This window comes from Martelella mediterranea DSM 17316 (assembly GCF_002043005.1).
Lineage (GTDB): Bacteria > Pseudomonadota > Alphaproteobacteria > Rhizobiales > Rhizobiaceae > Martelella > Martelella mediterranea.
This window is the reverse complement of record NZ_CP020332.1, coordinates 57,672-114,229: the sequence shown is the minus strand read 5'-3', so window position 1 is coordinate 114,229 and position 56,558 is coordinate 57,672. Positions and strand designations below refer to the sequence as shown.

Genomic DNA, 56,558 nt, shown 5'->3' with positions numbered 1-56,558 from the left:
CATGCAATCCTCCACGTTCTTGGCAGAGGTGGTTGAATCACATCCTTCTGATATCACTCAATAACTTTTAAATCCGGCTCTGAGTGACCGAAGTGGAGGCGCTTTTCCGCCATTCTTCTCTTAGCTTTTCAGTGTCCAGTATTCGTCGACCGATAGCATATGCAATCGGAAAGCTCAGGAATTGACGCGGCGGCGCAGCCGGGACTCCTGATATGCGCCTAGCATGATCAGACCAGTCGCTGAAAACTAGAAATGCCCGGCTGATCTTGTCGGCCGTTCTCAAAGGTCGTGTGACCACTGTCAGCTTTGATTTGGCGTTTGAGCCGGAACTGGCGTCGAGCGCCTTTCGACAAATTCTGCAACGGCTTGACGCATTAGTGCGTGTGGGGTGCTGTCCAGTCGATTGGCCAAGGCGTTCAGTCTCTCGCGCGTATCGACATCCAACCGAACTGAAACGGGCGAGTTGGTGCCAACCATTTCCTGTCCTTTCTTACTCATTTGTTTTAGGGGTCTTACTTGCAATTCTTCTATTAAAGCCGCCGCCTGCAGAACTCGTCAGGCTACCCATTGAGCCGGCGGTTCCACCGGCGGCAACATTGGTCCGCATGGCTGCATGCGTGTCGAGATCGCTGACGGCATCCGGCTCGATCAGTCGGAATACCTTGCCAGGGAATTCGGCGATCAAGGCAAAAGAGCGTTCCAGCATGACGACATATGCGAAGAGCATAAACACCATGATGGCAAAGATGCCGATGAACCAGGTGATTTGGGTGTAGCTGTCACCGGAGAGCGCCTGAGCTGCGGTGATGGCATAATAGAAGCCCCCGTTGAGAAGCGTTCCGCCAATCCGGAAGATGATCATGCCCACAAGAAGCCCGAAGAGCATGAGCACCGGAGTTGCCGTCAGCGCCAGCAACATGACGTATCCGCGTCTGGCCTGCCGACCGCCCAAACCTTCGCCTTCCATCGACAAGTGAGCGATCGCCCACAGCGGTGCGGCGAAGATCATCTCAACGACCAACAGGAAGAAGGCCGTCACGCCGATGACCCAAATCACTGTCGGGATCATTGGCAGCACAAACGCCATGAAGTAGCCGGCAACCGAGATCCCGCTCAACACCCAGCCGAGGAAGCCGGCGAACGCGATCACGGACTGTCCAAGAAAAGGAACCGCTGCCAGTACCGCGAGCGAAATCATGATGACGCCGCTATAGAACGCCAGCTGATTGCCAACCGCGATCAGGCCCACCATCGGGTCGCCGTCATTGGCAGCCGGGTTCAGAAAGTCGAAGGCTTCGTAAAGATTGCCGGCAGACACCATATAGGATGTCATGTCGGCCGTTGAATCCGCAAAGGCTGCACGCTCGTTGGTAAAGGCGCGTACATCGCTTCGGGCGACGCTCTCGTTCCACCATTCGACGACACCATTGTAGGTGCCGGCGAAACTCTCAAGGAATTTCGTGGCGTCTCCCTGGGCTGAACCGAACAGATACCAGTTGGCGTCGTCATACTGCGAGGCAATAGACTCTCCGACCCGACCTTTCGGATTGGCTGTCGCTCCGATCGCGCCGCCGGGTGTTGTCTGCGGAATTCCTCCCGCGACGGCCGAAGCGTCGGCGGTGAAGCGGCTGATCAGCTGATAGTAGTAGCCCGCTTGCAGCCATCCGCCATCCTTCAGACTGGCAGACAGGTCGATGTTCTGTTCCTTGTCGCCGATGCCGTTGATGTTGATCGTTTCTGTTTCGGACGCCGCGGATTGCACATCCTTTTGAAGTTTGTCTGTTGCGATATAGTCCTTGAGGATGTTGGCATGGAGCTCGCGCCATTCCGCCAGGTCATCTGCAAGGCCCCTATATTCGGGCAAAGGCTGCCTTTGAGAAACGGCCAATGCCACCGAATCCGCCGTCGGCGCATAGTTGTTGGTGATCTGAGTAACTGCGTCGCGCATGGCTTTTGCATAATCGGCGTATGTTTTGTCCGACGAGGCAGCGACCCTTTGAAAACCTTTGGTTTCTGAAGGAAGCGTGATCGTGCCGCACGCACCCCGATAGTTGGGCATGTCGTAGGAGAGCGCCAAACTGCCGCTGGCGGTTGTCCGCCAGTTTTTGGTAATGCCGGCAATGTCGCCCCCGCCCTTTGCAGCCTCAGCGTTGTAGACAGCCCGGCACATTTCCATGCGCCAAACAGCCTGAATGAACTGACCGTCCTTTTGGGACATGTCCGTGCCAACGATCGGCATGTGGTCGTTGAAGACGAGATCCACGCTTTTCTGCCAGAAATACGATGCCGTGCCCGTGCCAAACTGCACCAGATAGGTGGCTGCGTGCTGAACGCCATTGTAACCCGTCGCAGGGACCGGAATAAGCAGCGCTGCTGCGACCAGTGTGCGGATCGGCGCCCACAGGGATGAATGACGTCGGCCGAGGACTTCGCCGTGGTGCGCCGATTCCATCGTCCCGATAATAATGTTGTAGGCCAGCAGGATCGCGCCGAGGGCGAAGAACAGAATATTGAAGTCCGAGATCAGCACCGAGATCAGGGTTTTGTCGTTCGGGCCGGGAAAAAGCGGACCAAAAATCATGTTCAGATAGGTGTTCGTCCGTTCGTCGCCGCCGCCGGACAGAATGTCCACGACATCGATTTCCTGTGCGAACGCGCCGGAGCTGGTAAAGATGAAGGCCAGGGGCAGACCTTTGAAAAATCGCCGCAAGGTTCAATCCTTCCTGATTATCTGCATGTCGTAAGGAAGACGGTGCTGGAGGTAGTCCGCAAAGGGGCCGAAACGGCCCTGTCGGATTTGCCAGTAGGCAAAGTCAGCTTTCATGGCCTTGGCCGCTAACAAAAGTGCCAAAACGATGAGTGCTATGAGCGTGAAAATGCTGAAGATGCCGAAGGCAAACATGGCCGGGATCGCAGCGAGACAAAGAAACGCGATGATCGTGTAAACCGTTCGCTCCCGTAGCCAGGCGCGGGCATCGTCGTCGATTTCCTTTTGGCTCATTCCAGATGTCTGGGCCTTGAAGCGGGAGATGCCGCCGTCTTCGTCCGTCTTGAAGAACCTGTCACGCGAATAGCGCTTCGGTCGCATCGTGCTGGCGATAATATCCCATGCCGCCATGCCGACCGAAAACCCGGACGTGACGATGAAGGCAAGCTGGTGCATGCCGCCGCGTCGGGCAAGCCAGCCAGTCTTGTGCGGATCATCCTGTCGGTTCCGCCGTCTTTTCATCAGTCGTTCACCGGGATTACGGTTGTCCTGCTGTCGCGATCGTCAAGCTGAAGAGCGAGCAGTGCAGACAGAGCGGCCGCCTGTCGCCGTTCGAGACCGAAACGCTCCCATGAGACGTAGAGCTGCAGGGCATTGGTCAGAAGGTTTTCGCGTTCAACGGCTTCTGGTGACATCTTGGCAACGGCCTGATGCCATTCCGGATTCGGGAAGCGACTTTCAACGAAAATATCCAAAGCCTGAAGCTTCGAAACCTTGTCTCCAATCTCATAGGGATAGTTGGTCGGCGCGGCCTTTTTGGCCCATTCGGCGAGCTCGCTGCTGCCGGTCGGCGCGCTCAGATCGCCAAGGTAGGAAAGAATGGCGTGAGAGGCTGAGCGACGTGTCGCATCGACCTGACGCGCCGCCATCTGCGCCTTGCCGGCCGGCGTTTTCGCTTCGCCTTCCGTAATTGGCTTTGCCGGGATCGGGTCAACCATATTGTTGACCATGCGCGCATATGCCTGAGCGACCTTACCTTCGGACGTGTCCAACGTCTGCGCATCGGTCAAGAAACGAATGTCAGACGTCGGATCTTTGAACCCGCCAACATCTTCCAGCTCGTCCCGGTCTTTGATAATCGCATTGGCGATCGCAAGCCCGCCCTGGGAGACTGCCTGTCCCTCAGCACCGTTGCCACGCGAGCGATTGCGCGAAAGATTGGAGACGTCTGTCCCGCCGACGCCATAGGAAGCAGTTCCGCCGCCAAATTGCATCAGCCCGGAAAGGTCGAAGCAGGCCGAGGCTGCCGGATCGTAGCGACCGCTCTCAGCCTGGCCGCGGGCCTCCTGACGCGCCCGCAGCGTGTCATTCAACTGTGCTGCGTCCTCGATGCGCTTTTGCGCTTCGACGGATCGATCAGAATAGGCACTCAGCTGTGCGACCCCTTTCAGGATAGTATCCGCTATCTGCTGACCGACATCCGTCGTATGGTCGTTGACGTCCTGGATTGTCTTGTTGCTGTATTGGGCAACGATATTGCGCACGCCACCGCAGGAGCAGGCCGCTTCAGCCGTCTGAGCCAGTCCGACACTCGCAACCGAAACCAACAAGCCATAAATCAGGTGTTTCATCACTGTCCTCCGGTGCCATAGAGCTTCTGATAGGTATCGCGCAGCAACGAATTCGCGCCAGCATCTCTCACGCCCGCGTCGCCGCCATAATCGCCGCCCTGTGACAGGCCCATGTTGACGGACCCGAAATCGAGCACGTCACTGGAACCGCCGGTAAAGCTGTCTACCGAGATGCCGTCGAAGGACGGCAGCTGAAGCGCCGATGTCAGGGGCTCCGTGGCCTTGTCCCAGGCTTCTTGTGCAAAGGAGCAGATTTGTTGTTCTGCGTTGGACAATGCAGAATCGAACAGGCCCTGCACGTCAGGAACCTGAATGGCGATATCCAGGTCGAGATTCATGAGGTTGTCCAGGCAACCAAGGCCATCAACGGGCTTCGGCTGTTGAAGCGCCGCTTCCTTTCGCGCCACCTCAGTGTCGATTCCTGCGCGGATAGCGTCGGTCAAACTGATTTTAACGGTGTCAGTACATGCGCCGCTTTGGCCGCCGAGCATGGAATCGAATAGCTGTTCGATCTGGTCGGTTCCCTCTGCGGCATGGGTCAATCCCGCGTGCAGCATCAGGGCAGGTGCAAAAAACAATACAAGCTTCTTCATAGCGTTTTCTTTTCTCCCTGATATGGCGGCACTTCCTGAATGAGAACGGGCCGCTTTGATCCAAAACCGGGAAAGTCGCTGGTCGCGCCATACATTCCCCCGACGGAATAGCTGTTCGTGTATCCGAAGCCGTCGTATGAATTGCCGTTGATGGATGCCATGCGCTTCAGGATGAGATCCTGCAGCTCCGCGTAGGAGGACAGGCTGTTGGCCGCGAGATAGCTCTCGGGTAGCGCGTTGGGATCAAAACCGCTTGCGACCCAATCATTCAGGGCGCCGGAGCCAAGAAAATGCGCCGCGTCCAGAAGGCTTTCCTGTGTGATCTGCACGCCATTCACTGTCTGACCTACCAGCCCGCGTGTTTGGGAACTCATTGAATTCCAGTTGCTGATTGTCAGCTCGTTCACGGCACGCTCTTGCAGTGCCTTGCCGGCTTCGGAATACCGGAGATCGTCGAGCGACGAGACGCCGGCTGCACGGGCCTTGTCTGTGAAGGTGTAGTTAGACCAGTTGCCACCAGATCCCTGGGTATATCCGAGCGTGGCCCACGTACCGGCCGTGATCTGGTACTTGCCGAGCGCGGTGCCCTTCTTATTGATGACCGAGTAGCTGTCGCCCCCCTCATGTCCCTTGAGAGCATCCAGATATCCCGCATGTGCCGCTACCGATGCCAGTCCGAGCGAAAAAGCGGATAAGCATAAGATAACCTGTTTCATAGCGGCTTCTCCCGACCAGCCTCCAGGACAGGCATAAGACCGATTGTCTTGACCCGTTCACCACTGCCGACGCTGTAAACACCGATGCCGTCGTCGATCGACAATTCGATCAGGCGGTAACCTTCCTCGTCGCGATCTGGCTCGAGAGCGAAATCCTCGGCATAGGTCCGGAAGTTGGCGATCGCCTTGTTATCGCCGTCGAGGACAATCAGTGGGCAAGGACCGTTGCCGCAATAGTAAAGGGAACGCGCTGTAATGACGGTTTCGTCGCCGCTCTTCAGGTCCACGTCAAATGCGAGAAACTCAGGCGGCTCGACGCCCTCGGGAGGCGCCGATCGAGCATTCAGGACGCCATAGGCGGCGCGCTTCTCATCTTCCTTGGCAACGCGGGACTCGTAAACATCACCTAGTACCTGGGGCGAGTAGGACGTGCTGAACCATTTCCAAACACGACCGTCGTCGGCATGGATGGAGCGAATGCCATCCATGCCGACGTCTCCAATACCAACCGCATCGCCAAGGCCCCGCCAGACTTCAAGCCACATTGCGTCCGGCTCGATGTAATAAAGAGCAACAACGCCGCAGTTTGGATCGCATTTGCGGTTGTCGCCGAGGCGCACCACCATCTGGTCATAGCTTTCGGTCGGCTCTTCCAGCCAGACGCGCTCGGCCTCGACCATGCGATAGAAGCGCCCATACATCTTGCGAGCGACCTGTGTCGCATCCGCATCCACATCGTTGAAGGTGATGTATTTGGTCGCTACATCCGTATCTTGCGCGACAGCTGCCGATGACGACAACAGAAGCGCCAAGGCTGCGTTTCGAAAACTCATGCTACTGCCTCCTTCACAATTTGATCTGCGAGATCGCGGATGACATCGCCTCTCTTGCCCTCGTCAACGGCAACACCCCGATCTTCCAACTCACCGAGCCGGCGTTCGATCGTTGCCTTTGCGGACCCGTCGGGAAACCGGGCGGCCAGAATGGTGCGCGCGCGCTTCGAGCCGAGACGGTCATAGAGCATGGACCGCAGGGCCGTGTCCTCGGATGTCGTGGACAGCGCCCATAGCTCGATCGGGCCGAGTTCATTGATCAGATATTGGGTGTAAACACCGCTCTTAAGGGTCAGATAAGCCATGACCGGAGCGCCCTCGCCTGGGACGGGGCCATGGAGCGTTCGGAGGATCGATCGAGCAGAGGCTGAAAGATTGTAGGTTTCGGAGACCTCTGAAATCGCGTTTTCGGTCGGCACGTTGCAGAACCAAATATTGGTGACGAGCTTCTGAATGGCCTCATCGAAGTCATCCATCAGCTGCGATGCCAAGGCGATCTGAACACCAGCTTTCCGGCACACTCGAACGTCATTGATGACCTGCTGGCGAATACCGAGCCCACCAGTCATGTGGTACTCGTCAAAGCACAGTCGTTTGTGCATCTGACGGTTATTTTTCCAACGGCGCAGATGGTAGTCGATGTAGACTTGCGGTGCCTTCAGGCCCCGCAACTCGTCTTCGTCCAACCAGAAGTCAGAGGTGACGGCATGGTGGGCCAGCATATACATGATGGCGGTATGTCGTTTTGCTTGCGGTCCGACCGTCGCTGTCACGTCCGACAGATCAAAGGCTATGATGCGCGCGCCGGAGACATCGAAACGCGTCGGGCGAGCGAGGATGGGAAAGTCCTTGGTCGCGGAGCTGACCATGCGCTGAAACGCTTTAAGCACCGGCTCCTGGGTGCGCGTCACCATTTCTCGGAAGGGTTCTCGAACTGTCTCGGAGTTCGATACCAAGATGAGATCGGACAGCGTCGGAACGGCAAAGCGCTGCGCCAGTGCAGCCTCATGCCGTCGACCGTTTTCCATCAGAACGTCGGTCACCTCCCACCAGGTCGAGGACTGGTCGGCTACATAGCCGACCTCACCGAGAGCGGCGTCGACTTCATAACTTTCCGATGGCACGTATTTCTTCGGCTCCCGGTCATCCGAAAACCGCTCATAGGCTTCGTTAATGCAGCTTGCTGCCAGCGCGGAAATACCGTCATAGGCCGATTCAGCCCCGTCCGGCGTGCACAGCAAGGTCACAAGATTGACGAGGTATCCGCGCTCGTGAGCCAGAGGAAACCGCAATGCGAGCTGGGTGTCGAACGGATTGACCGAATACTGTTCTTCCATCCGGAGCCGGTGATAGACGACCTCGTGACGCCGGTTCGCCGGCAGGCTGTCACGCAGGAGCGAAATCAATCCGGCCGAGGACGGGCCGACATCGATGATCGAAATGCGTGGCAACAATCCGCTACCATCATCTGACTGGCCACTTTGCGGTGACAGCGCCACGCCAAGGTTCATCGAGTTCAGCAGGACCGACTTGCCGGAGCCCGGCGTTCCGACGATAACGTCGACCCATGAAGTTTGCTTGGATGATCCCGGCTGATAGGGCCACAGCTTTCCGTCCGAAGTTCTGAACAGCACAGCACCATGGTCCCAGCATTTCGCCGGGCGCGAAATCGGGCTCATCGCCAGCGCGTGTGACAGGCTCGCCGCCATAGGCGGCGCGGTCGACGCGCAGTTCATCGCGAGCGCCGACGACATGACGTTCTCGACGGGATCGCCAATCAGCGCATCGGTTTGCGCTGATCCCCAGCGCTCGACAGCGCGCCGTAGATTGGCAACCTGTCTCATGAGCACGTCCTTGTGCGTTTTCGGAGCCCAGGCCGCAAAGGAGACACGGAAGCGAACGGCCGTATCGTCGATGCCGTCGGCTTCGCGCAAGGCATCGAACGCCTGTACGATACGCCGGTTGCGCGACGGCGCGGTCCAGGTGAACAGCCGCGCATATTGTTCTTTGAAGATCTGCCCCTGATAGCCGCCTGCTTCGGTCAGCATCGAGGTGCGCCAGGAAATCCTGTCTTTGCTGTCGAGAACCCGCCGCACAAGATCGTTGAACGAAACAACGATTTCAGGGGGCAAGGACAAGTCAAATCCCGAGAAGACGCTGTTGCCGATTTCAACCGTCGACTGATCGACGATCGTCGCGCTTTCGGTCAGCAACTGGCGAGAAAGCGCCGGCCAGGTAAGATTGGAAATATCGCCCTTCTTCAGTTCGGCATTCGTGGACGGCATTTTCTTTCGCATCATGTCTCCTGGCAGAACAGGAGACCAACTTGGTGATGCGTGCAGAAACTCGGGATAGAGAACGCCTCTTGCGGCTGTGATGGCGGTACGCGCATCCAAGCGCTCCATTTCGATGCCGACCAGCGCAAATTCGCGCAAAAGCGCATCCGAGACCGACCTGTGACGTGTTCTGAGTGCTTCCAGAGCAGCATCGGGCCATTGCGATTGTCGCATTGAGGGCGCGCCTGAGAGGTTTTTCCTCCTCGCCGCCTGCCCCGCCTTGATCTCGTTCTTTGTCAGGTTGGAGGGGCGTGACCACACCGCCAGATAAGAACGTTCTCCGGTCAGCTTTCGCGGCAAAATCCTACGGCGCTCGTCAATCAAGTCGCCAACGTCAAGCCCGCTGTCATGGGCGACGCGCCCTATCGAGCTTAATGCCATGTCGATTTCAGATGCGCCGAGATCCGGCGAATGGCCGAACCAGAATTGCAGGGCGCATCCGGGAGAGGCAAAATAGGGTGTGATCGTGCGTCGCAGCTGTTCGACTGTCTGCGACACTTCCGTTTCACCGGCCAGCGAGCGGAACCCTTCGAGCGCAAAGACACTCACCAGCGACCCGTCGTCGGCGACAAGGGTATCGTTGTCCTCCGCGGTCACCAGACGGCAATAGCCATCCAGCGACTTGCGGAAGACCGAGCGGCTCAAGGCCGCTGCGATGTAGTCGAGGGTTTCGCCGAAACGTGCCATATCAGTTGATGCTTCTCAGCGTTCCATCGATGGTCGAGGTATCCGCACCCGAGCCGAGGAAGCTCGTGACACCAACGCCAGCCCAGGCCGGCAAGCCGATCAACAGTGCGCCGGCGAGAAACCAGATGAGCATCGACATCGGGGAATGCTGTTGATGCGGATTCCTGGAGTTCGAGACGAGTTTCACAATGCCGATGATGATGCACAAAAGGCCGCCGAAGAAGGCGATGGAGCCGAGAAGGTCGGCCCATGGGCCAAGTGTGGTCGTCGAAAAATTGCTGGCTAGATCGCCCAGCGATTGTTGCGCCATCACTGGCCCAAGCATGGCCAGATAAAAGCCGGAAAATGTCAGCAGGCCGGTGCACTTTCTCTGCATTTGGTCTCTCCTTTTTATTTGACCAGAAGTTTTTCAAGCATCTGCAGGATAACGACGATGTTGATCGCCAACGTCCCTGCGACGAGATGGACAATCCCGCGTCCCGTGTCGCCGACTTGTCCGCCGTTGCCGGCGCGGGCGAGCAGGAACAGACCCCGCACAAATCCGAGAAGGCCGATGAATTGCGCGAAGCGAACGAGAGCAATAACGGCTCTCTGGCTCATTTCAGCGGAAAGCGGCTTGGTGATTTCGGGCGCGTAGGTGAATACCTGTTCCGCAGACACGCTCTCGGATTGCAGGAAGAAGCTCATCAGGAATGCCCCGATGACCGTCGATAGCGAAATCAGAAGTGAGCCGACGAAGAACAGGACCAGCGGACCGGTGTATGAGCCAGATGCCGCGCCCCCAATACTACGGAGCTCGTGGGCTGAAGCCATGCCGACGATCGAGCGCGCGACGAAGACAAGCCCCACCAAAAAGCAGGTGCCTGCGACCAACGCCTGCAAGGGGGCAATGATCGCGACACCGCGCTCCAGAAGCTGGACAAAGCTATCCATAGCCCGCCCTATTCCGCACCATCCCCGTCCGGGGCCGGCATGGCGACGACCGGATGGGTTACAATCTTGTGCTGCACGCCAACGCCGCCATTTGCGGCCTCAAAGCCAAGAGGCCCGCCGATGCCCTGGAGCGTGACCAGTTCGTTCAGGATAAACTCGTCCTGCTTCTTCAGCTCATTCACATGACCGATAATGCGCTCAAGGACGCCGTTCCTGGCGGTCAGCGTGTTCAGTTGTTGTACCAGGTCAGCTTGCGCGGTTTTTAGCCGTTGTACCTCTGAATGTAGCTCTGAGACCTTCACCGATGTTGCATCGGAGACCCGGCCTGATTTGACCGCCTCTGGTTCACGCAAAAACAAATAGAGGTTGACCGCCGACACGGCCACAGCGACCACGATCGCCATGAAAACAGGCGATTTAGAGCTATTTTTCAGCAAATTAGGGTTGCGTCGATACGATTCGTGTTCGTATAACTCAATTTGATTTGTCACGAGAGCCCCCGATGAGGTCTGATTTTTCCCCGAAATCACCCGTCTTCCAAGGGGACTTCACAGCTCCAATGTCTTGATGTACTACAGTCTCACGTCATTCAATGCAACATTGACAGGAACAAATTAGCATCGGGGCCTCCTTAATGTTCAAACGCAAGTCGGCGGTTTCTACGTCCGTCCTTTTCCCCGCCGCCTTACTCGGCCTGTGGCCGCTCGGGGCGATCGCCGAAAACGTGACTCAGGCCGACATCGATCTGCCTTGGCAGACCACCTTTGTAGGTTGCAGCACATCAGCAGCACCTTTCATCGAGAACCAGCTCAACCTTTACGGCGCGCGCCCGTTGATGAAGGTCGGCGGTATGCAGGCATGGGCTGTGCCGCAGGGTGACGGCACAGAGAAATTTGCACTGACAACGGAGGGCGGACTGACGATCTTCGGCTCGGTCGTCGGGCCGCAAGGCGAGGACATTTCCGGCGCGTTGCTGTCGACCAGGCCGAATACCGTTTCACTGGAAACCGCCAACACTCCCTCCCCTTCACGGCCCCCTTCACCGAAGGTCGCCAACGAGGAGCCCGCTGCATCGAACCCCAGCGCTCTCAAACCCCCCGGTCGGTTGACCGAGGCAGTTCCTGCGGAAGCGGAACCTGCCAAAGCACCATCTTCGGATTTAGTTGAACCGAGCGACGATGCCGCGCGGGCCGCATCGGCCGATCAGGCGGACGCTGGCAAACCGCCCAAACTGGCGTCGGTGGGCTCTCAAAATACACCAGACATTCCGACCGCCCAGTCTTTGGATGAGCTGGTGCAGCAGGCCCATGATTTCAGCGCGTGGTTCCCGGTCGGCAATCCAAAGCCCGACGCACCGACCTTTTTCCTGCTTGCCGATCCCACGTGCCCGCATTGTGCATGGTCGATCGATTCAATGAAGCCGCTCATCCAAAACGGCGATATCGACCTGCGCATCATTCTCGCCCCGATCCTCAGCGAGGCGGCTTTCAATATCTCTGCGGCCATCCTTCAGTCGGACAATGTCGGCACGGTTTTCCTGAAAAATGAGTATGCCGCGACTTCAAGTGTTGGTGGCCAAAAGGTTGCTGCAATCGCTTCCGACAAAATCGACGATCAGACGGCTGATATTCTTCGCAGAAACGTGTTGTGGATGCGCCAGAACGGGATCAAGGGCGTTCCCTTTTTCATTTACAAGACAGCCGAGGGCGGACAGTTCGCTTTTGGCAACCTCACCCAACAAGCGCTCGATACAGCGCTCACAATGGAGTGAGGCATGAGCGAGCAATCCTACGGCGCACTCGAAACCGTCATGAAGCGCACACAGACGTATCGGACGGCTTTCCGGGTGATGTCGGTAATCAGCTGTGCGCTTCTGGTCACAACCGTCGTTTCGGTGGGCGCAGCGGCCTATCTTGCCACCCATAGGCCCGAGCCCCGCTACTTTGCGACAACAACCAACGGCCAAATCTTGCCATTGGTGGCGTTGGATAAACCGCACCTCAATGCAAACGAAGTCGCCAACTTCGCCACCCAGGCCGTTACCGCAGCGCTGACCTACTCCTTCACCAATTATCGCACCGACCTCACAGCCGTGCAGAAGTATTTCACCCAGCCCGCCGGATGGAACTCGTTCATCGACGCTCTCGACAAGAGCGGTCAGCTCGAAATGGTGAAGGAGCGCAGGCTGAATACCACGGCGGTTGCTCAAGACGCAGTGATCCTTTCACAGGGGCCAAACGCTCGTGGCGTCTATCAGTGGGTCGTGCAGATTCCGCTCCGCATCACCTATGAATCCGCAAGTGAAGTATCGGGGCAGGATCTTCTTGTGACAGTTACCATCAATCGGATGGAAACCTATCAGACCCCTGAAGCCGTCGCGATCAACCGCTTTATCGCAGCGCGTGGAGGCGCCTAATGACAATGCGTACCTCAGGCGCCGTTCTATGCGTTCTACTAATGACCACGGCACCTGCTCTCGCGCAGGACGCGCCGAGCGGACTTGCCCAGGCGGCTGCACAAGGCACGCAGCGCGCCGAACAGATTAATCAGCAGCAAGCCGACCAGCAACAATACGAGCAGCCCGACAGCGAGTTTCCTGTCATTGGGTCAGACCACCTACTCAAGTCGCTCGATGAGTTGGACCGCCCGCTTTCGCCGGAAGAAATCACGGCTTACGGCGCGGCAGTTCAATCTCAAATGCCGATGACCCCCGAGTTGATCCGCGACTACAAGCGTCGGGTGAATGAAAGCCAGAAAGCCGCAGCTCAACCCGCGACCGGCTTTCGGCCGAAGGCGATCTCTGATCAGGTTCAGGTTTCGCTCGAGGCAGCCGCCCAAACCACCGCGATCAAAACCTCACCCGGAACGATCTCCAACCTCGCCTTCTTTGACCGCACCGGAAAGGCTTGGCCCATTGCCAGCTATGGCGTCGGTCGCCCCAATGCGTTTCAGGTCTATGCGATGCAGGAGGGGAGCAATCAGCTCATGATCACGCCGCTTCTTCCGCATGCCTTTACAAACCTGACCGTTTCTCTGGTCGGTGAGGACCGGCCATTAATCATCGACGTCGAAACAAACGAAAAGGTCACCCAATATCGGCGCGACTATCAGGTCGACGGTCTTGGCCCGAACGCGCATGTTTCCACGGCCGTCAGCGCTCCGCCGAGCCGCGCCTCCAACCAGGTCATGATGGCGTTCGTCCAAGGCGCCGGCATTCCACAAAACGCCACGAGGCTTTCCACGGACGAACCGTCCGTATCGGCATGGCGATACGGAAAGGATCTCTACATCCGCACGACCAGCACGCTGCTTTCACCATCCTGGACTGAAAGCCAGACCGGTCCTGGCTCGGTGCACGCCTACAAGCTCAAACCGACGCCCGTTGCACTGATCTCGTCCGATGGCTCTGTCAAGAAAGTGAGAATTTTCCAATGACCGATGCAGAAAACCGATCTGACGAGAACCACAACAACCCCGACACCAGCGAAACGCACCAGGCCGCGCCGGAAGTCGAAACGGAATCGCCCATGAACGATGAACGGCGTTCCACGATTGATCGGAGCGCGCAGCGCAACAATCGCATTGTCTACGGCGGCATCCTGGTGATCGCGGTCGGTCTTGGTTTCGTGCTGTGGCAGAGTTATTCGTCTTCGCCCGTTCCATCGTCGAGCGTTGCACGCCCACCGAATGTCGAGAGTACGCCCGGCGGCGAACAGCAAGGACGGTCAGAGCGCTACCAGAATACGCTCGATCAGTCGAACGAGGCCGGTGCCAAGAGTGCTTTCGAAAACGACGAAAGCTTCATCGCGACACCTGACGAAGCCATGCGGTCGATCGACACGATTGGGCAGAAGAAAGATCCGCCGCCGGTCAAACGACCCGTCGCGCCCGCCAATGTCATTGAGCGTCGCGACCAGCCTGTTGAGTACCGAACCGCCGATCGGCGGCAGCCCCCCAAACCGCAGACTGACTATCGACGCATCGATCAGCTTGCGAGCGCCATGAGCGCACAACAGCAAGGATTGCTTCAGTCATGGCAGCCTGTGGCCTCACAGGCAACGGTTGTCATTGAACAGGACCTGTATACGCCGCCTGAACCGCTCACGGCCAGCAATGGACAGGGCGGTGGCAATGGTTCCGTCCAGTCGTCCGGAGCTTCGTCGGTTCAAACCTATGCGGTCGCTGGCGATACGGTCATGGCGCGCATCCAGAACGCTTCCGATTCCGATACGCCCGGACCGGTGATCGCCGAGATCATCAATGGCCCCCTTGATGGCGCCCGCGCCATTGGCGCTTTTGAGGTGAACAAGACGCAGAGCGCGCTCGTCATCCAGTTCGATCGGATCGTGATGCCCGATGGCGCAAACTACGACACCAGCGCCTACGCGATCGATGCACAGCAGTCGACCATCGCCGTGAAAACAGACATCGATCGTCGTTATTTTCAGCGCTACGGCGGTAAACTGGCGGCCGCGTTCATATCCGGTCTGAGCGGCTCTCTGTCGCAACCGCAACAGCAATATGTAGGCATTTCCGACAATATTGGCAGCATCATCACCAACAAGCCGACGGTGAACGAAAGCATCTATGCCGGCGTCGCCGCAGCTGGCGATGCAATTTCCAGCGACCTCAACAACAACGCGCCGAGCGGACCCCTGGTCAAGGTTCGAGCCGGTCAAATGATCGGCATCCTGTTCCTCGAAAATGTCGGGGTGGCGAACTGATGGCGGAAAGCAGCTTCAATATCTACGGCACGCCGGTTTACTGGCGGGAAACAGTGCGAACGCCGCGCCTGCTTATCTTCGATGCCCGCCTGATATTCTTCTTCCTGCTTTTGACATTGCACCTTCGGCTATGGACCTTCATCGCTCTGGTCCTCGCGTGTTGCGGGTTCTGGCTCATCGAGCGCTATGGATACGCTTTCCCGAATGCACTGAGGGCCATTCGCAGCCTTGTTGCTGGCCGCCAACGCCCCGCCCTGCCCGGCTACAGATACCGGTCAATGATCGACTATGGCTTTGAGACGCGTGAGGTTCCGGGATGAGCACAGCGCGAGCAAACACAGCCAAAACTCCCGTCTGCGCATGTGTGTTCTCGGAAGGCATTGCCGGCGGCAGCCCAATTTGCGCTGTGGGTGGCGACTATAGCCTGATCAACGCGAGACAGAACCAGTTGGCGGATGCCGCTGAATTTATTTTGGCTTCGGTGAAGTCAAACTCAGCGCGACAAAAAAGGAGAGACAATTTGAGGTAGCCTCAAAACGACAAAGCCCCGCGCGGCTGCAACCGGCGGGGGCTTGGTGCTAAAAATAGCCAAACGTTGATGGGCTCTTTTTAGCATTCACCCGACATCGTAGGCAAGAGGAAAAACGCAGTTTCTGCGCACGATACCCCTTTGCCTGCTTCCTGCAAGAAAGCTAGGAAAACGGAATGTTAGAATCATCGACCGGGTGGCGAAAACAGACACCCGAGCGCGCCTATTTTTCCGATCTCGCGGCCAAGGCCCCGATCGGAGACCATAGCCGTGCCGAAATCAGGCGGCTCCTGAACCGCATACGTCCCGTTCTGAAAACGAACACCACGCAGATGCTGCTCCTCAATATCCTGTTCGACGCCACCTATGCCCAGGACTGGAAGAACGGATATCAGCCGATCGTTTGGCTGTCCAACGAGGCCATGGCCCGCCAGCTCAATATCAGCGTCAACGCGACACGCGCCGCGTTACGGTCACTGACCGACATGGGCATCATCTCGTATCACGACAGCGCCAATTGCCGGCGATCCGGCCAGCGCGATCGTTCCGGCCGCATCGTTCATGCCCACGGCATCAGCCTCGCTTTACTTGAAGCCCGGTTTGATGAGTTGACAGCGAAAGCCGACAGATACGACCTGGACAATCAGCGCCGCCGTGTTCTGCGCAACGACATTACGTCACTGCGCCGCGATATCATGGCAACGCTCGAAATCGCCAAGGAGACGGTCAAGCCGACCCGTTGGCATTCGATTGCCCAGCGCTACGACCAGCTCCGGACCCTTCTTGGCAAGATCGGCCGCGCCAGCGTCGAGCATCTGGAGCGGATGCACCGCGATTTCGAACGCTTCTGGCAGGCGCTCAATGCCCTCGTCATGAGGGACTTGGACAAGAAAACTGACACCAAGGCGTCATCTGACGGACACCTATTAGAACCTACAACCCAACCTGAAAACGTATCTTGTAATGAAGAACGGAGTTGCGCTAACGCGCAACACTCTGGTTTTCAGGCTGACAGCGCCTACGGCGCTGAAAGATTGGCTCTTGAAAATGAGCTTCGGGAGTTTGAGGGGCATAAGCAACCCGAAAAATCGGTGCAATCCGGCCGACGGATAGATCTGCGAACCGTGCTGACGGCATGCCCGATCATCACAGAGCTTTCAGCCGAACCGCTGCGAAGCTGGCGCGATCTCGACGCATACGCCGCTGAGCTTCGCCCCATGCTCGGCGTGTCGGCCCAGGCGTGGGCAGAAATTCGACAGGTCGCAGGGCAAGGGCTCGCTGCGCTCGCCCTTGCCATCACCGCCCAACGGCAGGCCGACGGCGAAGTCAGTTTGCCGGGCGGATATCTGCGAGGAATGGCCCGGAAGGCCAAAACCGGCGATTTGCATCTCGAAAAATCCCTGCACGGGCTGCTCGCTCGGAAATTGGCCGCGCGGCAGACGGGCGCGGTGCCAATCCAGTAGGAACTTAGGAGGCTGAAACGCCGACATGAAGCGCATGCGATCCAAATTGTTGCTCGGTCTTGCCGGGGCCATCGCCATTATCGCCGCCCTTCCGGAGTCCGGAAGCTTCCTTCGGTCCATTGGCGTTTCCAAATCGGTCCTTCGGGAGATCGGTCGAGAGGCGGATCGATATGCCAAGCAGACGACAATGGTTACCAGCGCTGGCCAGATCTATGTTTACGACGGGGACACCATCAAAATTGATGGTCAGCGGATGCGGTTGCTTGATGTCGACACGCCCGAGATTTCCAAGCCGCGGTGCAGCTATGAGGAAAAGGTTGGTTATCAGGCGCGGGACAGGTTGCGGGATCTAATCGGTCAGGCCGGAACGGTCGAGATCATCGACAGCGGGACCACTGACAAGTACGGTCGGAATCTAATCCATGTCGAGGTGGACGGGCGAGACGCCGGGAAAATCCTTGTCAGCGAGGGGCTTGCGCTTCGATATCGGGGCGGGTCGGCGGCCTGGCGTGAACGTCAGCGGCATTGGTGCGGGTGAAGACTTACCGGCTGATCGGCCGGCGCAGCGGTAGCGACTGGTGGGTTCCATTCAGTCCCGTGTGTCGCTCTGGCCAGACTGGCCAAGAAATCATCTGCGGGCATTGTCAATTCGCATTCAAAAAGGACACGATGAAACACCGCTTCGGTGTACTGTTGAAGTTCATTCACCTCACCCCAAGTCACAAAGCGCTCGCCACGATGAATGACATTGGAGCGGGTTTTGTAAAGATCTTTTACGACTGAAAAGACTGCTTCACGCTGTGTGATGTCCTTCGCAATGATCACAGACACAGAACGGGCAATTGTTTCTGTCACTGGCGCACCCGGAGACTTGGCCGAAAGCAATGCCTCAAGCGCGGTGAAAAACGCCACGAACCGCTCTGTTCTATCTGACGATTGACGAGCTCGGCTTAGCCAGCCGAGACCGTTCGCAAGACGAACAGCGAGACTTTCCTTTGGCGGGTCAAAAAGAGTGGCTGCCTGCTCCTGTGCTTTCGGAGCATTTAAGGCTTCAAGCACGTCGTCGTTGATTTCATAGAACCCGGACAAGGACCAGCTGACGCCGTAGGGCTGATCTTCCTCATAGGTAAAGTGCTCAAAAGAACGGTTCTGACCCTCAATCGGATCTGCTTCCGTTTGGCCAAGCCTAAACGCTGGGGACGACCAGTGCGGGGTTGCCCTGAGACGCATGAAGCTGACGGCGACGTCAATCAGCCAACGAGCTTCTTCCGGGACGTTTTCGAGAGTGGCGGGAGTTTCAACGCGCCATACAGCCTTCGGCATTGAAATAATTTTCGAACTGGCGGGCCGGTTGCTGCTGGGGTCAGCTGAAACCTCAAATGAAATGCCAAATTTTTTCTTCAGCTCTTGATCTGCGTCTACAATCTGAGTGTCGATAGCCTCGACACGGCCTAGCCGGAGACGCTGCGGCGTTGAGAACACTATAAAACGGTTTGGCATATACCGAACATACTCGTGCCCCGCCTCTGCCAATACGTCTTCAACGAGTTTAGTTGCAGCGTCGGCGATAAGTTTGGGATCATCTCGACGTTCATCTTCCGTTTTTTGAACGTACATTCGGCAGGCCTCGGCAACTATGCTTCTGATTGAAGGTTCATGAGCATATTTTGCTTTCAGCGTGCTGGTCGCATTGCGCGTGAATTCATCGGCAGCTAACAAATATTCCTTAGAATGACGGACGACATATTTTCCAAATGATGACCCCCCGTATCCACCAAGCAATGAAAATGGATCTGTAGGCTCGGTTGTTATCCCATCAACAAACGCTAGGATCACCTTTTTTGCCAACAGCTGAAGTTGGGTTGTGTTGACTTTGTTTGCCTTCTTCTTTGCCATGCTCACACCCCTCCTGCATAATCATCGGGGAGTATGTTAAGGCCAACCTCCTGTCTCTGCTAGCTCGTTTGAGGGCCTTCCACCCTATCTGGCGACCGCGCTCTATGCCTTCGGCACGAAGCCAGCCTTTGGCCGTCTTCGCCCATGCGGGTGACGATCGCTAAGGCGAGCCGTCGCCGTTGGCGCCGGGCAATGAAGGTCCGGCCAGCGATGCAGTCGGTCCCGCCTTCCGGCCTTCGGCCGTCGCTTTGCTAAGGCTCCTGCGGCTGCATTCGACCGCCGTCCGGACCTGTCGAAAATTCCCACGCTCCCGGCCTGTCGGCCGTCACGATGTTGAGCGCTCCGATGTTCTCCATTCTCTTTTCTTTCAGGCACGCTTGCGCGTGGCAAGCTGATCGCGGCGCTGCGCATGTTGCTCAGACCGGCAGCAAGATCAGGCCATCATCCGGCAAGGGACGCTGAAGTAATTGCGCCTCGTCCCAAGGCGCCCTCATCCAGATATCCAGTTCCTCTTCCGTTGTGAGGATCACGGGCATGGCCTTCGGGTGTATCGGCCGGACAATCGCGTTGGCGTCGCAGGTCAGAAATCCGTACAGCTCGTGTGTGCCCGGCCGCGGATTTTTTGAGGTCCACGCTCGCCTTCCCACGTCGTCCAGATCCCGGCAAACGCTGCTAACGGCTTGTCCGCATCGACCGCAAACCACCGCTTTGTCTTTTTCGGCTTGGTGTTTTCCCACTCGCAAAATTCCGTCCATGGTACGAGACAGCGGTTTTCCGGCTTCAACCATCGGCGCCAGTGCGGAGAGCTGGTGTTGCGAATGTTGGTGACGCCTGTGTCCGGTTTCCCTTTGGTCGCAAACACCGGCGATGGCATGCCCCAGGTCGCAAACGCCAGCTCGCGTTCCCCGTTGTTGTTGCGAACAACGGGCGCTGGTCGATCCGGGTAAAATTCACCCGTTGGATCTGCCCGGTTCGTCAGATCGGCGGTCGGCTTGAACAGCCGCCGGATATTCTCGTGCGTCGAGCCATTGCGGTACAGATTGCACATCGGTCAACTCCGAATGAACGGCATCCAAGGTTGGTAAGATAGGGCGATTGTCGGCGAACAGGAACCTTTGTCTGAGGCCGACAGAGATAGAGGACGGCGGGAGCCCGGCGAGCGGGCTCAAAAGGGAGAGAAAGCTGTTCCGGCCTGCTTGAGCGAAGGAGCAAGACCGTGACCAGACAGAAAACCGGAGCCGACGTCTATCAACTCGTCACCGACAAGATCATCCAGGCGATCGAGGCAGGCACCCCACCCTGGCAGAAGCCGTGGACGGGTGGTGCCGGCTCAGCCGGCTTCCCCCGCCGTTCAAACGGCGAGTTCTATAAGGGCATCAATGTTATCATCCTGTGGTGCATCGCGGCCGAAAACGGATTCCGATCAAGCTATTGGCTGACCTACAAACAGGCAAAGGCCATGGATGCTCAGGTTCGCCGAGGGGAGAAGTCCGCTCCCGTGGTCAAATACGGCACGTTCGAGGTCGACGATCCCGATAGCGGCGAAGCTGTCGTCCGCCCATATGCACGTGGCTATCGCGTGTTCAATGCCGATCAGATCGACGGCCTGCCTGATTACTTTTACGGCGCTGACCCGGACGAACCGCGCGATCTCGGCACGGAACCCAATGGCGATCTGGATCAGTTCTTCGCTGCGACCGGTATCGAGATACGAACAACTGATGAACCTCAGGCGTTCTATCATCTTCTCGATGACTATGTGCACATGCCACCAATCGCGACGTTTCACTCCGCAAACGGATACTATGCCAGCCTCGCCCATGAAATGGTACACGCTACCAGCCATGCAGGCCGGCTTGATCGGAATCAGAGGTTTTGCCGCAAAGCCGACCTCGCCTTCGAGGAGCTTTGTGCCGAAATCGGTTCCGCCATGCTTTGCGTTTCACTGGATCTGGTCCCCGACTTTGCACAATCGGCGGCCTATGTGGAGGGTTGGCTTCGATCACTGAGGAACGACAAGAAGTACATCTTCCGCGCCGCGAGCGAGGCCCAGAAAGCAGCGGACTATCTTCTGCAGGCGTCTTCCGAACAAACCATCCAACATGCGGCATGAGGTGCCCGAAAATCTTAGTAAATCAAACGGGCTTCGCCGCGGCGCGAAGCCCGTTTTTTTGTTACGGCACCTGCCTCGAACAGGGGTTTCGCCAAAGTGGGGGCCTTGGCTGCGAAATGTCCGCAACAAGACCTATGCAACATATGAAAGAACAAAAAACAACCGAAACGTTGATTTTGCCAGCTGTGTCAGTTTCACTGATCGATAGAGCAAGAGTTCAGCGAAGCCCGGTTGCCGGGCTTCCAAAAGGAGAGAAAGTCTTTCCTCCCGGCCGATACCGGAGAACAGCAATGACCTCGAACGCCATCAAGATCATCCCCGTCAGGCAGCTGGCGCTCAGCCCGCTCAACGTTCGCAAGACCGAGGCTGGCCCGGCCGCCGATGCGGAGCTGAAAGCCTCGATTAAGGCCGAGGGTGGTATCAAGCAAAACCTGCTCGTCTATCCCGCAGGCAAGAGCAAGTTCCTGGTCCATGGCGGTGGTCGCCGACTGAAGCAGCTGCAGGCGCTGATCGAAGAAGGCGCGCTGCCGGCCGATACGACCGTACCCTGCAAGGTCGAAACCGAAGAGCAGGCTATCATCAGCTCGACCACGGAAAACGTCGTGCGTGCCAATATGCACCCCGCCGACCAGTATGAAGCCTTCGCGGCGATGATCGAAAAAGGCTTCAAGACCACCGAAATCGCCAATCAGTTCGGCGTGACCGAAAACCTCGTGCAGCGCCGCCTCAAACTGGCCGAGGTCGATCCGGTTCTTCTCACGGCTTTCCGCAACGACGAGCTCTCCCTGGATGCGCTGACGGCGTTCACGATCTGCAAGGACCGGAGCCGTCAGGTCGAGATCTACGAGCAGCTCAAGTCTACTTATCACGGCATCAACGCCTATCAGGTTCGCCACCTGGCTACTGAGGACGAAGTGTCGGCGAGCGATACTGTCGCCCAATTTGTCGGCGTCGATGCCTATACGGCCGCCGGTGGAACGGTGCGCAGGGATCTGTTTTCCGAAGCCGACAATATTGTTCTGGAAGATGTTGCTTTGTTGCATCGTCTGGCGACGGAGGTATTGAACGCGGAGGCCGAGAAGCTGACGGGAAAGTGGAAGTGGGTCGATGTGCATCTCTCGGTCACCTATGACCAGTATATGCGCTATGGTCGCGAATACCCCCTCCCCGTCGAGCCGGCGCCCGATGATCAGGCCAAGCTTGATGCCTTGAACGGCGCGATCGAACAGATGGAGGAGATCGGCGAGGAGGCCTGGACCGACGAGGTGCAGGCGCGCTGGGATCAGATCCACAACGATCTGGAGACGCTATCCGCAGAGGTGAACCGGTCGGAATACACCGATGAACAGCGCGCCCGGGCGGGTTGCGTTGTCTCGATCGATCACCGCGGAGCGCTGAGGGTTGAGACCGGGCTGGTGCATCCGAACGACAAGCCACAGCAGGTTCGCTCTGAAGATTCTGAAGAGAAGTCTGCCGAGGAAAGACGTAAGGAGGCCGGCATGTCGAATTCGCTTTCGGCGGATCTGCGTGCGATCCGGCATCAGAACCTGCAGGCCCACCTTGCCAGCGACTATCAAACTGCCTTCGACGCGATGCTCTATTCGATGATCGTCCGCCTGCCCATCGCCTATGCCGCCGCGCCGATCGATATCTCGATGCGTCAGGCGGAGGTCTTCAAGAGCCGTGAATATCTGGAGGATACGGTCGCGGCTGCCATGCTTGAGGAAATCAAGAACACGCTCGACCTGTCGTGGATCTCGCTCGAAAGTCCGCAGGATTTCATCACGATGTCGGCGCTGTCGATGGAAAAGAAGCAGGCGCTGTTCGCCTGGGCGACGGCGCAGGCTGTTCAGCAGCAATTGGCCAACGACGACCATAGCTCGCCGGTTCTTGAGGAGATCGGCCGCCGTTGCAGCACTGATGTCGCATATTGCTGGCGTCCGGACGCGAAAAACTACTGGTCGCGCGTCCCGAAAAAGCATGCCCTCTCCGTCGCCGCGGAGGTTATCGGTCAGAAATGGGCCGATGAGCGCCGCGACTTCAAGAAGGATGCGCTGGCCGCCTCGATGGAGACAGCTTTCCGGGAGGGGGCTGACGAACGGGTCGGCATGGATCCGGAATCGGCCAAGCGCACCGCGCGCTGGCTGCCCGAGGGCATGGCCTTCGAAAGTTCCGATGAGCAGCCGCAGGGCGTGGTCGAAAACCCGGAACCCGATGTGCTGCCGGCGTTCCTGAAAGCCGCCGCTGAATAGATCCCATCACCACCAGGTCTCCGGGGGACGGTCGCTCTCAAGTTAGAGGGCGGCCGTCTTTTCCGTGAACGGAAAACAAGAGCGAGAAAGTTGTTTTCTCCGCCGTTCGATACGGAGACAAAACCCATGCGAGCTTACAGACCGAAACGTGAAGACTTCATTCCCGAAGGTGCTGACGTGCGTTCCGATCCGGAATCCGATGCCGTCGCCTATCTGTTCGAAAACTGCGGCAGGCCCTGCGCCAAGTTGTTCGTCGGCAAGCGTGCCCGCCCCGACTGGCATTACTGGTTCAAAAGTCCGGAAGCGCGCGAGAAGCGGATCGACGAGGGCTTCCAGGACCGCCGCAGGATGCTTGCCAGCAGGACGCGCTATCGGCCGTCCAATGCCGGCATCGAGATCGGCCATATCTTCGTTGCATCCTGGGGCTATGATCAGACGAACGTCGATTTCTGGCAGGTCACAAAGGTCATCGGCAAATCCATGGCCGAGGTCCGGCCGATCGGATCGCTCGACGCGTCGAGTGAAAACGAGGCGCCGTTGACCGAGCATGTCGTTCCACATGCAGATCACTTCATCGGTCCTGCCCGGCGCGTCAGAATCTCCAATAATGGCTTCAGCCCGGAATCCTTCATTCATGCCCGTCTGTGGGATGGAAAGCCGTGCTACGCTTCAAACTATGCTTGAAATCGCGCATCCGATCTAGTATATGCATCTGTATATACAAAGTTTTGATAGGAGGTTTCTATGCCCCAACCCCAAGTATTTGAAGCACGCGAAGCCAAGCTGTTTCGCAACAATAAAAGTCAGGCGGTTCGTATCCCGGCCGATTTCGAGTTGCCTGGCGACCGTGTGCTGATACACCGGGAGGGAAACCGGCTTGTGATCGAACCTGCCCCCAACAAAAATCTTCTGGACATTCTGGCGCGACTGAAACCGCTCGGCCCTGATGACCAGTTTCCCGATGTCGATGAGACCCTGCTGCCAGCAAGGGAAATCGACCTTTGAGCCGCCTTTACATGCTCGACACGAATATCGTGTCGAATCTCGCGCGTAATCCGGCCGGCGCCGTCGTCGGCCATATCGCTGATGTCGGGCAGGATACGATCTGTGTCAGCATCATCACCGCGGCTGAGCTATGCTATGGCTGCGAACGCAAGGGATCTGCCAAGCTGACGGCCCAGGTCGAGGCCATTCTTGGCGGCATGCAAATACTCGCATTGGATGCGCCAGCACATGCCCGGTACGGCCGCATCAGAGCAGGTCTCGAAGCAGCCGGTACGCCGATCGGTCCAAATGATCTGTTGATTGCAGCCCATGCCTTGGCTGTCGATGCTGTTCTGGTGACAGCCAATATGCGCGAATTTCTGCGCGTGCCCGGTCTCCAGGTTGAAAACTGGCTGGACTGACAGCCCGTTCTTTGGCGCCGCCTCGATGTTCGAGGGCGGCGCTTTCGTCGTGCATCTACACAAGGGGCACGGCATGTTTGAGCTGCGCCACGAAACCCTCAATGACAAGACAATCCAGATCATCCCCATCCCGATGAACCCGCGCGTCGAGTGCGACACGCTTGAAGATGCAGATGCGCGCCCAGAAAAGATATTGAAATCTGATTCTTGAGACCCCATCTCCTAAGTAATTCGAAATAGTCGGAGCGTGTTTGAGGATCACCATGACCGGACAGGAGACAGGCTAACAAACCTCAACAGCTGGCCTAGCGTGCGAAACCGACTACAAAAAGGGACCTTCGCACGAGATAGAGGGATAATGCCAGATGATGGTATTGATCGCTATCGAAGCCAGACAACCAACAGGCGAAGAACGCCGCTTGGTGATAGGGTGCAAATTTTACCTTACTTGGCTCGCGGTGTTGTTTACTTGGATGCGTTAAATAAGAGGCACTCCCAAAAAGTGGGGTGCCTTTTTTGTAGCTCTATCTCCAATGGTGTTTCCATTCTGCTCTGCCGGAGCTTTTCCAGAATAGCTGACTGCCTGACGGAAGCGCGTAGCGTTCTCGCCGCATAGGCATCTATCAATCGAAAATCAAAAGCCGTCCGAACAACCGGGCGGCTTTTTCTATGTTGCGGTTCGCCTTCGAAGCCAAAAGCAAGAGGGGGACCGGGAAGGTTTGAACCTTCCCAGGACAGAGAAAGGGGAGGTTTCAACCGTCAACCAAGCCGGAGATCCCCATGACCATCGTCGAAGCCGTTACGACCGGAACCCCCGTTACCGATGATCCCGCCGCCATTTTGAACGCAGCCAGGATATTGTTGCCGATCCTCGAAAGCGGGACCAGCATCTCGTCATCTGCGTTGCGAGACGCCATGGAGCGAGCTTCAGGCGGTTCCGATACAGACGGAACCTGGCTGTGGAAGCATGCCTACGAGGCTGCCGAATGCGCCCAGGTTCTGTTCCTGCAAAAATACGGCGCCACCATGCGCAAACAGACGAAGACGCCGCAGCAATTGGTGACGATGATCGAGACCATCGCCAGCCTGTCGCCGAGCCAGACGAAGCGCTCCGATGAATCTCAGGCCCTTCAGCAATTTTCCACTCCCCTGCCCCTGGCATTCGCCGCCGCGCACGCGGCGGCGATCACCGCCGACGACCATGTTCTCGAACCATCGGCCGGTACGGGACTTTTGGCTACCTTCGCCGCCATGACCGGCGCAGACCTGCATCTCAACGAGATTTCGCAAACGCGCGCAGCCTTGCTGACTGAGCTGTTCGCCGGATCAGACGTTACCCGCCATGATGCCGGCACAATCCATGACCGGCTCAACCCGTCGGTCGATCCGTCGGTCATTCTCATGAACCCGCCATTTTCGGCCGCCCCGGGCGTCACTCGCCGTTACAGGGCCGCGACCGCGCATCATTTGCGCTCTGCCCTCGCCCGACTTCGCCCTGGCGGCCGCCTTGTGTTGATTTCCGGCGCTTCCTTTACGGCGCAGTCGCATTCGTGGCGCTCGTTCTTCAACGACCTGCAGCAAACGGCTTCAGTTGTCTTCACCGCTTCGATTTCGGGCAAAGCCTATGCGCGACATGGCACGACCGTCGAAACGCGCCTGACCGTGTTCGACAAAGTGCCACAGTCGGTCGAACCGCGGGCGTTTGCGCGCTGCGAAACCGCGGGTGAGCTGCTCGACCTTGTGGTCGAGCACTGCCCTGCCCGGCTGGCGAAGACAACTCCGTCGACAGCGCCGCACCCGGCTCCGGCCGCCCCGGCCTTGGCTCAGATCCGCGCCAAGGCACGCGCAACCGTTAAAACATCCGCGGCGCATCCCCTGGATAACGCCGAGATCTGCGACGTCGCCTATCAGGCCCGCGACGACATCAGCGCCGTCGGTCAGGGCTCGGATGAAATCTATGAGCCCTACGAGGTTCAGACGATCGCGATCGATCACGCCAAGTCGCATCCCGGCGAACTGGTTCAGTCGGCCGCCATGGCATCCGTACAGGCCCCCTTTCCTTCTTATCGGCCCCGCCTTCCAGCGCAGCTGATAGCCGATGGCGTCTTGTCAGCCCCTCAGCTCGAAACAGTGATCTATGCCGGCGAGGCGCACGAGACGTTTCTGAAAGGCACTTACGATGTGGTCGACGACTTTGCGTCGATCCAGCCGGCAAAGGCTGAAGTCAGCGCGTTTTCGGTCGAAGCGCTGCCGGAGAACGCCGCGAAGACCGTCCTGAAAAACGCACGGTTCCGGTGTGGTTTCTTTCTCGGTGATGGGACCGGTTGCGGCAAGGGCCGACAGGTTGCGGCCGTCATTCTCGACAACTGGTTGAAGGGACGCCGGAAGGCGCTGTGGATCTCGCGTAGCGACAAGCTCATCGAGGATGCCCGGCGTGACTGGCAGGCGCTCGGTGGCGTGGCCTCCGATATCATTCCGATTTCAAGTTTTCCGCAAGGACGGTCGATCCCTGATCAGCCGGGCATTCTGTTCGTGACCTATGCCACGCTTCGCAGCCAGGCCAGGCAGGATAAGAAAAGCCGCCTTGCGCAGATCCTCGATTGGATCGGTCATGACTTCGACGGCGTGATCGCGTTCGACGAGGCCCATGCAATGGCCAACGCCGTCAGCGCCAAGGGCGAGCGTGGCGAGCGCAAGCCATCGGAGCAGGGGCGCGTGGGACTTCTGTTGCAAAATGCCGTCCCCGGCGCTCGGGTTCTGTACGTTTCGGCAACCGGGGCCACAACGGTCAGCAATCTGGCCTATGCCTCGCGGCTCGGCCTCTGGCAGACCGGCGACTTTCCGTTCAGCACGCGGGCCGATTTCATCGCCTCCATGGAAGACGGCGGGATCGCTGCCATGGAGGTGATTTCACGCGACCTGAAGGCGCTTGGCCTCTATACGGCTCGCCTGCTTTCGTTCAAGGATGTCGAGTATGAGATGCTCGTACATGAGCTGACCGAGGCACAGACCGAGATCTATGACGCCTATGCCAACGCGTATCAGATCATTCACCAGAACCTTGAGAAGGCGCTGGAAGCCGTCGGTATCACGGCGGATGGAGCAACGCTTAATCCGCGCGCCAAAAGCGCCGCGCGATCGGCGTTCGAGGGCAACAAACAGCGGTTCTTCAACCATCTGATCACCGCGATGAAATGCCCTTCGGTGTTGCGGGCGATCCAGGCGGACATCGATGATGGTCATGCGCCCGTCGTCCAGATCGTTTCGACCGGCGAGGCGCTGATGGAGCGCCGTATCGCGGAAATCCCGCCATCGGAGTGGAACGACCTCAATGTAGACGTGACGCCCCGCGAATATGTGCTGGACTATCTCAACAGCTCCTTTCCGACCCAGCTATTCGAAGCCTTCGAGGACGAGAACGGGGAACTGCGCTCCCGCCCGGTTCACGATGCAAACGGCAATCCGGTTGTCAGCCGGGAAGCGCTCGAAGCGCGTAATGAGCTGATCGAGCATCTTGGCGCCTTGCCTCCCGTTCAGTCGGCGCTTGACCAGATCATTTGCCATTTCGGGACCGAACAGGTGGCCGAAATCACCGGACGCTCGCGCCGGATCGTCAAGACGCGCGACGGGCGCATGACACTGGAGCGCCGTCCGGCATCGTCGAACTACTCCGAAACCGATGCGTTCATGGGCGACAGCAAGAAGATTCTTGCATTCTCGGACGCCGGCGGGACCGGTCGTTCGTATCATGCTGACCTGTCCGCGGCCAACACACGCAAACGGGTTCACTATCTACTGGAAGCCGGATGGCGCGCGGACGCAGCCATCCAGGGGCTCGGGCGGACACACCGCACAAATCAGGCGCAGCCGCCGTTGTTCCGCCCCTGTGCGACCAATGTGAAAGGCGAGAAGCGGTTCCTGTCCACGATCGCACGTCGCCTCGACAGTCTTGGCGCCATCACCAAAGGTCAGCGCCAGACTGGCGGTCAAAATATGTTCCGACCGGAAGACAATCTAGAGAGCGACTACGCCCGCGCTGCATTGCGCCGGTTCTTCAGCCAGCTCTATGCCGGCAAGATTCCGTCGTGCTCGCTGACGAAGTTCGAGGAGGTGACCGGTCTGGCGCTGACCGATCAGGACGGGTCGCTACGCGAAGCCCTGCCTCCGATCAGCCAGTTTCTCAATCGCTGCCTGGCGCTCACGATTGCTATGCAGAACACGGTGTTTGAAGCATTCACCCAAATCCTCGACGGGATCGTCGAAGAGGCGATTGAGGCTGGCACCTATGAGGTCGGCCTGGAGACGCTCACGGGTGAACGCTTCACCGTCAAAAAGCGCGCGCCGATCTACGAACACGGTCACAGCAAGACCGAGATCCTGACGATCGAGAGGCTCACCCGAAACAAACCGATGTCGCTCGACGATGCGCGCCGGTTTCTGGAGCGTCAGCCTGACGCCCAAACCTATCTCGACAAGAAGACCGGCGACGCTGCCATTGTTATCCCATCGGCGACCTGGTTCACCGAAGCGGGCGATCCGATCCGGCGCGTGCAGTTGATCCAGCCGATGTTTAACAAGGCGATGCACCGATCGACTCTGGCGGATTCCAGCTGGAAGCCCGTCGAGCGTGCTGCGTTCGAAAGGGCATGGGCGACCAAGGTCGAGACCATCCCCCAATTCGACACATCGACGATCACGATTGTGGCCGGCCTTCTGCTGCCGATCTGGCAGCACCTTCCACAGTCCAACACGCAGGTCTACCGCCTCACTGCCGAGGACGGAGAGCGTGTCCTCGGCCGCATGTTGACCCATATCGATGCGGTCAATCTCGCAGCTCAACTCGGCGTTTCGGATGCCATCAAGCTTGATCCGGAGGAGGTGCTACACGCCCTCCTGATTGGCAATGCCCAATTCACATTGTCCAATAAAATCAAGCTTCGGAGGTCGAAAGTGATGGATCGTCACCGCATCGAGATGCTAGACTTCAAACCGGGGGATTTGAAAGCTTTCAAGGCGCTTGGCTGCTATACGGAGACCATCGCATGGAAGACACGCCTTTTCGTTCCGGACGACGAAAGCGTTCTCGCAAAAGTGCTGGAAGGCACGAAGATCGTCGCAGTCAGGGAGAGGTGGACATGATTTCTGCCTCCCAACTTTCCGATCAGCTCGCTGCGCGAACCGAACAGTTCTGCCGTACCTATCTGCCCGCCGGTCGGCGGGCGGGCAACTATTGGCAGGTGGGCAACAAATACGGTGACCCCGGTAGATCCATGGCCGTGCGTCTTAGAGACGCCGGCACGCGCAGGGCTGGCAAGTGGGCCGATCGTGCGACCCATGAATATGGTGATCTTCTCGATCTGCTGGAGAGTATCGTCGGGGCAGGCAGTTTTTCCGAAACCTGCAAGGAAGCCCGTCGTTTCCTGAATCTGCCGGAGGTGTCGGCTGATCCTGGCCGAGCCGGGAATGATCACGAGAAGCCACCCTCCAATGTCGATCAGGTCGAATCCGGCCGCAAGCTCTTCTCCTACGGCAAACCGTTCAAGGATACGCCCGTAGAGCGCTATCTGCGCGGGCGGGATATCAGCCGCTTCGGGCCAGCCCTCAAGTATCATCCCCGCGTTTTCTTTCGCGATGAGGACGGTCAGTCCCGGCAGTTGCCTGCCATGCTGGCGGCCGTGACGGATAATGACGGCGCGGTCATGGCATGTGCGCGAACCTGGCTCGATCTGAAAAACAACTCTGTCGCGCGCATCATCGAACCCAAGCGGGTTTCGGGCCAGCTCTACGGCAACGCCGTGCGGTTTCACTCAAGCAGTGCGGGAGGTGACATCATTGCCGGAGAAGGCATTGAAACAGTGCTGTCCATCGGCTCGGTGTATCCAGTCGCGGAGCTGGCCGCTTGCCTGACGGCAACGCATCTGTCTCTGTTCGATCCGCCATTGAGCTGCACGCGGCTGTTCATCGGCCGCGACAGAGACGATGCCGGCGAACTGGCAAGCCGCCAGTTGCGCAGCCGGGCCGAAGAGCGAGGCATCGAGGTGGTCGATCTTGTGCCGACGCTCGACGACTTCAACGACGATCTGCGCAAGTTGGGCAGGCAGGTCCTGCGGGAAAACCTCGACCGGCAGATCATGGCGGCGATCACCAGGCCGGTACCATGGGCTGGTCTGCGCATGCCATAACGTTTGGCCGACGCACAGTTTCGCCTGACAAGTCGTTTTCCGTAGCGGGTTGTATGGCTTTGGCGATGAACCGAAAGCCGACCGCAAAGGCGGTCTGACAGGACAAAGGACAACCCCGCCCTCTCAACAAAAGCGGTTTCCACCCTCAGTGGACCCTCCCCTTTTCTTTTCGGTTGGGGTCCAGCGCTTGCGCTCGGCCCTACGGGTGTCTGCCCTGCCCTTTCGGTTCTTTTATCGCCCCATACAAACCGCAAGAAAAACGAGAGGACGAACCGATGAACGCCTACACAACCGAAGTTCAGCAGCCGCAGAGCCCGACCGCGCACCTCCTCCAAGAAATCGCCCTCTTTGGCTACCGCCCGAACGGCGATGAGCACGACTACCGCCCTCTTCCCACCGCAGAGACTGTTGAGATCGGTGTCGCCGGCATATTCGAAAGCCTTGAAACCATGTTCACCAACACCCGGCTGGAAGACGAACTGTCCGAGGTGCTGTGGGCCGTCGCCAATGTGTTTCACCGCCGTCTGACCCGAGCGCAGAAGAAGCTCGATGACAATGAAGCCGAACAGCGAAGCTTGATCGCCGTGCAGGATGGCAGTGAGATCAGCAGCGTCGAACTGGAAAGGAAAGCTGCCGAAGGGGATACGCTGACTGAAATGCGCAATGCCTTCGAGGCGATGCGAGATCTTGCTGCGGACCACTATAGGGTAAGCGTCGGCTATGAATGGCTACCGCGCACTGGTTCAAAGACCTCGTTCAATGGGCTTACCGCAGCGGTTATCGACAGTCGCGACTATCTCGCCAGGAAGCGCCACGAAGAGAAGGAAATCTATTGCCCGACCGGCACCAAGATCGCGTTCACGGGCGGCGCCGATTATCAGGACCACGAGGCCATCTTCCATGCTCTCGACCAGACACACAAGAAGTACCCGGATATGGTTCTGATCCACGGCGGTTCGCCCAAGGGGGCCGAGCTCATCGCCGCCAAATGGGCAGAACTTCGCAAGGTGGCGCAGGTGGTTTGCAAGCCCGACTGGACCGCGCACCGCAACAAGTCCGCGCCCTTCAAGCGCAACGACAAGATTGTCGAAATGATGCCCAAGGGGATGATCGTCACGCCTGGTAATGGCATCAACCAGAACCTGGCCGACAAGGCACGCAAGGCAGGTATTCCGCTCATGAAGGTCGGCTTCTAGGCCGATCTTCATCCCCTGAAGCAAAGGGCCAACGCCGAAGCGCCGGCCCTGGATTTGGCTGTCTAATCGCGCCAGAAGATCACTGACATGAGCTTGTCGTCGATCTCGCCCGGATACTTGCCAAGATTTGCCCGCACAGTGCGTCCTGGCATATGCACCGACATCTGAAAGTACTCCTGACCATGTTCGTTCTTACGCCGCCAAACTGCCCCGATCTCCACCTCCCGGTCTTTCGGGGTTTTGCCGTAAACGCGATATGCAGGTGAGCCTTCATTGTTGTTGTCAAGTTTGACGCCGCGAATGTCTTCGTCAAACTCAAGCGATGCGATATTGCCTTCGAATGTTTCCCGCGTTGCGTCAAACTGCACGTAGTTCAAGCGCTCCATATTCTTCATTTCTTGCTCCGTCGATTGCGTTGTTTTCAACGGTCCGCCATGGGCAAGGCATCCATTCCTTTTCCCTGGAAAACCAAGTTTTCCGGGGGCAAAGGAGGGAGGGTGCTGCCCGCCCGACGGCTTTTTCATTCGCGGTCATGACACATCTGTTGAGGTGGTGCGGCCGCAGGCGAAGCCGAGGCACGGTTCAACAGATGTCATCTGCCTTGCAGATGCTTGGTCATTGACAGCGAAGGGAAAAGATGGCGGCGGACTTCGAGACAAAGCCGCGGCCAATTGGTCGCGACCCTATTGCTGGAAGCACTTTGCGCGCGATTGTTTAAACCGCGGTCGCCGTATCAGACGAAGTTACGATGTTTTGTGAAGAAAGAGGCAGGAATGCGACTGCTCGTGGATCTTCGGTGAAGTTTGCTTCGAACGGGCCATCTGGGAGTGACACGCGTAGGTGCAGATATTCATCGCCATTCGCGTCGAAGCGCTTTCCAATTCCGCCAATCGCGACCTTTCGGCCGCGCGGTGAGTATCCGAACATATAGAAGCTATACGGTCCTGAAGGTTCGCCAGTAATATGATACAGCGTACCGTTTTGATGAATTTCACCCTCAAGGCCTGCTTCATTCGTAAAGCGAAGAAAATTGCGTACTTGAGGCATGATGTCTTCCCGTATTCGATGCATTTCAGGGGGTGATTTACACCCTTTAGTCAAGCGACTAAGATGCGGGGTGTCAACAAAACCTGACATTTCGATGACAGTTTTCACTAAGACTTTCGTATAAGTCCTAGCGGACGATGACATGCGTGCCCTGACCTACACGATCATATAAATCAATGACATCGCTGTTGAGCAGCCGGATGCAACCGCTGGATACGGATTTGCCTATGGATGCTGGGTCATTGGTCCCATGAATGCGATAGAGGGTGTCGGCGCCGCCCTGGTAGAGGTATAGGGCACGAGCGCCGAGCGGATTCGTCTCGCTGCCGGGGAGTCCCGCAGCTAGAGGTGCGTTGACCTTTGGACGGTCGCGTATCATTGAGCTTGTTGGCGTCCAGGTCGGCCATTCGGCTTTCCTCCCGATGACAGCCTTTCCCGAAAAGTCATGGCCTTCTCGACCGACCGCGACGTTGTAGGCCAGTGCCGTGTTGTCATCCTGGACGAGATAGAGCTTGTGGACATCCGGCTCTACGATGATTGTTCCGGGCGGTTCTGTTGTCTTGAAGCTAGTCAGCGATGGCCCGCCGCCCCTTTTCTGCAGGCCGGCATATTTAGTCACCTCATTCGGAGGATCAGCGACACAGCTGACCAGCGTGAAGACGATGAATAGGGACGCCAGTGCTCTCGTAATCTGAATTGGTTTCGGCATTTCCAGCTATATCGACTTAATTGAGCAAAACGGGCGGCCATGGTCTTTTCCTGCATGATCCTAATGAGGGTATCATCGGCGACGGGAAGTATGAAAGCTGTGCCTTCGATGGCCCAGGCCATGAGGTGGCGAAATCCACGGTAATGCTTGGCCATTGCGGCCGGCCAGACGATATTAGGAAAACCCCTTGAGCTCCCACCCTCAAACTCCTTTCCACGCAGCGCGAGGGTCTTCTGGGTGGAGCTTTTTCGAATAGCGATTCGGTAGAAGAGGGCCGATTTCGCGCAGACCTGTCTGAAAAAGCATTGAGTTAAGGGGCTTTGCCCTGATGTCAGCGCACACCAAATCGAAAATTTAAAATGAGCGCTTTCGTTCTGAAACTATCGATGCCAAGAAGATAAAGCACTGAAAAATATGCACTTAAAAGGCATTCCGGAGATTTCCGCTGACGAAGGATGGCGACGCGTTAAGGTTTTGTTAACTAAAATCGCCTTGCTCGCAAACGCTTCGCAGGTATCATCACGGATATTCGGCATTTCTGCGGAAAAAACGTGATTGGAGAGATTAACGTGAACGCTTCGGCGCAGATTGACAGAGCGCGACTACCAAACGTTGATGATGTCATTGGCGCGCATGCTGAGCTTTTGGGGTCGCAGCTTCAGAGTATCAGCGAAACTCTGTTTCCGCCAACCGCCAGTAAGGCTTTGCGCCGTTTCACGTCTGGAGAAGCTGCCAAGCTCATCGGCGTGTCTGACTCTACGCTTCGGAAGATGACTCTCGCGGGTGACGGTCCGTTACCTGAAACTGCGAGCAACGGCCGGCGCTTCTACTCCCTCTCCGACATCAACGAAATTCGAGCAATCTTTGCAGCTAACGCCCGCGGCCGCGAAGCAATCGACTTTGTTCCGCACCGCCGAGAGGGTGAGCACTTGCAGGTGCTTGCCGTGACGAATTTTAAGGGCGGCAGCGGAAAGACCACGACATCGGCACATCTCGCCCAATATCTAGCATTGGCGGGTTATCGAGTATTGGCAATCGATCTCGATCCGCAAGCAAGTCTTTCCGCCCTGCTCGGCGTGCTGCCCGAGCTGCATGTGGGGCACAACGAGACGCTCTACGCAGCAATCCGGTATGATGAGGGTCGTCGTCCCCTGCGCGATGTGATCCGTCATACATATTTTGATGGCCTCGATCTTGTCCCCGGTAATTTGGAACTAATGGAGTTCGAGCATACCACGCCGAAGGTCTTGGCAGACGGCAGTGCGTCGGATGCGGGCGCGATTTTTTTCGCGCGTGTGGCAAGTGCAATTGACGAAGTGGCGGACGATTACGATGTCGTGGTGATTGACTGCCCTCCCCAGCTTGGTTTCTTGACACTTGCCGGCCTGTGCGCGGCTACCTCCATGATTGTGACGGTGCATCCGCAAATGCTGGATGTATCGTCGATGAGTCAGTTCTTACTGATGACGCGCGATCTCTTAGGCGTTGTGCGTGATGCGGGGGGAACGCTGAAGTTTGATTTCGTGCGCTATCTGCTCACCCGTTATGAACCTCAGGACGCGCCCCAAACAAAAGTGGTCGCGCTGCTCCGCAATCTATTCGACGATCATGTCCTGACCAGTCCGATGGTGAAATCGGCGGCGATCTCGGACGCAGGCCTGACGAAGCAAACCCTTTATGAAATCGGTCCGGGCAACCTTACGAGATCGACCTACGATCGCGCAATGGAGTCATTGACAATGGTGAACGGCGAGATCGAGGACCTGATGAAGTTGGCTTGGGGGCGCACATGACTACCCCCCTCGCCTCCTCCGCTGGCGACTTGTTGGGAGCTCCCAACAGTATGGCTACCGCGTATGATCCACTTGTTGGGAGCTCCCAACATGGACACCGCCGACGCTCCAACGATCCTCTCCAGGAGCTTTTCTCATGAGCCGCAAGGACGCGATCAACTCGCTCTATCTGCAGAAGCCGACTTCGACCGCCGGAGAAAGCGATAAGGCTGGTGAACGGGTAAGAACGGGTGCCATTTCCGCCATGGGCACATCGCTCAAACAAATGACCGATGGCGCAAAGCTGGCAACTCGTCTTCAGGAACAGCTGGAAAAGGGTGATGTCGTCGTTGAGCTCGAGCCAGAGGCAATTGAGCGCTCGCCAATCGCAGATCGTATTCCGATTGATGTTGACCCCGCATTCGATGAGCTTGTGAAGTCGATATCCGATAACGGGCAGCAAGTTCCAATTCTCGTCCGTCCCAGCCCGGCCGGTCGCGGGCGCTTTCAGATCGCCTATGGTCGTCGTCGATTGCGTGCGGCGCAGGCGTTGGGCAGACCGGTTCGTGCTATCGTTCGCAGCCTCAGTGACCAAGAGCTTTTCGTGGCTCAGGGACGGGAGAACCTGGATCGCGAGGACCTGTCCTTTATCGAAAAGGCTTTCTTTGCGAAGAATCTCGAAGATTCTGGATGTGACCGCGCGACCATCATAGCTGCCCTTTGCTCGGACAAATCGGATGTCAGCAGATATATAGCGATCGCACGGCGAGTGCCAGAGAGGCTCGTCGGGCGGATTGGGCCGGCGCCCAAAGCTGGACGGGCACGCTGGATGAAGCTCGTTGAAGCTCTAGAAAAGGAAGAGGACGGCGATCGGCTTGAGCGTATTCTTGAGGAAGAGGGCTTTGCTTCAGCCGGTAGCGACGGACGGTTCCAGCTTATACTAAAGGCCTTGGACGTGAAAAACGCGCGGCCGAAGGGTAGCCGTGTCGAGCAATGGAAAACGCCATCTGGTAAGCGTGCCGCGCGCATCCAGACGGACAAGGCTAAAACGACGCTGATCTTCGAAGATAAGGTCGTTCCCGCGTTTGCGCAGTTCGTTTCGGGTAAACTGGATGAACTGTATCGAGAATTTGAAGCTAGGCAAAAGGAGGAAAAGGACCGAACAACGGGCCGCTAGCCGCGGTCAAAGAGAGAACGGCAAAGAAAAAGGCCCCGAAATCGCTTCCGGAAGCCTTCTCTACGTGTGGTAGCTAGAGAATCGCACTTCCTGGAATCTCAGTCAAGCTCTTTTGGGCGACGAGCGTCGATTCGGCGATCCGATTTCTATTGCCTGGCAACAGGTGAACAAAGATGCAAACACATACTGCAACAACGACGCCCTTTGGGCGGCGGCCGATGTCGCTCGCGATGCTTTCAAGCCAGAAAGCGGCGCGGGAATCCCCGAAGGGGGCGCGGCTCAACAAGTGGAAACTGTTTCATACAGTGCGGGAAGCGCGGGAAGCGTTGGGGGCGAGCGATCGCGGCCTTGCGATCCTGAACGCGCTTTTGACCTTCTATCCCGAAAACGAGCTTTCGGAGGAAACCGGCTTCGTGGTCTGGCCCTCCAATGAGCAGTTGATCGCCCGCGCCAACGGCATTTCGCCGGCGACGCTGCGCCGTCATCTGGCGGTCCTGGTCGAGTGCGGCTTGATCATCCGCCGCGATAGTCCGAACGGCAAGCGCTTCGCCCGCAAGGGCAGGGGAGGGCAGGTGGAGCAGGCCTATGGCTTCGACCTGTCGCCGCTCGTTGCCCGGGCCGAGGAGTTTGCCGCGATGGCCGAGACGATCGCCGAGGAGCGTCGGGCCCTGAAATGCGCGAGGGAACGGCTGACGCTTCTGCGTCGCGATATCGTCAAGATGATCGAGGCCGGGCTCGATGAGGGCGTTCCGGGCGACTGGGCGAAGATGGGCCGTGTTTACCGCGACATCATCGACCGGCTTCCACGCGTCCCTGACCTGGCGATCGCGGAGGATATTTGCGATGCCCTGGCCCTTCTGCATGAGGAAGTGCGTGAGACATTGGAAAATCACGTGAATTTGCAAAATAAGAGCGCCAATGAGTCTCATTCTGAGCGCCACAAACAGAATTCAAACCCAGACTCACAATCTGAATCTGAATACGGCTTTAGAAATAAATCAGACGTGAGCGGCAACGCCGGCGAAACTGACAACCTGCACAGCCTGCCGAAGCGGGAAATGCCATTGGCACTGGTGCTGGACGCTTGCGAAGGCTGGCGGGATTTGGCGAAGGGCGGCTCCATCCGCAACTGGCGGGAGTTTCTGGGCATCGTCGAGATCGCCCGGCCGATGCTGGGCGTCAGTCCCAGCGCCTGGCGCGAGGCGGCGGAGGTGATGGGCGACAAACAGGCCGCGATCACCCTTGCCGCGATCTATCAGCGCGGCAACGAGATCATCAGCGCCGGCGGGTATCTGCGCAACCTGACGGAACGGGCGAGAGACGGCCAATTCTCCGTCTGGCCGATGGTGATGGCCCTGTTGAGGGCTCGGATCGAGGCCGGAAACAGCCCGCCGCCGCCAAAACCCGATGACGATAGCACAGGGGAGGGCGGTCTTTCGGTTTCGCCCGCTTTGGCACGCTCGCTAAAGAAGCCTCGGAGATGATTTGCAATGCAAGCCTATGTTCAGTCACGTAAAGGTGGGAACCATTGATATCGAACGTTCGGCCCCGTTCTATGATGCCGAGTCGACCAGACCGCCGAATATGTCGAGCGGCGCATTGGTGATTGCTTGGCCATAGCCGGTAAGGGGGCTGTGCGAACCGGGAGGGCCGGTTGTGCGTGTCAGTTGCCATGTGCCAGCGCCTGTGAGTTCGTTGAAGGCCAATTTTCAAACATAGAAGCTACGGATAATTTATCATCTGCTGGCCTCTCCAGAGGAAGAGTTACTGTTGTCTCCGGGAGAAAGATGAGCTATATATCCCAAAGTATCTATATCGTTTAGGATATTAAATGACGAAATGGAAGGTCGCGTTTCATGACCGCTTCAAAGGCGAGATCACAGATCTTCCAGAAGATGTTCGGGTCGAATTGCTCGCGCATCTGGTGCTGCTTCGCGAAAAGGGATTTCGACTGGGGCGGCCTGAGGTCGACACACTCGAAGGCTCCAAACACGCGAACATGAAGGAACTGCGCGTCAAGGTGTTGAAGGTGCAATGGCGGTTCGCCTTTGCCTTCGATCCGGAGCGAAAGGCTGTAGTCCTCTGCGGCGGTGCAAAGAGCGGCGTGAGCCAGAAACTCTTTTACAAGCGCCTGATCGATCTGGCGGACAAACGGTACGATGAGCATTTGAGCGAGTTGGAGAAGAAACATGGATGATCTCGATAAGATAATGCAGACGCTTCCTGAAGAAGAACGAGGCGCTATTCAAAAGCGTGCCGGCGAGCTTGTTACGGCCTACAATCTGCGGGAACTGCGCGTACTTGCCGGACGGACGCAGGAGGATGTGTCCGTCGGAACAGGTATCAAGCAGAACAATGTTTCGAGACTGGAGAAGCGGGCCGACATGAAGCTGTCGACGCTTCGCGATTATGTTGAATCCCTTGGCGGCACATTGAAGATCGTCGCGGATGTCGCGGGCAAGAAAGTTGATCTGTCGCGTATTGCGGAGCGCTCCCGACACGGCCCAAAGCTCTGAGAGAGCCACGGCAGGGGAGGGGCTGCTACAACCCCGCAGCCTTTGTGAGATTGACGCGGAACCGGTCGCGTCTGCGCTGATACTTGCGCGTCATCTCGGCGGAGGCATGGCCGAGCTGTTTCTGGACATAGCGCTCGTCGACTTCGGCGGAGGAGGCGAGGCCGGCGCGCAGCGAATGGCCGGAGAACAGTTTTATCCGTTCGGCCTCCGGGAGTTCACCGCGAATGCCGGCGGCGATCACGGTCTTCTTGATGAGGCGGGCAATTTCCTGATCCTTCAGACGCGCGGGGCCGACGGTCTTGCCCTTGCCGGTGACGCGGCGGAACAGGGGACCATGACCAATCCGACCGAGTTTCAGCCAGGTTTCGACGGCTGCGACCGGGCAGGTGAGATCGGAGGAGCCGCGGCCGATCTCGACTTCGCGCCAGCCGGTTTTTCCGCGCAGGGTCACCAGCATCCCCTTGTCGAAAAGGTCGATCCAGCCGTTTCCGTCCTCGCTCTGGTCGCGGCCGCAATCGAGCGCGACGATTTCCGAGCGGCGCAACCCGCCGGCAAATCCCATCAGCAGCATGGCCCGGTCGCGCAGGCCCCGGAGCGTGCCCCGGTCGAGCGTTTCGACCATGGCGATCAGCTCTTCGGGCAGGATCGCCTCCTTCTGGCGCGGCGGTGCTGCATGGCGATTGCGGATGCCGGCAAGCACGGTGGCGATGTGCCTGTCGCGGCGATCGAGAACGAGGCCGCGCTGGGCATAATTCCATGAGAGCGCCGACAGCCGCCGCTCGATGGTGGAGACCGTGCTGGGCTTGGCTCCGGGAGTGGCCGCGCCCGAGGCGAGCGCCGTGATGTAGAGCCCGACGGTCGCCGGATCCGGGGGCAGGGGGACAAGTCCCTTGCGCCGGCACCAGCCGGTAAAATGGGCCCAGTCGGCGGCGTAGGTGCGAATTCCGATGAAGCCGGCCATGTTTTCCGAAACGAAGGCGGCCACCCATTCCAATTTCATTCCGGCCGGGATTCCGATTTGAAGCCGGCCACCGTTGGGGCTGAACCTGGGTCAGTGTGGATGTTTGGTTCGGGTTTTCCTTCCGGTCAAGTCCGCGTTGTATCAGCGGGCGGGATAGTACGATTTTTTCGCATGCTTTCGCCCGTCAATTCGATGCGATAGGCATTGTGAACGAGGCGATCGAGGATGGCATCGGCTATGGTGGGATTGCCGATGATTTCATACCATTGGTCGACGGGGACCTGGCTGGTGACGATGGTCGAGCGGCGCTCATAGCGGTCCTCGATGATCTCGAGGAGGTCGCGTCGCTGATCGTCATTGAGCTTTTCGGGGCCCCAGTCATCAAGGATGAGCAAATCGGTTCTCGCCAGCGCCTTCAGCATCCTGGCGTACCGGCCATCGCCGCGCGCCAGGGCAAGTGCGGCGAAGAGCCTTGGCGCACGGTGGTAGACGACGGAGAAGTCCTCCCGGCAGGCCTTTTGGCCCAGGGCGCAGGCGAGCCAGCTCTTGCCGACGCCGGCTGGACCGGTGATGAGGAGCCCGTGCCGCTTTCGTATCCAGTCGCAGGTGGCGAGATTGAGGAACAGCGTGCGGTCGAGACCGCGTTCGGCACGGAAATCGGTATCCTCGACCTGCGCGGCATGGCGCAGCCGGGCTGCCCGGGCGCGGGCCTCGAAGCGCTTCTGCCGCCGCAGCGTCGCTTCATGCTCAAGAAGGATGGCGAGCCATTCGCCATGTTCGAGGGCGCGGGCTTCCGGCTGTGCATCGAGGTCCCGGAAGGCCTTGGCCATGCCGTGAAGGCCAAGCTCGCTCAGCCGGTCCAGTGTGGGGTGGGTCAACATGATCTCTTGTCTCCTTAATGGAAGTAACCGGGGCCACGCAGATTGGCGTGATCCATGATGGCGCCGGGACCTGCGGTTGGCCGGGCTGCTTTATGGTTGGCAATGAGCGCGGAAATGCTCTTGCAGGTGAACCCGCCGATCTCGACCGCACGGGCCGATACCGCTTCGGCATGGTCTCGGCGGAGCTCTCGGTAAAGCCGGAGCACCCCCAGACATGTTCTGAAGCCCTGCTCGGGATGCGGCCGGCTTGCCAGGATGGCGACGATCAGCCCTTCAGTCTGTGGTCCTATGGAAGCTGCCCACCGCCGGAAGCGGTCCGGCGTCCATTCGGCATAACGCCGGTGGGAACTGGGCATATGGTCGGGGATCGTGCCGTAGCGGCGCCCGCCATAGCGGCGCTGATGGATTGCTATGCGCTTGCCGCGGAGGAATATCTCGATCGTTCTCTGCGTCGCGCGGATGTCGACCTGCTGACGGATGAGGCTGTGCGGCACGGAATAGAAGAAGCGGTCGAACTCGACGTGATAGTCCGTCGACACACGGGCAAGCCGCCATTCGGCGAATTCGTAGTCCTCGCCGGGCAGGCCCGAGAGCGCGGGCTTCTCGACAGTTTCGAAAAGATGGCGGCGGCTGACGCCAAGGCGGCGCATGACATGATCGTTGATGCGATCGAGCGCCCCGGCGATTGCGGCGTTCGCCTCGGCAAGCGAGAAAAAGGTCTGCCGCCGCAGCCGGCCGAGGATACAGGTCTGGGCGAAACGGACCCCGTTCTCGACCTTTGCCTTGTCCTTCGGACGTCTCGGCCGGGCCGGCAGCACGCCGATGCCATAATGGGACGCCATCATGGCGTAGCTGCGGTTGACCTCCGGATCGTAGAAGGAAGCGCGGTTGACGCCGGACTTCAGATTGTCGGGCACGATCAGGCGCGGGACGCCGCCGAAGAAGCGGAACATGCGCACATGCGCGCCGATCCAGTCCGGCAACGTCTGCGTCCAGGTCGCTTGCGCATAGGTGAAACCGGAGGCGCCCAGAACGGCGACGAAGATCTCCGCCTCGCGGATCTCGCCGGTCAGCGGGTCGGCGATGGCGATCTTCTTGCCCGAATAGTCCACGAAGACCTTGTCGCCGGCAACATGGTCCTGGCGCATTGTCGGTGACAACCGCTTCTCGAAACTTCGGAAAAGATCACAGAAACGGCTGTAGCCGTAACCACCGGGGTGAACGGCGCGGTACTCCTCCCACAGGATGAGCAGCGTCACGCCAGGCTTGCGCAGTTCCACCGCCAGTTCCGCCCAGCCGGGTTCCGGTCGCCGCCGCAAACCCGGCTTGACGCCGGCGCGCGCGAACAGCCTGTCCTCGATCGCATCGTCGGTAAGGTCACCGCAAAGCGGCCAGCGCAGTCCCGCCGCGGCCGCTCGCTTCAGATTATCCTGAACGGTGCTGCGCGCCACGCCGAGCGTCAGTGCAATCTCACGGGTGCTGGTCCCGTCTCCGGCAAGCCGGAGCATTTGTCGTAATTGTCTCATGGTCAGCCTTCTCTTTGCCGGCATCACGCTTCCTTTGTTCAAAAGGACAGTCATGCCAAAGTTGCTGACCCAGGGGGTGTCTCATGCCTTCAAGGTGGCCGGTTATTAATCGGAATCGTGGCCGGCTTCATTCCGGAATGGCGGCCGGCTTCAAATCGGAATACCCGGCCGGTTAACTTCGGAATCCGCAGCGTAGGCGCGTCGGGTATTGGCCGCGCTTGCGGCCTCGACATAACCGCGGGCGCGTTCGACCAGCGGCGCGAGGTGGCTGGCCACTGCGCCCGACGCCCCGGAAACGTGCAAGGCATCCTCCGCTCCCGTGCCGGGAGACGGACTGGCGTGCGGATCGGCGTCGTTTTCGGGCATTTCGGGCCTCAAAATGGGGTTTTTCCTTATAATGTATATAATGAATGATAATGCAACATTATCAATCATTATAGAGAAAAGACAGGCTGTGCGGTTTTCGTCGATTTCACTGGCATTAACCGCTCGTTTCGATTAGCCTCCACGCCATGGATTCGTACGCCGCATCACATGCCAGAACCGCCGCGACCACCGCGCCCCTGCCTGCCTTGGCCCGCCCGCGCGGGCCAGATATTGCGGAATCCGATGCTGCCTTCTCGGCCGGTATCACCTTGAAATCGCTGGATGATTTCGTCCGGCATTGCCAAGTTGTTTGTCTTTGGTCGCGGGTTGGCGAGGCGTTCGTTTTTCAAGCTGCCATTTCTGCCGTGTAATCGGCCCACAGGCAGAAGGCATCTGCTCTTGCGTGTCGATATGAGAGAGCTGAGAGGTTGTATCGGCGGGGACGAAAGAGGGTGTTTATCTGATCGTGGGCTGACAGAAAACGTTGAGCTTGACGAGGTGATTTGAATCGCCCCATGATCTTCTCTCGCTTCCTCGTCTGACGGTGTGAGTTTTCAATTCTGTTGTTCAGGCCCTTGTGGGCCCGATGATCAGCATCTGGCGTCAGGTCTTGTATCGGCTTGATATAGCTGCGCAGCTTGTCCGTCACGACGACACGTGGTTCACCGAATTGCTTGACCAACCTTGAGAAAAAACGCTTGGCAGCTTTGGTATTGCGGCGAGCTTGAACCAAAATGTCGAGCACGTCACCAGCGGCGTCAATTGCCCGCCAAAGCCAGAATTTTTTTCCGCTGATCGTGATGACAGCCTCATCCATATGCCACTTATCGTTCGGCTTGGGCCGGTCTGTGCGAATACAGTCGGCAAAATGTCGGCCAAAGCGGTTGATCCAGAGACGAACCGTTTCCCTGCTCACGATCACACCGCGTTCAGCAAGAAGATCTTCCACATCGGCCGTGCTCAACGCAAATCGATGATAGGCCCAGACCGCGAAGGCGACAACTTCACGCGGAAAACGAAACCCCTTCAGACGGGGAAATGAGCTCGGCAACTTCATCTCGTCTCGATACCCGAAACGCGGAGGTCAAACAACTTGGCAATGCCCCTCACGTGCCTCGACAAAGGCGCGCGCGCGTTCCTCGTCAAGGCAGCGGAAATAGGTCTGGACCTCAGCGATGTAGGTCTCGAAGTCCGCGCGGAGCAGATCGGCGTAGCGGCGCATGTCTTCGCGTGACTGCGGCAGGAAGGGGCGTTCGGGGGCGAGACAGGGTGCAGCCACAGCGGCTTGCGCTGGTGTCGCCACGATCATCAGCGCAAGAATAGCGTTGCGTGCACATGACATGTGCAGGGCAAAACTCCTTTTGCGCCTTTAATGTTGCAATCTCGTCCTGTAGCACCGTTATCAGAGCAAGGCGATTTTCGTCAAGTCGTTATTATTGTCTTGCTATCGTTCATGTTGTCTCGTATCGACCGCGGTGTTGCGACCCCGCGGAACCGATGCTGCACCCCAGGCAGGAAAGGACCCAAGGGAAGGCCATGATAGAAGAAGCCCCGAATGTGGTTACAGAAGACGGACTGCGAAGCCTGCTTGCAGATGGCTACCTCCTCGAGGTGGTCTGCAAGGAAGCTGGCGAGAAACGACACAACAGCTGGTACGGCACCTGGGTTGCGCGCGCCGTCGCGGAAGACGGTCGGGCCGACAAGATGCTTGTCACCAGCCGCAGCTACCTCAAGGTGCGCGAGTTCAAGACCATCGTCGGTCTTGTCAGCTTCCTTGCCGAAATGGGCTGCACAACCGCCAGCATTCCCCTTGAAGAAGGCGGACGCGAGCGTCACACCGCCCCCGGCCGCGTGGCACAGCCGCGGACTGGCCCGGTTCTGGTCAAGGACGACTGACCGCGCGTTCGCGCTCGTCGTTGCATTGGGTACAGGTGTTTGTTCCGCACCCTTGGCCCTGGCCGACGGTTTCATCTTCCAGGTCAGCCCCGACGGGCAGCTGATCGATATCGCGAACGGCACGCAGTCGCTGCGGGCGTTCGACACCTCCGACGCCGCCCCGGATGGGACGCAGACGGACCGCCTCTTTCTTTTCGCAAGACCGCAACGATCGGACGCAGATCAGCCGCTGGCACAGGTTGCGGCCGTGGCCGTGACACCGCGTGCTGTCCCCGCCTCCCCCGAAATCCTCCACGCCATCGAGACCACCGCGCTGCGCTACGGCAGCCATGACGCCCTGCGTCAGGCGGGTCTCTCAGTCACCGATTGGGCGCTGTTCTACCGCGCCAACATCGAAGTCGAGAGCGCGTACAATCCCGGCGCCTTGAGCCCGGTCGGGGCCATCGGGCTTGGTCAGTTGATGCCCGGCACGGCGCGTGATCTTGGCGTCGATCCTCATGACATCGCGCAGAACCTCGACGGCTCAGCCCGGTACCTTCTGATGATGCTGGAGCGCTTCGGCGATCCTGTGCTGGCGCTGGCCGCCTACAATGCCGGGCCTGAGGCGGTCACCCGCCACGGTGGCATTCCCCCTTTCCGCGAAACCCAGGGCCATGTGGCCCGTGTGACTGCCGTGTTCCAACGGCTCAGAGGAGATCTCTCGTGACATCCAGACTTTCCCCCGTTGCCGCCCGCGCGGTGACTTGCGCGCTCATGGGCGCAATGGCGCTCATCATGCTCGCAGATCCCGCACTGGCGCAGAGCATCGATCTCTCGCCGGTCCAGACCTTGCTGCAGGGCATCGTGAACGCCATCACCGGCCCCTTGGGCATCGTGATCGGCACGCTGGCGCTGATCGGCGTGTTCCTCTCCTGGCTCTTCGGCATCCTCGATTTCCGCCAAGCGCTCTGGGTCGTGGTTGCAATCGCGGGCATCGCCGCAGCGCCCACCATTGTTGCCGCCATCTGGACGACCTGAGCCAGAACTTCCGGAGGTCTCGGCCATGTCCGACCAGTCCCGCGTGTTCATAGGCCTTCTCAGGCCACCCAAGCTGATGGGCTTGCCGATCATGTACGCCATGGTCTGGCTCTTCGGCTCGACGCTCCTGTTCCTCTGGGTGCAGAGCTGGGTGGTGGCCGTCTTCGCGGGGCTGGCCTGGCCGGCGCTCTGGAAGGCCGCAGACTGGGATCCGAACTTCCTCGATGTCCTGGTGATCACCTTGCAGGAAACCCCACCCACAACGAACCGCAAGCTCCACGGGGGCGACAGCTATGCCCCGTGATGGACTGGCCGATGACGTGGCGGACGCGCTCGATCCGCTGACCGCGCTGCCCGCATGGGTCAAGGGCGAGAAGCGGCTGTCGTCGATGCTGCCCTATGTCAGCCTCGTGACCGACCGGACGATCCGGACACGCGGCAACGAGCTGATGCAATGCATCCGGCTGGAAGGGGTGAACAGCACCACGAGCGAAGACGCCCATCTCGACCGGATCGGCGGGCTCCTGGCGGGCATCGTTGCGCAAGTGGGGACCGAGTTTTCCTTCTACCTGCACAAGGTCTCAAAAGCGGTCGACGTTACTCTGCCGCCCATCCCGGGCGAGGGATTTGCGGCTGCCGTCGATCAACGCTGGCGCGCGCATCTGGCTCAAGCTGGCCTGCGCGACAAGACGCTGACGCTGACTGTGCTGAAGCGCCCGGAGGCGGGCAGCCGTCTGCCCTTCGGTCTGGGCGCGTCGCGTGCGCGTCATGCAGCGGACACAACACGCCGCTTGCGCAAGCTCGACGAGGTCGTGGGGTTTTTGCTGTCGTCCTTTGATGAGCTGAAACCCCGGCTGCTTGCCGCCAGCACCGGCGAGCTTCTCGGCTTTCTTGGTTCGCTCAACACTGGCGAAGAGCACCCGCTCTTCCCGCGGTCGCGCCTTGGCGTGATCGCCGAGGACGTTGCCAATACCCGCGTCACCTTCCGCGGATCGACCATCGCGCTCTCCGACGGTGCCGTCGGCGACAAGCTCGGCGCGATCTTTGCGGTGAAAAACTACCCCGCCAAGACCGACAGCCTGATGCTCGACGAGCTGAACCTGCCCGTCGACATGGTGGTCACCCACTCCTTCGTGCCGATCAACGCGAACATCATGGCAGGTCGGATCAAACGGCAGCTGCGCCTCATGCAGGCGGCCAATGACGGGGCCGTCAGCCTCGCGCAGGAACTGGAACTCGCCCAGGACGATCTGGAATCAAAACGCCTGATTTTCGGCGAGCACCACATGACGGTAGCTGTCTATGCGCGCAGCCAAGCGGCCCTCGACGACATCGCGGCCGAGATCCGCAACATCTCTACCACCTCCGGCATCAACCTGATTTCGGAGGCTTTTGGCGCGCGGGCGCATTTCATGGCGCAGCATCCCGGCAATACAGGTGCGCGCAGCCGCAAGGCTGCGATCACGAACCACAACTTCGCCGATCTCGCCACTTTCCACCGCACCCCGCTCGGCAAGAATGGCCGGGAAGTCCCCTGGGGCGTGCCGATCACGCTCTTCCCGACGCCCGAGCGCAGCGGGTTTCGCTTCAACTTCCACGAACAGGGCGCACCGGATCGCGAGCCCACAGGCGGCCACACGCTGATCCTTGGCCGCCCCGGCTCGGGCAAATCCGTGCTGGCGGCGTTCCTGATGACGATGGCCCGTCGCGCTGGCGCGCGGCTCTTCGTCTTCGACTACCGCGCGGGCATGGAGATGGCCGTCCGCGCGCTCGGCGGCAGCTATTCGACCGTGCGGGCCGGACGGCCCACGGGCCTGAACCCGCTTCAGACCGAGATTGATGCCCGCGGTCAGGCGTGGCTGGCCGACTGGCTCGCAAGCCTTCTCGAGCGCCGCGACCGACCCTTGACCCCGGTGCAGACCAATCGCCTGCAGGAGGTCGTGCGCCAGAACGCCAGCGCCGGAAACGCGGGGCTGCGCAATTGGTCGGACTTCGCCTCGCTTCTGGTTTCAACCGATGACGAGGGCGATCTCTTCGAGCGGATGCAGGAATGGACCGCCGAAGGCCGCTACGGCTGGATCTTCGGGGCCAATGCCAAGGACAGCTTCAGCATCGGCGGGGACGTCGCAGGCTTCGATCTGACCGGTATCCTCGACTCCGAGAGCGAGCGGGAGCGCATGGCGGTCCTGTCCTACCTCTTCCGCCGGGTCGAGCGGGTGATCGAGGACCGCAAGCCCACGATCATCGTCATCGACGAGGCCTGGAAGGCGCTAGACAACGCGTATTTCGCGGAGCGGCTTTCGAACTGGCTGGTGACCGCCCGCAAGCAGAACGCTGTCGTCGTGATGATGACCCAATATGCCAGTCAGCTCGAGCGCACCCGCACCGGCAAGACCATCGTCGAAGCCGTGCCGACGCAGGTGCTCCTGCCCAACATCCGCGCCTCGGCCGCTGATTACGCGATGCTCGGTCTCAGCGAGAAAGAGCTCGACGTGCTTCTGGGCGTCGGGTCGGCCTCGCGGCTCGCGCTCGTGCGCGATGACCGGGGTGCGGTGGTGATCGACGCCGATCTCAGTGCCCTCGGCTCCCTCGTGACCATCCTCGGCGGCATGGAGAAGGGCGAGGCCCTTGTCGGCCCCGACTACCGCGACCGCCCCGATTTCTGGAGAGTGACATGACCCGTATCCTCAGCCGCAGCGCCGTGCTGCTCGGCCTCGGCCTGACCCTGACAGCCTGCGCGCAGCATAACCCTGCGCAGGCTAACTGCTTCAATTTCCGCGATGCACCCGCGCGCACTGCCTCCGCGGTGACGGTCTCGACCAGCGGCGAAATCGTGACCCGTCGCGATACATCCTGCGATTTCGTGCTGCTGGGGTCGGGCGGCTGATCCGATGACCACCGCCCGCATCCGAAACCTGGCCAGCGCCGCACTCCTGACAGGGGCGACCGCCGGCGCCTGCAGTGTCTGGCTCGGGGCCCCGGCCAACGCACAGGGCGTGCCGACCTTCGATCTGCGCCTCTTCGCCGAACGACAGGCGATCCTCGATCAGACCGATCAGGATCTCGCACTGCAGCAAGACCGGCTGACCCGCGAAGAGGAACTGGCCGAGATCGAGCGCCAGCAACTCGCCTCGCTCGAAGGGCTGATGGATGCGATGTCGCTCGGCTCGGGCGATGTGGCTGGCACCGTGGCCGGGCTCGAAGCGGGGCAGGGGGCGGTTGAGGACGTCGAGAGTGCTGCGGCCAGCCTCTATGCGCCCGAGGACAACAACCCGGCCGCAGCCCGGATGTTCGGCGATGCGCGGGAAGGAATCGAGGAGCTGATTATCCGCGCCGCGCGCGACACCCACAGTCTGCCGGGCGTAAGCCGTGCGGGGCTGTCCCTTGTGCAGTGGCGCTGCCTGCTGCAGGCGCTGATCTGGCAGGAGAGCCGGTTCCAGATTGGAGCGCGCTCGCCCGTCGGGGCCTTTGGCCTGACGCAGATCATGCCCGCCACGGCAAGCGATCTTGGCATCAACCCCGCCTATTACGACGACCCGTACCTGCAGGTCACAGGCGGTGCGCGTTACCTCGCGATGATGCTGAACATGTTCGATGGCAACATCATCCATGCGCTTGCCGCTTACAACGCAGGCCCGGGCAACGTGCAAGACTACGGCGGCGTCCCGCCCTTCGCGGAGACCCAGCACTACGTGGTGGTGATCCCGCAGCAATACAACAGCTACCTCGCCGCGGTGGGCGGCATCGATGCGCTCGGCACGATCGATCCTGTGCTTCTCGCCAACGCAAGTTTCAGCCTCTCGGCCCATGGCGCAGGCGTCTATGGGGATTATTCGCTGGTCTCGGTCCGTGCCGCCGCCCTGCGGGTGCAGGACATCATCACCCGCATCGGTGAGACCGAAGACCTGCATGAGGCCATCGCGCTCAACACCTATGCGCGCGCCGAACTGGCCCGGCTGGTCGCGATCCGCACCCGGATCAAGGCCGCCCACACCCAGCCGCTGAGCGAGGAACAACTCGCCATGGCCGCCGCCCAAGCCGCTGAGCGGCAGTTCATGGATTTCACCCAGGAGACATTGCGATGATCCGGCGCTTGTACCGTTCCCTTGCCACCGGTGCCGCGACACTTGCGCTTGGCCTCGCTTTTGCAGGTCCCGTCGCGTCACAGGGCGTGCCCACGGTCGATACCCAGAACATCGCCCAGGAAATCCGCCAGCTTCAGCAGATGCTGCAAGATTTCGGGATCCAGACCGATCTTCTGGACAATGCGCTGGCACAGCTCGACCTCCTGCAGCAGCAGTTCGATCAGCTCGAGGAGATGTATGCCTCACTGACCGGGCCACGCAGCATTCTCGGTCTCGCCATGGGCGGCGATCTCGACGGCCTCCTGCAGGCCAATTTCGACGACATCCCCGGTCTGATCCGGGGCATCCAGGCGGGCGACTGGTCGAGCCTCATCGGTCCCAACGCAGGTCCCCTACGCACGCAGATGGAACAGGCTCTGGCGAGTGCGGGCTTCGATGAGGACTCGCTGCGCGAGATCGCCACCAGCGGCAATCCGGGGGCAGAGGGCGTCGCCACCCGCGCCACGACCGGTGCCGTGATGTCGGCGGCGGCCCAGAACAGTCATGCAGAGGCAGCGCAATCCCTCGAACGGGTCGAACAGCTCGTCGCGATGATCCCCGACATGGAGGATCTGAAGGCGTCGATGGACCACAACACCCGTGTTACGGCGGAACTGGCCATCGCGATGACGCGGATGTGGGAGCTTGAAGCCATCCAGACCCTCGGCGCGGGCAATGCTGGCGTGGTGGATGCCGCCACCGTCGCGGAAGAGCGACGCTACATGGACTTCACCCTGCCGAGCCTGCGACCATGACCAAGGCACCGGACATGACCGCAGGCATGAGTGCGCGGGAACTCGTTGAGGAGGAACTGATCCACGGCGCGCTGCGCCGGGAGCAGCTCTGGCGGATGATCGGACTTGGCGGGGCGGGCTTCGGTGTCTTCGGCTGTCTTGCCGCCGCCGCCGTCGCCCTGATGGTCGAGACACCGCCGCCGGTCGTCGTGCCCTATGATCCTGCAACGGGTCTCGCTCTGCCGAACGCCACGGTCGAAACGGTCTCGCTTGCCGAGCGGCCCGCCGTCATCGAGGCGCAGATCTACCGCTACATCCTTGACCGTGAGGCCTACAACCATCTCGACAACGATCTGCGGGTGCGTCGCGTGCTGGCGCAATCCACCGGGGCGGCCGAGGCCAGCATGCGCGCCATGTGGACCTCGGGGCAGGAGAGCTATCCGCCGACGCGATATGGCCCCGCGGCAGAGATGGCTGTCGAGATCGCGTCGATCACGCTCATCGGTGACAACCGCGCGCAGGTGCGGCTTAGAAAGCGCCTGACCAGCCCGCAAGGCGCGCAGGACGGATCCTTCACCGCCACGCTGATGTTTGCCTTCCAGCCCGAACGGACCCGCACGATCGACGACGTTTGGCAAAACCCCTTCGGCTTCACCGTCACCCAATATGCCATCCGATCGGACCGTTCCGAATGACTTCTGTTCCCGTTCTTGCCCCTGTTCACGCCCTGCTGGTCGCTGGTGCCCTCGTGCTAACCGCACCCGTAGCCTTTGCGGAGACCGCGCCACGCCCCGGCCCTCATGACAACCGCGTCCGGATCGCGACCTGGACCGAGGGGCAGGTCTACCGGATCGTCACCACGCTGACCCGGGTCACCACCGTCGAATTCGGCGAGGGCGAGACCATCCGCTCGATCATCGCGGGCGACACCGTGGGCTTCCAGTTCGACGGTGTGCCGGGCGGACGCGCCTTCGCGATCAAGCCGGCAGCCTCGGGTGTGGCCACCAACATCACCGTCTACACGAACCGCCGTTCCTACTATTTCCACGTCGTCGAGGCGCGGGAGACCCCGCATTACGTCGTACAGTTCCGCTACCCCGAGGCCCGGGTCCAGCCCGCCCGCGCCGTGGCGGCCGATGCCCCGAACGCAAACTATGCCGTCAGCAGCAGCCGCGAGTTCACGCCCACGGCCATCTGGGATGATGGCACCTTCACCTATTTCCGCTTTGCGCGGAACGCGCCCGTCCCTGCGATCTTCCGCTACACCAATGGCGGCGAGCGCGCGGTCAACAGCACCGTCCTCAGCGACGGTGTAATCCGGGTCTCCGGCGTCAATCGCCAATGGGTTTTGCGCTTGGGCGATGAAGAGGTCTGCGTGCAGGACATGGGGGCGCCCACGTCATGAGCCAGGACACCGAAGACCTCGCTACGCGTCTCGCGGCGCTTGAAGCGACGGGCGACAAGAAGCGCGGCGCACCGCGGCCCTCTCCGCTGGCGGCCATCCTTGGCGTGGCCGGGATCTTGGCCGTGGGCGGCCTGGCCTGGGCCGCCCTGCAGCCATCGCCGGAAGCCCCACTGCCGACCGCAGCTCCGGAAGAGTTCCAGACCACAGGATCAGGCTTCGGCGATCTCGCACCCATGCCCGTGGTAGAGTCTGCACCGCCGCCGGCCGAGACCGGCCCCTCCGCGTCAGAACTGGCGCTGATGGAAAGCCTCGCCACGCTTCGGGCGGAACTCGAAGACCTGCGCGCGCGGCCCGTCGAGGCATCGGGTAGCGGCGCAGAGCAGGCCATCGCCGATCTCACGGCGCAGATCGCGGCGCTGCAAGAGGCCTCGTCTGAGGCGCAGCGCGCGCTCGAACGCCAGTTGACCGAACGCGACCGCGAGCTCGACCAGCTGCGCATGGACCTCGAGGTCGCGCAGCTGGCCCCGCCTGCGCCAACGGACCTCGGACCGAACGAGGAGGAGCTGCGGCTTGCCGAACTCGAGCGCCGCCGCATCGCCGAAGCGGAGGCCCGGGCCGAACGCATCGCCTCGCCCATGATCGCGTTTTCCGGGATGGGGGCCGGGACCGACCGGGAGAACAGCCTCGAGGCCGCGCGCCTGAATGAAGACGAAGCCTTCGTGCGGGCAGGCGCAAGGCCCGCCCCAGTGACGCGGGCCGAATTGATCGTGAACCCCGGCAACACCGTCGTGCAAGGCACGATGATCCAGGCCGTGACCGAGACAGCGCTAGACAGCACGCTGCCTGGTGCCATCCGCGCCATTGTCTCCGAAGACGTACATTCCTTCGACGGCACGCGCGTCCTGATCCCTCGCGGCGCGCGCCTTGTCGGGCGCTATCGCTCCGATGTGGCGCTCGCGCAGTCGCGAGTCATGGTGGCATGGGACCGCATCATCCTGCCCGACAACCAGACCGTGGAAATCAGCGCCTTCGGTGGGGATGAGCTCGGTCGCACCGGCACCACCGGCTTTGTCGACACCCGCTTCGCGCAGCGCTTCGGCTCGGCCGCGCTGATCTCGCTGATCGGGGCCTTGCCTGCGGCGGCCGCCGGACAGATCGAGGATGAGGCTGCCGCCGACATCGCGAGCGACGTCGGCACGGACCTGCGCGACAGTACCCAAAGCGTCATGCAGGACTATCTGGCGATCCGGCCCGTGATCCATGTCGACCAGGGCACCCGGATCACAGTCATGGTCGACCGCGATCTGGAGATTTTCTGAGATGGCAGCGAGCTATCTCGAAGCCTCGCTCGACCGTCTGGGCGCGCCCGTGCGACGAGACGACACGATCGAGATCTGCATCAACCCCAATGGTCAGGTCTGGGGCGAGTTCCAGGGCGATCATTTCATGCGCGGTCTCGGCACGCCGCTGACCCAGACCGAGATCAAGGACCTCGGCAACCAGATCGCCTCGGCCGCCTCGACCACGCTCAGCACCAAGAAACCCATCGTCTCGGTCTCGATCCTCTACCGGGATCGTCCGATCCGGGCGCAGGTGATCCAGCCGCCTGCGGTGGAAGGGGGGTTCTCCATATCGCTGCGGTTCTTCTCCTCCCTGCCGCTGGAGGCCATCAAGCTTGGCTTCCTCTATGGCAAGGAGCGCAGCCTCGAAGGCCTGCGTCGCGAACGGAACGCCGCGCTGCGCGATGTGGTGGCCTCCGGCGACATCGATGCCGCCCTGCGCTTCTGCGTCGAGAACAAGCTCAACATGATCGTCTCGGGCGGCACATCGACCGGCAAGACCGTCGCGGCGCGCAAGATCCTCTCGCTGATCCCGCCCGAGGAACGGATCATCACCATCGAGGAGGCGGCGGAACTGCGCCCTGAACAGCCGAATGCCGTAACGCTGATCGCCGACCGTGATACCGACGCCCGCAGCGCCGATGTGCTTCTGGCCTCGACCCTGCGCATGCGGCCCGACCGGATCGTGCTGGGCGAGGTCCGGGGACGCGAGGCCATGACCTTCCTCGAGGCGATCAACACCGGGCATGGCGGCTCGCTCACCACACTGCATGCCGAGACCCCGCAGCTTGCCGTCCGCCGCCTCGCCATCGCAGCCCTCAAGACCGATGTGCCCATGACCTATGCCGACATGGTCAACTACATCGAGGGCTCCATCGACGTGATCATCCAGGCAGGTCGCCACGATGGCGCGCGCGGCATCACCGAATTCTTCCTGCCGGGGCAGGCAAGCCATCCAGACCAGAACATTGCCGGAACCGAGGGCACCAAGCGCCCCCCGGTCGTGGCCGAATGAAGACCCGAAAGGAAACCCCATGCACAAGATCACCCTCGCCGCAGCTGTCACCCTGCTGGCCGCGCCGCTCGCGGCCCAGACCTCGCCTCAGGTCACGAATGATCTCACCGTAACCATGTCGTCCCAGCAATACCGGATCTGCAACGACCGGCCCGCACGGCCGACCTGGATGGATGAGGTCCACCCGCGTGAGGCCTACAAGGCGCTGACGTTGATGGATCTGTATGAACTGCGAGCATGGGAACAGATCGTCGAGACAGGCAACTGCGGCTGCGAAATCCGCTTCCCGGAATGGGAAGATGCCTCTGAAGAGTTCAACGAACGGTATCTCCTGGCGTCCCCCGCGGAACATACGGCAGCGCAGCGGGACATCCGGCAGAAGCGCAACGATCTGCGCCATGCGGTTCAGGATATCTGCGAAGCTCAGGGCAACTGGTAATGAGCGTCGTCAGTTGGATGGTCGAAACCGCCGACGGTTTCCTTGTCGATGCTGCCGAGTCCCAGTTCGGGGCTGTGGCCAGCAATACCGGCACGATCGTCCTTCTGATGGTCACGCTTTCCCTGATCGGCGTCTGTATCAACATGGCCTTCCAATTCCGCAGCATGGATGGGGCCAGCTTCTTCTGGTACCTGATCAAGCTGACGCTGATAGGTCTCTTCGCGTTTAACTGGGCCAATTTCAACGCGGTGTCCAACGCCGTGATCGGAGGCCTCGACTATGTCGCCGGCGCGCTGGTTTCGTCGGTCGGCGGAGGTGGCGCAGGCGCAACCCATTTCGCGGGAGAATTCGACAACCTGATCGAGCGCTTCGCGACATATTTGAACGCGATCGGCAGCAATATGAACTGGATGACGGGCGCGATCCTCGGCGGCATCGGCCTGGTGCTCTTGAGTCTGCTCGGCTTCATGACCGGCATCGTCCTCATCTTCGCCAAGATGATGCTGACCCTGATGCTTGGCCTTGCGCCGATCATGATCGCGCTGTCGCTCTTCGATGCGACCAAGGATTTTTTCCACAGATGGGTCTCGACCACGATCAGCTACGCCTTCTACCCCATCGTCATCGCCGCCATGTTCTCGACCATGGTCGGCATGGCGAATTCGCTGCTGGCCCAGCTCGGTGACCCAAACTCCGCGACCAATATCGGCTCGCTGGTGCCGTTCTTCGTGATGGTGTTCCTGGCGAAGGGGTTCGTCGCAGCAACACCCCTCATCGTTCGGGGGATCTCTGGAAACCTGATGGTGGCTGCGGCACCTGCTGTGGTCTCTGGCTCGGCCGGGATCATGCGGGGGATCCTCAATACCGACGGCGTGAAGGGCAGGGCGCGGATTGGCGCGCTCACGACAGGTGAAGTGATTGGGCGGGGGACAATGCAGGCACCCGCCGCTGTGCGGAGTGCTGCAGCTACGGCAAGCGCGCAGGTGGTCAGGATGGCTGAGAGAGCGAAGCGGTTGGGTCGGTGAAGCCTAATGCGCCGCCGCCATGATGCCTTCTCGTTGATGCGAAGGGCGGAGAGCCGCCTGACTGCAGCGCGGCGTGGCAACTGCAGCAAGCCCGGGACAGCGGCCATCCATACGCGGCGCAGCGATCCCTTTGCCCGAGCCCGGTGTCGGGCGGTGGGGCGACCTTGGCTGCGCCCCGGACGAACGGTCGCGATGCGCAGGCTATGTCAAAATTCGGCCGATTGCCGGTGGCAGCGTTGTTCCGGGGCCGGAGCGACTATGACGTGACCTTGGTCAGCCTAACCCGCTTCCCACACCGGTCACGGCGCAATGAGCTTGAGCCGCTTAAGAAGCTCGGCCAGATCCGGCTCAACCCCGGCTGCCCGCTGCACGTGACCGAGCCCGATCCTTTTCTGAAGCTCCGACGCCGAC

Annotated in this window: 60 protein-coding genes (2 of these 60 cut by a window edge); 36 read left to right on the top strand and 24 right to left on the bottom strand. The window is 59.6% G+C overall.

Annotated features, from left to right (window positions below; all coding sequences use genetic code 11):
- The 12 genes from Mame_RS24945 to Mame_RS24890 all read right to left on the bottom strand — a co-directional run.
- On the bottom strand, positions 1-3 hold the 5' end (the start) of the coding sequence (locus Mame_RS24945) for an IS5 family transposase (protein ID WP_026173651.1). Its footprint begins 834 nt before the window's first position; the window shows 3 of its 837 coding nt (coding positions 1-3); it begins with the start codon at positions 1-3; its stop codon lies beyond the left edge, outside the window.
- Between the two features lie 297 nt (positions 4-300).
- On the bottom strand, positions 301-477 hold the full coding sequence (locus Mame_RS27745) for a CopG family ribbon-helix-helix protein (RefSeq protein WP_157624608.1): 177 nt from the start codon (positions 475-477) through the stop codon (positions 301-303).
- A gap of 13 nt (positions 478-490) precedes the next feature.
- Positions 491-2,710: a DotA/TraY family protein gene (locus tag Mame_RS24935; RefSeq protein WP_018067335.1), complete on the bottom strand. Its 2,220-nt coding sequence runs from the start codon at positions 2,708-2,710 to the stop codon at positions 491-493.
- 3 nt (positions 2,711-2,713) lie between these two features.
- Positions 2,714-3,163 (bottom strand): hypothetical protein, encoded by a 450-nt coding sequence (locus Mame_RS24930; RefSeq protein ID WP_155122300.1) that lies wholly within the window; start codon positions 3,161-3,163, stop codon positions 2,714-2,716.
- Between the two features lie 65 nt (positions 3,164-3,228).
- Positions 3,229-4,338: a hypothetical protein gene (locus Mame_RS24925; RefSeq protein ID WP_018067333.1), complete on the bottom strand. Its 1,110-nt coding sequence runs from the start codon at positions 4,336-4,338 to the stop codon at positions 3,229-3,231.
- Positions 4,338-4,931, bottom strand: coding sequence for a hypothetical protein (locus Mame_RS24920; protein WP_018067332.1), 594 nt, complete (start codon positions 4,929-4,931; stop codon positions 4,338-4,340). Before Mame_RS24920 ends, Mame_RS24925 begins: the two co-directional genes overlap by 1 nt.
- Positions 4,928-5,647, bottom strand: coding sequence for a hypothetical protein (locus Mame_RS24915; protein WP_018067331.1), 720 nt, complete (start codon positions 5,645-5,647; stop codon positions 4,928-4,930). The genes Mame_RS24920 and Mame_RS24915 overlap by 4 nt, the downstream gene beginning before the upstream one ends.
- Complete coding sequence (locus Mame_RS24910) at positions 5,644-6,480, bottom strand: hypothetical protein (protein ID WP_155122299.1); 837 nt, start codon at positions 6,478-6,480, stop codon at positions 5,644-5,646. The genes Mame_RS24915 and Mame_RS24910 overlap by 4 nt, the downstream gene beginning before the upstream one ends.
- Positions 6,477-9,503 (bottom strand): hypothetical protein, encoded by a 3,027-nt coding sequence (locus Mame_RS27090; RefSeq protein ID WP_018067329.1) that lies wholly within the window; start codon positions 9,501-9,503, stop codon positions 6,477-6,479. Before Mame_RS27090 ends, Mame_RS24910 begins: the two co-directional genes overlap by 4 nt.
- Position 9,504: 1 nt before the next feature.
- Positions 9,505-9,879: a hypothetical protein gene (locus tag Mame_RS24900; RefSeq protein WP_018067328.1), complete on the bottom strand. Its 375-nt coding sequence runs from the start codon at positions 9,877-9,879 to the stop codon at positions 9,505-9,507.
- Between the two features lie 14 nt (positions 9,880-9,893).
- On the bottom strand, positions 9,894-10,436 hold the full coding sequence (locus tag Mame_RS24895; RefSeq protein WP_018067327.1) for a hypothetical protein: 543 nt from the start codon (positions 10,434-10,436) through the stop codon (positions 9,894-9,896).
- Positions 10,437-10,444: 8 nt separating this feature from the next.
- Positions 10,445-10,927, bottom strand: coding sequence for a hypothetical protein (locus tag Mame_RS24890; RefSeq protein WP_155122298.1), 483 nt, complete (start codon positions 10,925-10,927; stop codon positions 10,445-10,447).
- A 143-nt stretch (positions 10,928-11,070) separates the two neighbouring features.
- Between Mame_RS24890 and Mame_RS24885 the strand changes: the two genes are divergently transcribed.
- The 7 genes from Mame_RS24885 (at position 11,071) to Mame_RS27445 (ending at position 17,690) form a co-directional block, all read left to right on the top strand.
- On the top strand, positions 11,071-12,207 hold the full coding sequence (locus Mame_RS24885; RefSeq protein WP_018067325.1) for a DsbA family protein: 1,137 nt from the start codon (positions 11,071-11,073) through the stop codon (positions 12,205-12,207).
- A gap of 3 nt (positions 12,208-12,210) precedes the next feature.
- A complete protein-coding gene (locus Mame_RS24880) occupies positions 12,211-12,852 on the top strand; it encodes a type IVB secretion system apparatus protein IcmL/DotI (protein WP_018067324.1) in 642 nt (213 codons plus the stop codon).
- A 41-nt stretch (positions 12,853-12,893) separates the two neighbouring features.
- Positions 12,894-13,871 carry a DotH/IcmK family type IV secretion protein gene (locus Mame_RS24875; RefSeq protein ID WP_207903919.1) on the top strand — a complete coding sequence of 326 codons (978 nt, stop codon included), beginning with the start codon at positions 12,894-12,896 and terminating at the stop codon, positions 13,869-13,871.
- Positions 13,868-15,160, top strand: coding sequence for a DotG/IcmE/VirB10 family type IV secretion system protein (locus Mame_RS24870; protein ID WP_018067322.1), 1,293 nt, complete (start codon positions 13,868-13,870; stop codon positions 15,158-15,160). Before Mame_RS24875 ends, Mame_RS24870 begins: the two co-directional genes overlap by 4 nt.
- Positions 15,160-15,480: an IcmT/TraK family protein gene (gene icmT, locus Mame_RS24865; protein WP_018067321.1), complete on the top strand. Its 321-nt coding sequence runs from the start codon at positions 15,160-15,162 to the stop codon at positions 15,478-15,480. Before Mame_RS24870 ends, icmT begins: the two co-directional genes overlap by 1 nt.
- A gap of 385 nt (positions 15,481-15,865) precedes the next feature.
- Entirely contained in the window at positions 15,866-17,152 is a 1,287-nt protein-coding gene (gene repC, locus Mame_RS24860) for a plasmid replication protein RepC (protein WP_018067320.1), read from the top strand.
- Positions 17,153-17,177: 25 nt separating this feature from the next.
- Positions 17,178-17,690: a thermonuclease family protein gene (locus tag Mame_RS27445; RefSeq protein ID WP_018067319.1), complete on the top strand. Its 513-nt coding sequence runs from the start codon at positions 17,178-17,180 to the stop codon at positions 17,688-17,690.
- Here the strand turns inward: Mame_RS27445 and Mame_RS24850 are convergent.
- Entirely contained in the window at positions 17,669-19,048 is a 1,380-nt protein-coding gene (locus Mame_RS24850; RefSeq protein ID WP_155122297.1) for a HEPN domain-containing protein, read from the bottom strand. The two genes, Mame_RS27445 and Mame_RS24850, sit on opposite strands and share 22 nt — an antisense overlap.
- A gap of 580 nt (positions 19,049-19,628) precedes the next feature.
- The gene (locus Mame_RS24845) at positions 19,629-20,096 is read right to left on the bottom strand and encodes an SOS response-associated peptidase family protein (protein ID WP_412768656.1); all 468 of its coding nucleotides are present in this window, start codon (positions 20,094-20,096) and stop codon (positions 19,629-19,631) included.
- A gap of 168 nt (positions 20,097-20,264) precedes the next feature.
- Between Mame_RS24845 and Mame_RS24840 the strand changes: the two genes are divergently transcribed.
- From Mame_RS24840 to Mame_RS24800, 9 genes are all read left to right on the top strand, one after another.
- The gene (locus Mame_RS24840; protein ID WP_018067316.1) at positions 20,265-21,161 is read left to right on the top strand and encodes an ArdC family protein; all 897 of its coding nucleotides are present in this window, start codon (positions 20,265-20,267) and stop codon (positions 21,159-21,161) included.
- A 143-nt stretch (positions 21,162-21,304) separates the two neighbouring features.
- Positions 21,305-23,413 (top strand): ParB/RepB/Spo0J family partition protein, encoded by a 2,109-nt coding sequence (locus Mame_RS24835; protein ID WP_157624605.1) that lies wholly within the window; start codon positions 21,305-21,307, stop codon positions 23,411-23,413.
- A 126-nt stretch (positions 23,414-23,539) separates the two neighbouring features.
- Complete coding sequence (locus tag Mame_RS24830) at positions 23,540-24,097, top strand: hypothetical protein (protein ID WP_026173914.1); 558 nt, start codon at positions 23,540-23,542, stop codon at positions 24,095-24,097.
- Between the two features lie 60 nt (positions 24,098-24,157).
- Positions 24,158-24,418 carry an antitoxin gene (locus tag Mame_RS24825; RefSeq protein WP_018067313.1) on the top strand — a complete coding sequence of 87 codons (261 nt, stop codon included), beginning with the start codon at positions 24,158-24,160 and terminating at the stop codon, positions 24,416-24,418.
- Complete coding sequence (locus tag Mame_RS24820) at positions 24,415-24,819, top strand: type II toxin-antitoxin system VapC family toxin (RefSeq protein ID WP_018067312.1); 405 nt, start codon at positions 24,415-24,417, stop codon at positions 24,817-24,819. Before Mame_RS24825 ends, Mame_RS24820 begins: the two co-directional genes overlap by 4 nt.
- The gene (locus Mame_RS24815) at positions 24,800-25,030 is read left to right on the top strand and encodes a hypothetical protein (RefSeq protein ID WP_155122296.1); all 231 of its coding nucleotides are present in this window, start codon (positions 24,800-24,802) and stop codon (positions 25,028-25,030) included. The genes Mame_RS24820 and Mame_RS24815 overlap by 20 nt, the downstream gene beginning before the upstream one ends.
- A gap of 569 nt (positions 25,031-25,599) precedes the next feature.
- Positions 25,600-29,958: a bifunctional class I SAM-dependent methyltransferase/DEAD/DEAH box helicase gene (locus tag Mame_RS24810; RefSeq protein WP_051085178.1), complete on the top strand. Its 4,359-nt coding sequence runs from the start codon at positions 25,600-25,602 to the stop codon at positions 29,956-29,958.
- On the top strand, positions 29,955-31,001 hold the full coding sequence (locus Mame_RS24805) for a DUF7146 domain-containing protein (protein WP_018067308.1): 1,047 nt from the start codon (positions 29,955-29,957) through the stop codon (positions 30,999-31,001). The genes Mame_RS24810 and Mame_RS24805 overlap by 4 nt, the downstream gene beginning before the upstream one ends.
- Positions 31,002-31,276: 275 nt before the next feature.
- Positions 31,277-32,197: a DUF2493 domain-containing protein gene (locus tag Mame_RS24800; RefSeq protein ID WP_018067307.1), complete on the top strand. Its 921-nt coding sequence runs from the start codon at positions 31,277-31,279 to the stop codon at positions 32,195-32,197.
- 62 nt (positions 32,198-32,259) lie between these two features.
- Here the strand turns inward: Mame_RS24800 and Mame_RS24795 are convergent, their stop codons facing one another.
- The 3 genes from Mame_RS24795 to Mame_RS24790 form a co-directional block, all read right to left on the bottom strand.
- Positions 32,260-32,721: a DUF736 domain-containing protein gene (locus tag Mame_RS24795; protein ID WP_155122295.1), complete on the bottom strand. Its 462-nt coding sequence runs from the start codon at positions 32,719-32,721 to the stop codon at positions 32,260-32,262.
- Between the two features lie 190 nt (positions 32,722-32,911).
- Positions 32,912-33,352, bottom strand: coding sequence for a hypothetical protein (locus tag Mame_RS26930; protein WP_155122294.1), 441 nt, complete (start codon positions 33,350-33,352; stop codon positions 32,912-32,914).
- Positions 33,353-33,371: 19 nt separating this feature from the next.
- Positions 33,372-33,953: a L,D-transpeptidase gene (locus Mame_RS24790; protein WP_018067304.1), complete on the bottom strand. Its 582-nt coding sequence runs from the start codon at positions 33,951-33,953 to the stop codon at positions 33,372-33,374.
- 569 nt (positions 33,954-34,522) lie between these two features.
- Here Mame_RS24790 and repA point away from each other — a divergent pair.
- The 5 genes from repA to Mame_RS24765 all read left to right on the top strand — a co-directional run bounded on the left by repA (position 34,523) and on the right by Mame_RS24765 (position 39,418).
- On the top strand, positions 34,523-35,746 hold the full coding sequence (gene repA / locus Mame_RS24785) for a plasmid partitioning protein RepA (protein ID WP_026173912.1): 1,224 nt from the start codon (positions 34,523-34,525) through the stop codon (positions 35,744-35,746).
- Between the two features lie 136 nt (positions 35,747-35,882).
- Positions 35,883-36,902 (top strand): plasmid partitioning protein RepB, encoded by a 1,020-nt coding sequence (gene repB / locus Mame_RS24780; RefSeq protein WP_018067302.1) that lies wholly within the window; start codon positions 35,883-35,885, stop codon positions 36,900-36,902.
- Positions 36,903-37,075: 173 nt separating this feature from the next.
- Entirely contained in the window at positions 37,076-38,386 is a 1,311-nt protein-coding gene (repC, locus tag Mame_RS24775) for a plasmid replication protein RepC (protein WP_026173911.1), read from the top strand.
- A 347-nt stretch (positions 38,387-38,733) separates the two neighbouring features.
- On the top strand, positions 38,734-39,099 hold the full coding sequence (locus tag Mame_RS24770; protein WP_018067300.1) for a type II toxin-antitoxin system RelE/ParE family toxin: 366 nt from the start codon (positions 38,734-38,736) through the stop codon (positions 39,097-39,099).
- The gene (locus Mame_RS24765; protein ID WP_018067299.1) at positions 39,092-39,418 is read left to right on the top strand and encodes a helix-turn-helix domain-containing protein; all 327 of its coding nucleotides are present in this window, start codon (positions 39,092-39,094) and stop codon (positions 39,416-39,418) included. The genes Mame_RS24770 and Mame_RS24765 overlap by 8 nt, the downstream gene beginning before the upstream one ends.
- 25 nt (positions 39,419-39,443) lie before the next feature.
- On the opposite strand, the gene Mame_RS24760 is transcribed toward Mame_RS24765, so the two are convergent.
- From Mame_RS24760 to Mame_RS24745, 4 genes are all read right to left on the bottom strand, one after another.
- Positions 39,444-40,418, bottom strand: a complete 975-nt coding sequence (locus tag Mame_RS24760; protein ID WP_018067298.1) for a site-specific integrase — start codon at positions 40,416-40,418, stop codon at positions 39,444-39,446.
- A gap of 86 nt (positions 40,419-40,504) precedes the next feature.
- Complete coding sequence (istB, locus tag Mame_RS24755) at positions 40,505-41,260, bottom strand: IS21-like element helper ATPase IstB (protein ID WP_018067884.1); 756 nt, start codon at positions 41,258-41,260, stop codon at positions 40,505-40,507.
- A gap of 14 nt (positions 41,261-41,274) precedes the next feature.
- Positions 41,275-42,810 (bottom strand): IS21 family transposase, encoded by a 1,536-nt coding sequence (gene istA, locus Mame_RS24750; protein ID WP_079920851.1) that lies wholly within the window; start codon positions 42,808-42,810, stop codon positions 41,275-41,277.
- Between the two features lie 126 nt (positions 42,811-42,936).
- Positions 42,937-43,164, bottom strand: a complete 228-nt coding sequence (locus Mame_RS24745; RefSeq protein WP_328286113.1) for a hypothetical protein — start codon at positions 43,162-43,164, stop codon at positions 42,937-42,939.
- 134 nt (positions 43,165-43,298) lie between these two features.
- Here Mame_RS24745 and Mame_RS27740 point away from each other — a divergent pair, with 134 nt between their 5' ends.
- Positions 43,299-43,523 (top strand): DUF1403 family protein, encoded by a 225-nt coding sequence (locus Mame_RS27740; protein WP_085986567.1) that lies wholly within the window; start codon positions 43,299-43,301, stop codon positions 43,521-43,523.
- Here the strand turns inward: Mame_RS27740 and Mame_RS24740 are convergent.
- On the bottom strand, positions 43,499-44,209 hold the full coding sequence (locus Mame_RS24740) for an IS6 family transposase (RefSeq protein ID WP_018065752.1): 711 nt from the start codon (positions 44,207-44,209) through the stop codon (positions 43,499-43,501). The genes Mame_RS27740 and Mame_RS24740 overlap by 25 nt on opposite strands.
- A 27-nt stretch (positions 44,210-44,236) precedes the next feature.
- Positions 44,237-44,494, bottom strand: coding sequence for a hypothetical protein (locus Mame_RS24735; RefSeq protein WP_210162263.1), 258 nt, complete (start codon positions 44,492-44,494; stop codon positions 44,237-44,239).
- A gap of 194 nt (positions 44,495-44,688) precedes the next feature.
- Here Mame_RS24735 and Mame_RS24730 point away from each other — a divergent pair, with 194 nt between their 5' ends.
- Genes Mame_RS24730 through Mame_RS24665 form a run of 14 tightly spaced genes read left to right on the top strand, consistent with a single transcriptional unit; the run spans position 44,689 to position 56,147 of the window.
- Positions 44,689-45,048, top strand: coding sequence for a hypothetical protein (locus Mame_RS24730; protein WP_018065950.1), 360 nt, complete (start codon positions 44,689-44,691; stop codon positions 45,046-45,048).
- A 52-nt stretch (positions 45,049-45,100) separates the two neighbouring features.
- Positions 45,101-45,754 carry a lytic transglycosylase domain-containing protein gene (locus Mame_RS24725; RefSeq protein ID WP_018065949.1) on the top strand — a complete coding sequence of 218 codons (654 nt, stop codon included), beginning with the start codon at positions 45,101-45,103 and terminating at the stop codon, positions 45,752-45,754.
- Complete coding sequence (locus tag Mame_RS24720) at positions 45,751-46,065, top strand: TrbC/VirB2 family protein (RefSeq protein WP_018065948.1); 315 nt, start codon at positions 45,751-45,753, stop codon at positions 46,063-46,065. Before Mame_RS24725 ends, Mame_RS24720 begins: the two co-directional genes overlap by 4 nt.
- A 25-nt stretch (positions 46,066-46,090) precedes the next feature.
- Entirely contained in the window at positions 46,091-46,369 is a 279-nt protein-coding gene (locus Mame_RS24715; RefSeq protein WP_018065947.1) for a VirB3 family type IV secretion system protein, read from the top strand.
- Positions 46,359-48,743, top strand: a complete 2,385-nt coding sequence (locus Mame_RS24710) for a VirB4 family type IV secretion/conjugal transfer ATPase (protein ID WP_018065946.1) — start codon at positions 46,359-46,361, stop codon at positions 48,741-48,743. The genes Mame_RS24715 and Mame_RS24710 overlap by 11 nt, the downstream gene beginning before the upstream one ends.
- On the top strand, positions 48,740-48,952 hold the full coding sequence (locus Mame_RS24705; protein ID WP_018065945.1) for a hypothetical protein: 213 nt from the start codon (positions 48,740-48,742) through the stop codon (positions 48,950-48,952). Before Mame_RS24710 ends, Mame_RS24705 begins: the two co-directional genes overlap by 4 nt.
- A gap of 4 nt (positions 48,953-48,956) precedes the next feature.
- Positions 48,957-50,150, top strand: coding sequence for a lytic transglycosylase domain-containing protein (locus Mame_RS24700; protein WP_018065944.1), 1,194 nt, complete (start codon positions 48,957-48,959; stop codon positions 50,148-50,150).
- Entirely contained in the window at positions 50,147-50,944 is a 798-nt protein-coding gene (locus tag Mame_RS24695; RefSeq protein WP_018065943.1) for a type IV secretion system protein, read from the top strand. Before Mame_RS24700 ends, Mame_RS24695 begins: the two co-directional genes overlap by 4 nt.
- 26 nt (positions 50,945-50,970) lie before the next feature.
- Positions 50,971-51,618: a VirB8 family type IV secretion system protein gene (locus Mame_RS24690; RefSeq protein ID WP_026173664.1), complete on the top strand. Its 648-nt coding sequence runs from the start codon at positions 50,971-50,973 to the stop codon at positions 51,616-51,618.
- Positions 51,615-52,328 carry a TrbG/VirB9 family P-type conjugative transfer protein gene (locus tag Mame_RS24685; protein ID WP_018065941.1) on the top strand — a complete coding sequence of 238 codons (714 nt, stop codon included), beginning with the start codon at positions 51,615-51,617 and terminating at the stop codon, positions 52,326-52,328. Before Mame_RS24690 ends, Mame_RS24685 begins: the two co-directional genes overlap by 4 nt.
- Positions 52,325-53,647 (top strand): TraB/TrbI/VirB10 family type IV secretion system protein, encoded by a 1,323-nt coding sequence (locus Mame_RS24680; RefSeq protein ID WP_018065940.1) that lies wholly within the window; start codon positions 52,325-52,327, stop codon positions 53,645-53,647. The genes Mame_RS24685 and Mame_RS24680 overlap by 4 nt, the downstream gene beginning before the upstream one ends.
- A gap of 1 nt (position 53,648) precedes the next feature.
- Positions 53,649-54,683, top strand: a complete 1,035-nt coding sequence (locus tag Mame_RS24675) for an ATPase, T2SS/T4P/T4SS family (protein ID WP_018065939.1) — start codon at positions 53,649-53,651, stop codon at positions 54,681-54,683.
- Positions 54,684-54,702: 19 nt separating this feature from the next.
- Complete coding sequence (locus tag Mame_RS24670) at positions 54,703-55,122, top strand: hypothetical protein (protein WP_018065938.1); 420 nt, start codon at positions 54,703-54,705, stop codon at positions 55,120-55,122.
- Positions 55,122-56,147, top strand: coding sequence for a TrbL/VirB6 family protein (locus tag Mame_RS24665; RefSeq protein WP_018065937.1), 1,026 nt, complete (start codon positions 55,122-55,124; stop codon positions 56,145-56,147). The genes Mame_RS24670 and Mame_RS24665 overlap by 1 nt, the downstream gene beginning before the upstream one ends.
- 299 nt (positions 56,148-56,446) lie before the next feature.
- Here the strand turns inward: Mame_RS24665 and Mame_RS24660 are convergent, their stop codons facing one another.
- On the bottom strand, positions 56,447-56,558 hold the end of the coding sequence (locus Mame_RS24660; RefSeq protein WP_018065936.1) for a hypothetical protein. The gene runs 449 nt beyond the window's last position; 112 of the gene's 561 nt are visible here — the last part of the coding sequence; its start codon lies beyond the right edge, outside the window; its stop codon occupies positions 56,447-56,449.

Coding starts and splice junctions, on each gene's coding strand:
- Mame_RS27745 (WP_157624608.1), bottom strand. CDS start 477: ATGGTTGGCACCAACTCGCCCGTTTCAGTTCGGTTGGATGTCGATACG.
- Mame_RS24930 (WP_155122300.1), bottom strand. CDS start 3,163: ATGCACCAGCTTGCCTTCATCGTCACGTCCGGGTTTTCGGTCGGCATG.
- Mame_RS24925 (WP_018067333.1), bottom strand. CDS start 4,338: ATGAAACACCTGATTTATGGCTTGTTGGTTTCGGTTGCGAGTGTCGGA.
- Mame_RS24920 (WP_018067332.1), bottom strand. CDS start 4,931: ATGAAGAAGCTTGTATTGTTTTTTGCACCTGCCCTGATGCTGCACGCG.
- Mame_RS24915 (WP_018067331.1), bottom strand. CDS start 5,647: ATGAAACAGGTTATCTTATGCTTATCCGCTTTTTCGCTCGGACTGGCA.
- Mame_RS24910 (WP_155122299.1), bottom strand. CDS start 6,480: ATGAGTTTTCGAAACGCAGCCTTGGCGCTTCTGTTGTCGTCATCGGCA.
- Mame_RS27090 (WP_018067329.1), bottom strand. CDS start 9,503: ATGGCACGTTTCGGCGAAACCCTCGACTACATCGCAGCGGCCTTGAGC.
- Mame_RS24900 (WP_018067328.1), bottom strand. CDS start 9,879: ATGCAGAGAAAGTGCACCGGCCTGCTGACATTTTCCGGCTTTTATCTG.
- Mame_RS24895 (WP_018067327.1), bottom strand. CDS start 10,436: ATGGATAGCTTTGTCCAGCTTCTGGAGCGCGGTGTCGCGATCATTGCC.
- Mame_RS24885 (WP_018067325.1), top strand. CDS start 11,071: ATGTTCAAACGCAAGTCGGCGGTTTCTACGTCCGTCCTTTTCCCCGCC.
- Mame_RS24880 (WP_018067324.1), top strand. CDS start 12,211: ATGAGCGAGCAATCCTACGGCGCACTCGAAACCGTCATGAAGCGCACA.
- Mame_RS24875 (WP_207903919.1), top strand. CDS start 12,894: ATGACCACGGCACCTGCTCTCGCGCAGGACGCGCCGAGCGGACTTGCC.
- Mame_RS24870 (WP_018067322.1), top strand. CDS start 13,868: ATGACCGATGCAGAAAACCGATCTGACGAGAACCACAACAACCCCGAC.
- icmT (WP_018067321.1), top strand. CDS start 15,160: ATGGCGGAAAGCAGCTTCAATATCTACGGCACGCCGGTTTACTGGCGG.
- repC (WP_018067320.1), top strand. CDS start 15,866: ATGTTAGAATCATCGACCGGGTGGCGAAAACAGACACCCGAGCGCGCC.
- Mame_RS27445 (WP_018067319.1), top strand. CDS start 17,178: ATGAAGCGCATGCGATCCAAATTGTTGCTCGGTCTTGCCGGGGCCATC.
- Mame_RS24850 (WP_155122297.1), bottom strand. CDS start 19,048: ATGGCAAAGAAGAAGGCAAACAAAGTCAACACAACCCAACTTCAGCTG.
- Mame_RS24845 (WP_412768656.1), bottom strand. CDS start 20,096: ATGTGCAATCTGTACCGCAATGGCTCGACGCACGAGAATATCCGGCGG.
- Mame_RS24835 (WP_157624605.1), top strand. CDS start 21,305: ATGAAAGAACAAAAAACAACCGAAACGTTGATTTTGCCAGCTGTGTCA.
- Mame_RS24830 (WP_026173914.1), top strand. CDS start 23,540: ATGCGAGCTTACAGACCGAAACGTGAAGACTTCATTCCCGAAGGTGCT.
- Mame_RS24825 (WP_018067313.1), top strand. CDS start 24,158: ATGCCCCAACCCCAAGTATTTGAAGCACGCGAAGCCAAGCTGTTTCGC.
- Mame_RS24810 (WP_051085178.1), top strand. CDS start 25,600: ATGACCATCGTCGAAGCCGTTACGACCGGAACCCCCGTTACCGATGAT.
- Mame_RS24805 (WP_018067308.1), top strand. CDS start 29,955: ATGATTTCTGCCTCCCAACTTTCCGATCAGCTCGCTGCGCGAACCGAA.
- Mame_RS24800 (WP_018067307.1), top strand. CDS start 31,277: ATGAACGCCTACACAACCGAAGTTCAGCAGCCGCAGAGCCCGACCGCG.
- Mame_RS24795 (WP_155122295.1), bottom strand. CDS start 32,721: ATGAAAAAGCCGTCGGGCGGGCAGCACCCTCCCTCCTTTGCCCCCGGA.
- Mame_RS24790 (WP_018067304.1), bottom strand. CDS start 33,953: ATGCCGAAACCAATTCAGATTACGAGAGCACTGGCGTCCCTATTCATC.
- repB (WP_018067302.1), top strand. CDS start 35,883: ATGAGCCGCAAGGACGCGATCAACTCGCTCTATCTGCAGAAGCCGACT.
- repC (WP_026173911.1), top strand. CDS start 37,076: ATGCAAACACATACTGCAACAACGACGCCCTTTGGGCGGCGGCCGATG.
- Mame_RS24770 (WP_018067300.1), top strand. CDS start 38,734: ATGACGAAATGGAAGGTCGCGTTTCATGACCGCTTCAAAGGCGAGATC.
- Mame_RS24765 (WP_018067299.1), top strand. CDS start 39,092: ATGGATGATCTCGATAAGATAATGCAGACGCTTCCTGAAGAAGAACGA.
- Mame_RS24760 (WP_018067298.1), bottom strand. CDS start 40,418: ATGAAATTGGAATGGGTGGCCGCCTTCGTTTCGGAAAACATGGCCGGC.
- istB (WP_018067884.1), bottom strand. CDS start 41,260: ATGTTGACCCACCCCACACTGGACCGGCTGAGCGAGCTTGGCCTTCAC.
- istA (WP_079920851.1), bottom strand. CDS start 42,810: ATGCCGGCAAAGAGAAGGCTGACCATGAGACAATTACGACAAATGCTC.
- Mame_RS27740 (WP_085986567.1), top strand. CDS start 43,299: ATGGATTCGTACGCCGCATCACATGCCAGAACCGCCGCGACCACCGCG.
- Mame_RS24740 (WP_018065752.1), bottom strand. CDS start 44,209: ATGAAGTTGCCGAGCTCATTTCCCCGTCTGAAGGGGTTTCGTTTTCCG.
- Mame_RS24735 (WP_210162263.1), bottom strand. CDS start 44,494: ATGTCATGTGCACGCAACGCTATTCTTGCGCTGATGATCGTGGCGACA.
- Mame_RS24730 (WP_018065950.1), top strand. CDS start 44,689: ATGATAGAAGAAGCCCCGAATGTGGTTACAGAAGACGGACTGCGAAGC.
- Mame_RS24715 (WP_018065947.1), top strand. CDS start 46,091: ATGTCCGACCAGTCCCGCGTGTTCATAGGCCTTCTCAGGCCACCCAAG.
- Mame_RS24710 (WP_018065946.1), top strand. CDS start 46,359: ATGCCCCGTGATGGACTGGCCGATGACGTGGCGGACGCGCTCGATCCG.
- Mame_RS24705 (WP_018065945.1), top strand. CDS start 48,740: ATGACCCGTATCCTCAGCCGCAGCGCCGTGCTGCTCGGCCTCGGCCTG.
- Mame_RS24700 (WP_018065944.1), top strand. CDS start 48,957: ATGACCACCGCCCGCATCCGAAACCTGGCCAGCGCCGCACTCCTGACA.
- Mame_RS24695 (WP_018065943.1), top strand. CDS start 50,147: ATGATCCGGCGCTTGTACCGTTCCCTTGCCACCGGTGCCGCGACACTT.
- Mame_RS24690 (WP_026173664.1), top strand. CDS start 50,971: ATGAGTGCGCGGGAACTCGTTGAGGAGGAACTGATCCACGGCGCGCTG.
- Mame_RS24685 (WP_018065941.1), top strand. CDS start 51,615: ATGACTTCTGTTCCCGTTCTTGCCCCTGTTCACGCCCTGCTGGTCGCT.
- Mame_RS24680 (WP_018065940.1), top strand. CDS start 52,325: ATGAGCCAGGACACCGAAGACCTCGCTACGCGTCTCGCGGCGCTTGAA.
- Mame_RS24675 (WP_018065939.1), top strand. CDS start 53,649: ATGGCAGCGAGCTATCTCGAAGCCTCGCTCGACCGTCTGGGCGCGCCC.
- Mame_RS24670 (WP_018065938.1), top strand. CDS start 54,703: ATGCACAAGATCACCCTCGCCGCAGCTGTCACCCTGCTGGCCGCGCCG.
- Mame_RS24665 (WP_018065937.1), top strand. CDS start 55,122: ATGAGCGTCGTCAGTTGGATGGTCGAAACCGCCGACGGTTTCCTTGTC.